The sequence below is a fragment of the Streptomonospora mangrovi genome (genome assembly GCF_027604915.1).
Lineage (GTDB): Bacteria > Actinomycetota > Actinomycetes > Streptosporangiales > Streptosporangiaceae > Streptomonospora > Streptomonospora mangrovi.
This window is the reverse complement of sequence record NZ_JAJAQC010000017.1, coordinates 54,934-110,890: the sequence shown is the minus strand read 5'-3', so window position 1 is coordinate 110,890 and position 55,957 is coordinate 54,934. Positions and strand designations below refer to the sequence as shown.

General features: G+C 75.7%; 53 protein-coding genes (1 of these 53 cut by a window edge). 35 read left to right on the top strand and 18 right to left on the bottom strand.

What is annotated here, in order from left to right:
- On the top strand, positions 1 to 277 hold the 3' end of the coding sequence (locus LG943_RS12305; protein WP_270072388.1) for an EamA family transporter. The gene continues 629 nt to the left of window position 1, outside the view; 277 of the gene's 906 nt are visible here — the last part of the coding sequence; its start codon lies off the left edge, out of view; its stop codon occupies positions 275 to 277.
- 102 nt (positions 278 to 379) lie between these two features.
- Positions 380 to 811: a TIGR03668 family PPOX class F420-dependent oxidoreductase gene (locus LG943_RS12300; RefSeq protein ID WP_270072387.1), complete on the top strand. Its 432-nt coding sequence runs from the start codon at positions 380 to 382 to the stop codon at positions 809 to 811.
- A gap of 52 nt (positions 812 to 863) precedes the next feature.
- Here LG943_RS12300 and LG943_RS12295 read toward each other — a convergent pair whose 3' ends face one another.
- Positions 864 to 2,018: an acyl-CoA dehydrogenase family protein gene (locus LG943_RS12295; protein WP_270072386.1), complete on the bottom strand. Its 1,155-nt coding sequence runs from the start codon at positions 2,016 to 2,018 to the stop codon at positions 864 to 866.
- Between the two features lie 222 nt (positions 2,019 to 2,240).
- Here LG943_RS12295 and LG943_RS12290 point away from each other — a divergent pair, with 222 nt between their 5' ends.
- Entirely contained in the window at positions 2,241 to 2,990 is a 750-nt protein-coding gene (locus tag LG943_RS12290; RefSeq protein ID WP_270072385.1) for a TetR/AcrR family transcriptional regulator, read from the top strand.
- Here LG943_RS12290 and LG943_RS12285 read toward each other — a convergent pair.
- Together LG943_RS12285 and LG943_RS12280 are read right to left on the bottom strand one after the other, a co-directional pair.
- A complete protein-coding gene (locus tag LG943_RS12285; protein WP_270072384.1) occupies positions 2,915 to 3,760 on the bottom strand; it encodes a hypothetical protein in 846 nt (281 codons plus the stop codon). The two genes, LG943_RS12290 and LG943_RS12285, sit on opposite strands and share 76 nt — an antisense overlap.
- 593 nt (positions 3,761 to 4,353) lie before the next feature.
- Entirely contained in the window at positions 4,354 to 5,025 is a 672-nt protein-coding gene (locus tag LG943_RS12280; RefSeq protein WP_270072383.1) for a TetR/AcrR family transcriptional regulator C-terminal domain-containing protein, read from the bottom strand.
- A 114-nt stretch (positions 5,026 to 5,139) separates the two neighbouring features.
- Here LG943_RS12280 and LG943_RS12275 point away from each other — a divergent pair, with 114 nt between their 5' ends.
- Positions 5,140 to 6,030 carry a CPBP family intramembrane glutamic endopeptidase gene (locus LG943_RS12275; RefSeq protein WP_270072382.1) on the top strand — a complete coding sequence of 297 codons (891 nt, stop codon included), beginning with the start codon at positions 5,140 to 5,142 and terminating at the stop codon, positions 6,028 to 6,030.
- Between the two features lie 103 nt (positions 6,031 to 6,133).
- Here LG943_RS12275 and LG943_RS12270 read toward each other — a convergent pair whose 3' ends face one another.
- On the bottom strand, positions 6,134 to 7,009 hold the full coding sequence (locus tag LG943_RS12270) for a TetR/AcrR family transcriptional regulator (RefSeq protein WP_270072381.1): 876 nt from the start codon (positions 7,007 to 7,009) through the stop codon (positions 6,134 to 6,136).
- A gap of 104 nt (positions 7,010 to 7,113) precedes the next feature.
- Between LG943_RS12270 and LG943_RS12265 the strand changes: the two genes are divergently transcribed.
- The 12 genes from LG943_RS12265 to LG943_RS12210 all read left to right on the top strand — a co-directional run bounded on the left by LG943_RS12265 (position 7,114) and on the right by LG943_RS12210 (position 21,257).
- Positions 7,114 to 7,635, top strand: a complete 522-nt coding sequence (locus tag LG943_RS12265) for a methyltransferase family protein (protein WP_270072380.1) — start codon at positions 7,114 to 7,116, stop codon at positions 7,633 to 7,635.
- A 298-nt stretch (positions 7,636 to 7,933) separates the two neighbouring features.
- Entirely contained in the window at positions 7,934 to 9,226 is a 1,293-nt protein-coding gene (locus tag LG943_RS12260; protein ID WP_270072379.1) for a citrate synthase, read from the top strand.
- A gap of 153 nt (positions 9,227 to 9,379) precedes the next feature.
- Positions 9,380 to 10,135 (top strand): DUF308 domain-containing protein, encoded by a 756-nt coding sequence (locus LG943_RS12255; protein ID WP_270072378.1) that lies wholly within the window; start codon positions 9,380 to 9,382, stop codon positions 10,133 to 10,135.
- Between the two features lie 139 nt (positions 10,136 to 10,274).
- Entirely contained in the window at positions 10,275 to 11,498 is a 1,224-nt protein-coding gene (locus tag LG943_RS12250) for a sensor histidine kinase (protein WP_270072377.1), read from the top strand.
- A gap of 145 nt (positions 11,499 to 11,643) precedes the next feature.
- Positions 11,644 to 12,309: a response regulator transcription factor gene (locus tag LG943_RS12245; protein WP_270072376.1), complete on the top strand. Its 666-nt coding sequence runs from the start codon at positions 11,644 to 11,646 to the stop codon at positions 12,307 to 12,309.
- Between the two features lie 390 nt (positions 12,310 to 12,699).
- Positions 12,700 to 15,219, top strand: coding sequence for a serine/threonine-protein kinase (locus tag LG943_RS12240; RefSeq protein WP_270072375.1), 2,520 nt, complete (start codon positions 12,700 to 12,702; stop codon positions 15,217 to 15,219).
- Positions 15,220 to 15,304: 85 nt separating this feature from the next.
- Positions 15,305 to 16,303 (top strand): PP2C family protein-serine/threonine phosphatase, encoded by a 999-nt coding sequence (locus tag LG943_RS12235; RefSeq protein ID WP_270072374.1) that lies wholly within the window; start codon positions 15,305 to 15,307, stop codon positions 16,301 to 16,303.
- Entirely contained in the window at positions 16,300 to 17,628 is a 1,329-nt protein-coding gene (locus tag LG943_RS12230) for a VWA domain-containing protein (RefSeq protein ID WP_270072373.1), read from the top strand. The genes LG943_RS12235 and LG943_RS12230 overlap by 4 nt, the downstream gene beginning before the upstream one ends.
- Positions 17,629 to 17,630: 2 nt before the next feature.
- A complete protein-coding gene (locus LG943_RS12225) occupies positions 17,631 to 18,338 on the top strand; it encodes an FHA domain-containing protein (RefSeq protein WP_270072372.1) in 708 nt (235 codons plus the stop codon).
- Between the two features lie 5 nt (positions 18,339 to 18,343).
- A complete protein-coding gene (locus tag LG943_RS12220) occupies positions 18,344 to 19,840 on the top strand; it encodes a hypothetical protein (protein WP_270072371.1) in 1,497 nt (498 codons plus the stop codon).
- A gap of 169 nt (positions 19,841 to 20,009) precedes the next feature.
- A complete protein-coding gene (locus LG943_RS12215; RefSeq protein WP_270072370.1) occupies positions 20,010 to 20,831 on the top strand; it encodes a glutamate ABC transporter substrate-binding protein in 822 nt (273 codons plus the stop codon).
- 126 nt (positions 20,832 to 20,957) lie between these two features.
- Positions 20,958 to 21,257, top strand: coding sequence for a DUF6221 family protein (locus tag LG943_RS12210; RefSeq protein ID WP_270072369.1), 300 nt, complete (start codon positions 20,958 to 20,960; stop codon positions 21,255 to 21,257).
- On the opposite strand, the gene LG943_RS12205 is transcribed toward LG943_RS12210, so the two are convergent.
- Together LG943_RS12205 and LG943_RS12200 are read right to left on the bottom strand one after the other, a co-directional pair.
- Positions 21,233 to 22,096: a hypothetical protein gene (locus LG943_RS12205; protein ID WP_270072368.1), complete on the bottom strand. Its 864-nt coding sequence runs from the start codon at positions 22,094 to 22,096 to the stop codon at positions 21,233 to 21,235. The two genes, LG943_RS12210 and LG943_RS12205, sit on opposite strands and share 25 nt — an antisense overlap.
- A gap of 423 nt (positions 22,097 to 22,519) precedes the next feature.
- On the bottom strand, positions 22,520 to 23,872 hold the full coding sequence (locus tag LG943_RS12200; RefSeq protein ID WP_270072367.1) for a dihydrolipoyl dehydrogenase family protein: 1,353 nt from the start codon (positions 23,870 to 23,872) through the stop codon (positions 22,520 to 22,522).
- 315 nt (positions 23,873 to 24,187) lie between these two features.
- Here LG943_RS12200 and pgi point away from each other — a divergent pair, with 315 nt between their 5' ends.
- Both pgi and LG943_RS12190 read left to right on the top strand, forming a co-directional pair.
- Positions 24,188 to 25,849, top strand: a complete 1,662-nt coding sequence (pgi, locus tag LG943_RS12195) for a glucose-6-phosphate isomerase (RefSeq protein WP_270072366.1) — start codon at positions 24,188 to 24,190, stop codon at positions 25,847 to 25,849.
- Positions 25,850 to 25,980: 131 nt separating this feature from the next.
- Complete coding sequence (locus LG943_RS12190; RefSeq protein ID WP_270072365.1) at positions 25,981 to 26,580, top strand: histidine phosphatase family protein; 600 nt, start codon at positions 25,981 to 25,983, stop codon at positions 26,578 to 26,580.
- A 63-nt stretch (positions 26,581 to 26,643) separates the two neighbouring features.
- Here the strand turns inward: LG943_RS12190 and LG943_RS12185 are convergent, their stop codons facing one another.
- From LG943_RS12185 to LG943_RS12175, 3 genes are read right to left on the bottom strand one after another with little or no spacing between them, the layout of a single operon-like run.
- Positions 26,644 to 26,865, bottom strand: a complete 222-nt coding sequence (locus LG943_RS12185; protein ID WP_270072364.1) for a hypothetical protein — start codon at positions 26,863 to 26,865, stop codon at positions 26,644 to 26,646.
- A 50-nt stretch (positions 26,866 to 26,915) separates the two neighbouring features.
- Positions 26,916 to 28,019, bottom strand: coding sequence for a sensor histidine kinase (locus tag LG943_RS12180; protein WP_270072363.1), 1,104 nt, complete (start codon positions 28,017 to 28,019; stop codon positions 26,916 to 26,918).
- Positions 28,012 to 28,707: a response regulator transcription factor gene (locus tag LG943_RS12175; protein ID WP_270072362.1), complete on the bottom strand. Its 696-nt coding sequence runs from the start codon at positions 28,705 to 28,707 to the stop codon at positions 28,012 to 28,014. Before LG943_RS12175 ends, LG943_RS12180 begins: the two co-directional genes overlap by 8 nt.
- Before the next feature lie 209 nt (positions 28,708 to 28,916).
- Here LG943_RS12175 and LG943_RS12170 point away from each other — a divergent pair, with 209 nt between their 5' ends.
- Both LG943_RS12170 and LG943_RS12165 read left to right on the top strand, forming a co-directional pair.
- A complete protein-coding gene (locus LG943_RS12170; protein WP_270072361.1) occupies positions 28,917 to 30,203 on the top strand; it encodes a serine hydrolase domain-containing protein in 1,287 nt (428 codons plus the stop codon).
- A gap of 39 nt (positions 30,204 to 30,242) precedes the next feature.
- Positions 30,243 to 30,869 (top strand): VanZ family protein, encoded by a 627-nt coding sequence (locus tag LG943_RS12165; RefSeq protein ID WP_270072360.1) that lies wholly within the window; start codon positions 30,243 to 30,245, stop codon positions 30,867 to 30,869.
- Position 30,870: 1 nt separating this feature from the next.
- On the opposite strand, the gene LG943_RS12160 is transcribed toward LG943_RS12165, so the two are convergent.
- Positions 30,871 to 31,158: a hypothetical protein gene (locus LG943_RS12160; RefSeq protein ID WP_270072359.1), complete on the bottom strand. Its 288-nt coding sequence runs from the start codon at positions 31,156 to 31,158 to the stop codon at positions 30,871 to 30,873.
- Positions 31,159 to 31,394: 236 nt separating this feature from the next.
- On the opposite strand from LG943_RS12160, the gene LG943_RS12155 reads away from it, so the two are divergent.
- The 3 genes from LG943_RS12155 to LG943_RS12145 are packed head-to-tail and all read left to right on the top strand — an operon-like array spanning position 31,395 to position 33,520.
- Positions 31,395 to 32,375: a ring-cleaving dioxygenase gene (locus LG943_RS12155; RefSeq protein WP_270072358.1), complete on the top strand. Its 981-nt coding sequence runs from the start codon at positions 31,395 to 31,397 to the stop codon at positions 32,373 to 32,375.
- A 12-nt stretch (positions 32,376 to 32,387) separates the two neighbouring features.
- Positions 32,388 to 33,047, top strand: a complete 660-nt coding sequence (locus tag LG943_RS12150) for an alpha/beta hydrolase (RefSeq protein WP_270072357.1) — start codon at positions 32,388 to 32,390, stop codon at positions 33,045 to 33,047.
- A gap of 5 nt (positions 33,048 to 33,052) precedes the next feature.
- A complete protein-coding gene (locus LG943_RS12145) occupies positions 33,053 to 33,520 on the top strand; it encodes a MarR family winged helix-turn-helix transcriptional regulator (RefSeq protein WP_270072408.1) in 468 nt (155 codons plus the stop codon).
- Between the two features lie 43 nt (positions 33,521 to 33,563).
- On the opposite strand, the gene LG943_RS12140 is transcribed toward LG943_RS12145, so the two are convergent.
- Positions 33,564 to 34,121: a TIGR03086 family metal-binding protein gene (locus LG943_RS12140; protein WP_270072356.1), complete on the bottom strand. Its 558-nt coding sequence runs from the start codon at positions 34,119 to 34,121 to the stop codon at positions 33,564 to 33,566.
- A complete protein-coding gene (locus LG943_RS12135; protein WP_270072355.1) occupies positions 34,072 to 34,944 on the bottom strand; it encodes a helix-turn-helix domain-containing protein in 873 nt (290 codons plus the stop codon). Before LG943_RS12135 ends, LG943_RS12140 begins: the two co-directional genes overlap by 50 nt.
- A 168-nt stretch (positions 34,945 to 35,112) precedes the next feature.
- On the opposite strand from LG943_RS12135, the gene LG943_RS12130 reads away from it, so the two are divergent.
- Complete coding sequence (locus LG943_RS12130) at positions 35,113 to 35,964, top strand: metallophosphoesterase family protein (protein ID WP_270072354.1); 852 nt, start codon at positions 35,113 to 35,115, stop codon at positions 35,962 to 35,964.
- Between the two features lie 214 nt (positions 35,965 to 36,178).
- The gene (locus LG943_RS12125) at positions 36,179 to 37,579 is read left to right on the top strand and encodes a DUF1266 domain-containing protein (protein ID WP_270072353.1); all 1,401 of its coding nucleotides are present in this window, start codon (positions 36,179 to 36,181) and stop codon (positions 37,577 to 37,579) included.
- Positions 37,580 to 37,603: 24 nt separating this feature from the next.
- Here LG943_RS12125 and LG943_RS12120 read toward each other — a convergent pair whose 3' ends face one another.
- Positions 37,604 to 39,730, bottom strand: coding sequence for a prolyl oligopeptidase family serine peptidase (locus LG943_RS12120; protein ID WP_270072352.1), 2,127 nt, complete (start codon positions 39,728 to 39,730; stop codon positions 37,604 to 37,606).
- A gap of 765 nt (positions 39,731 to 40,495) precedes the next feature.
- Here LG943_RS12120 and LG943_RS12115 point away from each other — a divergent pair.
- Positions 40,496 to 41,563 carry an Rv2578c family radical SAM protein gene (locus LG943_RS12115; RefSeq protein ID WP_270072351.1) on the top strand — a complete coding sequence of 356 codons (1,068 nt, stop codon included), beginning with the start codon at positions 40,496 to 40,498 and terminating at the stop codon, positions 41,561 to 41,563.
- A gap of 70 nt (positions 41,564 to 41,633) precedes the next feature.
- Here LG943_RS12115 and LG943_RS12110 read toward each other — a convergent pair whose 3' ends face one another.
- Together LG943_RS12110 and LG943_RS12105 are read right to left on the bottom strand one after the other, a co-directional pair.
- Entirely contained in the window at positions 41,634 to 42,458 is an 825-nt protein-coding gene (locus tag LG943_RS12110; RefSeq protein ID WP_270072350.1) for an endo alpha-1,4 polygalactosaminidase, read from the bottom strand.
- A 68-nt stretch (positions 42,459 to 42,526) separates the two neighbouring features.
- Positions 42,527 to 43,270: an NYN domain-containing protein gene (locus tag LG943_RS12105; protein ID WP_270072349.1), complete on the bottom strand. Its 744-nt coding sequence runs from the start codon at positions 43,268 to 43,270 to the stop codon at positions 42,527 to 42,529.
- A 322-nt stretch (positions 43,271 to 43,592) separates the two neighbouring features.
- Here LG943_RS12105 and tuf point away from each other — a divergent pair, with 322 nt between their 5' ends.
- Positions 43,593 to 44,765: an elongation factor Tu gene (gene tuf / locus LG943_RS12100; RefSeq protein WP_270072348.1), complete on the top strand. Its 1,173-nt coding sequence runs from the start codon at positions 43,593 to 43,595 to the stop codon at positions 44,763 to 44,765.
- A 251-nt stretch (positions 44,766 to 45,016) separates the two neighbouring features.
- On the opposite strand, the gene LG943_RS12095 is transcribed toward tuf, so the two are convergent.
- Positions 45,017 to 45,493, bottom strand: coding sequence for a DUF2000 domain-containing protein (locus LG943_RS12095; protein WP_270072347.1), 477 nt, complete (start codon positions 45,491 to 45,493; stop codon positions 45,017 to 45,019).
- A 101-nt stretch (positions 45,494 to 45,594) separates the two neighbouring features.
- Here LG943_RS12095 and LG943_RS12090 point away from each other — a divergent pair, with 101 nt between their 5' ends.
- The 6 genes from LG943_RS12090 (at position 45,595) to LG943_RS12065 (ending at position 52,317) form a co-directional block, all read left to right on the top strand.
- Complete coding sequence (locus LG943_RS12090; RefSeq protein WP_270072346.1) at positions 45,595 to 46,065, top strand: Lrp/AsnC family transcriptional regulator; 471 nt, start codon at positions 45,595 to 45,597, stop codon at positions 46,063 to 46,065.
- 117 nt (positions 46,066 to 46,182) lie between these two features.
- Positions 46,183 to 47,211 (top strand): ferric reductase-like transmembrane domain-containing protein, encoded by a 1,029-nt coding sequence (locus LG943_RS12085; RefSeq protein ID WP_270072345.1) that lies wholly within the window; start codon positions 46,183 to 46,185, stop codon positions 47,209 to 47,211.
- An 869-nt stretch (positions 47,212 to 48,080) separates the two neighbouring features.
- Positions 48,081 to 48,227: a hypothetical protein gene (locus LG943_RS12080; RefSeq protein ID WP_270072344.1), complete on the top strand. Its 147-nt coding sequence runs from the start codon at positions 48,081 to 48,083 to the stop codon at positions 48,225 to 48,227.
- A gap of 229 nt (positions 48,228 to 48,456) precedes the next feature.
- Complete coding sequence (locus LG943_RS12075) at positions 48,457 to 48,600, top strand: hypothetical protein (RefSeq protein ID WP_270072343.1); 144 nt, start codon at positions 48,457 to 48,459, stop codon at positions 48,598 to 48,600.
- Positions 48,601 to 48,808: 208 nt separating this feature from the next.
- Positions 48,809 to 51,868 carry a MobF family relaxase gene (gene mobF / locus LG943_RS12070; protein WP_270072342.1) on the top strand — a complete coding sequence of 1,020 codons (3,060 nt, stop codon included), beginning with the start codon at positions 48,809 to 48,811 and terminating at the stop codon, positions 51,866 to 51,868.
- Positions 51,838 to 52,317 carry a hypothetical protein gene (locus LG943_RS12065; RefSeq protein WP_270072341.1) on the top strand — a complete coding sequence of 160 codons (480 nt, stop codon included), beginning with the start codon at positions 51,838 to 51,840 and terminating at the stop codon, positions 52,315 to 52,317. Before mobF ends, LG943_RS12065 begins: the two co-directional genes overlap by 31 nt.
- 49 nt (positions 52,318 to 52,366) lie before the next feature.
- Here the strand turns inward: LG943_RS12065 and LG943_RS12060 are convergent, their stop codons facing one another.
- Both LG943_RS12060 and LG943_RS12055 read right to left on the bottom strand, forming a co-directional pair.
- Positions 52,367 to 53,674 (bottom strand): relaxase/mobilization nuclease domain-containing protein, encoded by a 1,308-nt coding sequence (locus LG943_RS12060; protein ID WP_270072340.1) that lies wholly within the window; start codon positions 53,672 to 53,674, stop codon positions 52,367 to 52,369.
- On the bottom strand, positions 53,671 to 54,096 hold the full coding sequence (locus LG943_RS12055) for a hypothetical protein (protein ID WP_270072339.1): 426 nt from the start codon (positions 54,094 to 54,096) through the stop codon (positions 53,671 to 53,673). The genes LG943_RS12060 and LG943_RS12055 overlap by 4 nt, the downstream gene beginning before the upstream one ends.
- A 349-nt stretch (positions 54,097 to 54,445) precedes the next feature.
- On the opposite strand from LG943_RS12055, the gene LG943_RS12050 reads away from it, so the two are divergent.
- Both LG943_RS12050 and LG943_RS12045 read left to right on the top strand, forming a co-directional pair.
- A complete protein-coding gene (locus tag LG943_RS12050) occupies positions 54,446 to 54,883 on the top strand; it encodes an SRPBCC family protein (RefSeq protein WP_270072338.1) in 438 nt (145 codons plus the stop codon).
- A 186-nt stretch (positions 54,884 to 55,069) separates the two neighbouring features.
- On the top strand, positions 55,070 to 55,903 hold the full coding sequence (locus LG943_RS12045) for a VanZ family protein (RefSeq protein ID WP_270072337.1): 834 nt from the start codon (positions 55,070 to 55,072) through the stop codon (positions 55,901 to 55,903).
- Positions 55,904 to 55,957: the final 54 nt, after the last annotated feature.

The following is a 55,957-nucleotide window of genomic DNA, read 5'->3' as shown; positions in this document are numbered from 1 at the left end:
CCCCCGGCTGCTGGCCGCCGGGGCGGGGATCGCGGTGCTGTCGGCGGTGGTGCCCTACTCGCTGGACCTCGCCGCGCTGCGCCGGCTGCCGCCGCGCGTGGTCGGCGTGTTGCAGAGCCTGGAGCCGGCGGTGGGCGCGGTGGCGGCGCTGATCGTACTGGGCGAGCGGCTGGCATCTGCCCAGTGGGGCGCGGTGGCCTGCGTGACGGCGGCGGCCATAGGAGCCGTGGCGACCCGGCGCACCCGCCGGGACCGCGGCGCCGGTCCGCCGGAGTAGGGGCGGGGGCGCGTCGGAGGCGGGCACGCCCGCCTCCGGCGTCGCGTCCGACCCGGCCCGGCGCCGCGACAGGGCGTCCGGCGCCGTGGCAGAGTCGGCCCCATGCGCTGGAGTGCACAGCGGTGCCGCGCCGCGTTCGCCCGCGCCCGGGTGGCGCGCCTGGCCACCGCCGACGCCGACGGCCGCCCCCACCTGGCGCCGGTGGTGTTCGCCCTGTGGCGGGCGCCCGACGGCGGCGACACCCTGGCCACCGCCGTCGACCACAAGCCCAAGCGCACCACGGCCCTGCGCCGCCTGGCCGACATCGCCGCCAACCCGCGCGTGTGCCTGCTCGCCGACCACTACACCGAGGACTGGGACCGCCTGTGGTGGGTCCGGGCCGAGGGCGCCGCGCGGATCACCGCCGCAGGCCCCGAGCACGCCGAGGCGGTCGCCCGCCTGCGCGAGCGCTACGCCCCCTACCGGACCACCCCGCCGGCGGGCCCGGCGGTCCTGGTGTCGGTGGACCGCTGGACGGGCTGGTCGGCGCGCTGAGCGCGCCGCGCGCCCCGCCCTGGCCGCTCCGCACTCCCCGGCCCGCCGCCGGCTACTTCAGCAACTGGCGGGCCATCACCAGGCGCTGGATCTGGTTGGTGCCCTCGTAGATCTGGGTGATCTTGGCGTCGCGCATCATGCGCTCCAGCGGGAAGTCCTTCACATAGCCCGCGCCGCCGAGGAGCTGCACCGCGTCGGTGGTGATCTCCATGGCGGCGTCGGAGGCGTAGCACTTGGCGGCCGCGCCGAAGAACGCCAGGTCGGAGTCGCCGCGCTCGGACTTGGCGGCGGCGGCGTAGACCATCTGGCGGGCGGTCTCCAGCTTCATCGCCATGTCGGCGAGCATGAACTGCACGCCCTGGAACTCGGCGATCGCCTTGCCGAACTGCTTGCGCTCCTTGACGTAGGCCACCGCGTGGTCCAGCGCGCCCTGGGCGATACCCACCGCCTGGGCGCCGATGGTCACCCGGGTGTGGTCCAGGGTGCGCAGCGCGATCTTGAGGCCCTCGCCCACCTGGCCGACCAGCCGGTCGCCGGGGACGCGGACGTTGTCGAAGAACAGCTCGCGGGTGGGGGAGCCCTTGATGCCGAGCTTGCGCTCGGGCTCGCCCAGGGTGAACCCGGGGTCGTCGGCGTGCAGCACGAACGCGCTGACGTTGCGCCCGCGCGGGCCGTCGGGGTCGGTCACCGCCATCACCGTGTAGTACTGGCTCACCCCGGCGTTGGTGATCCAGGACTTCTGGCCGCTGATCACCCAGTCGTCGCCGTCGGCCACCGCCCGGGTGCGCATGCTCGCGGTGTCGGAGCCGGCCTCGCGCTCGGACAGGCCGTAGGAGAACATCGCCTCGCCGCGCGCCACCGGCGGCAGGTAGCGCCGCTTGACCTCCTCCGACGCCCCCAGGACGAGCGGCATCGTGCCGAGCTTGTTCACGGCCGGGATGAGCGAGGAGGACGCGCACGCCCGCGCGACCTCCTCGATGACGATGCAGGTGGCCAGCGCGTCGGCGCCCACCCCCTCGTACTCCTCGCCGATGTGGGGGGCGTGGAAGTCGGTGGCGCGCAGCGCGTCGTAGGCGGCCTGCGGGAACTCCGCGCGCTCGTCCACCTCGGCCGCGTGCGGCGCGATCTTGTCCTCGGCGACCGCGCGCACCGCAGCGCGCAGCTCCTCGTGCTCCTCGGTGGTGGTGAACAGGTCGAAGTCGCTCATGGCCGGACCGCTCCCTTCCTCGCTGACGGCGGCGGCCACCCGGCGCGCCGCTGGCACCGAGTGTCGCATCCTGGCATCTAGTGTCAGCCTACGGGGTGTCGGCGGCAAGGGGAACGGTCGCCGATACTCGGAGTTCGGATACACCGGCGCGGACCGGCCATCGACGCGGGTGGGATACGGGCGACGCGGGCGGGCCGCGACCGCAGGAGGAGGGGGAGAGGCATGGGGCAGCCGACCACGGGCGGCGGCGAGGCCGGCGGCACCGGCCGGGGCGCCGCGCCCGACCGCGGCGCGGTGGTGGCCGCCGCCCTGCGCCTGTTCACCGAGGCGGGCTATGAGTCCACCACCATGGACGACATCGCGGCCGCCGCCGGCACCAGCCGGCGCAGCCTCTTCCGCCACTTCGGGTCCAAGGAGGACATCCTCTTCGCCGAACTGGACGACCTCTTCGCGACCGTCGAGCGCTACCTGGCGGCCGCGCCCGGCGACGACCCGGTGGCCACCGTGCGGACCGCCGCGCGCATGGTGTTCCAGCGCTACGCGGCCGACCCCGCCATCACCGTGCCCCGGTTCCGGCTGGTGCGGGCCGTGCCGCGCCTGCGCGACCGCGAGATCGCCATGACCGCCCGCTACCAGCGGGCGTTCAGCCGCTACCTGGGCGGCGGCGCGGGCACCGGGCCGCGCGCGCTGGCCGCCGAGGCGCTGGCCGCCTCCGTCATCGCCGCGCACAATCACGTGCTGCGGTCGTGGCTGCGCTCGCCGGCGGATCCCGTGCCCTGGCACCGCTTCGACGAGGCCATGGACTTCGTCACCGGGTCCCTGGGCGACCTGCTGCGGGCGCCCGACGACGCCCGCGCGCGCCCGGCGGCCGAGCCGCAGGCGGTGCTGGTGGCGGTCTACCCGGCCCGTACGCCGGGGGCGGACGTGTTGAGCCGGGTGCGTGCGGCGTTGGAGCCCGACGACCCGGCCTGACGCGCGCGGGCGCCGGCCTCGGTGCGCGGCCGGGCGGGCACGGGGGCCTGCCCGGCCCCGCCCAGGTGCAGCGGGGAGCGCGGCCCGTGCACGCCGCGCGCGTCAAGCGCGCACTCGCCGAGCACGGCGTGCAGGAGGCCGTGCTGGAACGGCGTGGCGGTCGGGGCGGCGCCGCCGAGGCGGCGCGGGCGCCGGGGGACACGCCCGCGCGCGTCGGCGAAGGGGTCGTCGTCCGCGGCGGCCCGCCGGTGGGCGGCGGCCCGGGTGTCGGCCGGGGAGGGGAGGGAGTCCTCGTCGGACGCGGCGTCGTCACCGGTGTGGGGGGCGCCGCCGGCGGGGCTGCCGGTGCCGCGCCGTCGGCGGCGGGCCGGCGCGCCCGTGCCGGCGCCCGCGCCGGACCGCCCGCTCCCGCTGCCGGTCGTGCCGGGAAGGGCGGTGCCGGGCAGGGGCGTGCCGGGAAGAGTCGAGCCGGGGAGGGCCGCCGCGATGCCGGCCGCCGTGCCACTCGCCGCCGCCGCACCGGAGTCGGCGCCGACCTCCTCGCGGTCCCGGTCGCCGGCGGCCCGCCGCGCCCGCGCGGCGGCGCCGATGTGCTTGGCGACCCCCTCCGGCGCCGCCTTGGGGCCGAGCGGCAGCCGCCGGCCCGCCGGCGGCCCCAGGACGGCGTCCGGGCCGGCGCCCGCCGCCTCGGCGAGGTCGTCGGGCAGGGGCGCGTCCTCGCGCGGCCGCCAGGGCAGGCGGCCGGTGCCGCCGCAGTGCGGGCAGGGCACCTCGACCCCGGCGCCCGGGCTCCCGTCCGGGGCTCCGGGTACGGTCCGGTGGCCGTCGCAGCCGGTACAGACAGCCTCTCGGGGCAGGTCGCGCGCCATTCCGGCGTCCCTTCGGTCGGCGGTCCGGCACCCACCCGCCCGAGGACGGCGCGGCACCGGCACGCCCGCGGCACTGCGGGCGAGACCAGCAGGGTAGCGGCCCCCGGCCACCGCCGACAGCCCGCGCCCGGCCGGTACCGGCCGGGTCGGGCCGTGCCGCGTTCGGTTCGCCGCCCTGAGCCCGCGCGCGGGCCGGGGAACCGGCCGGGACCGGTTGCCCTTTCGGAAAACCGTCGGCCGCCGCCCGTGCCCGGGCCGCGCCTGGCCGGGACAGTGCGGACCGCCGGTCCGAGCCCGCCCCCGGACGGGGCCCGGCCGTGCCCGTTCGCGGCGCCGACCTGAGCCCGCGCGCGGGCCGGGGACCGGCCGGGATCGGCCGCGCCGGGTCGTCGCCCTGAGCCCGCGCGGGCCAGGGGACCGGTCGCGTCCGCGCGGACGGTCGGCGCCGGTTCGCGGGCGGGCCGGGTCCGTTGCGCCTGTTCGGGTCGTCGGCCTCAGGTCGCGCGTCGGGCGCGGATCCCCGCCAGGAGCAGGTCGATGACCTGGTCGAAGTAGGCGTTCTCCACGGCGAGGGCGTCGGAGGCCGACACGGCGGCGGCGCGGGCGTCGTCGGTCCCGCCGCGTGCGGCCGCCGCGCCCGCCCGCATGGCCACGGTCGTGGTGGCCGCCCCCAGGATCTGGTTGGCCAGGGCGCGGATCGCGACGGCCCGGTCCTCGTCGCCGCCGCCGGAGTCGGCCAGCGCGGCGATGATCCGGCGCGACAGGGCGAGCGCGTTGGGGCCCAGCAGCGGGCGGACGCCGGCGAACTCCGCCGCCCAGGCGCGGTCGGTCAGCGCCGTGTAGAAGCGCCGGGCCGTCGTCTTCACGGCGGACTCCCACGGCTCGTCGGGGCCGGGCAGGCCGGCGGCGGCCTCGGCCAGGACCGCGTCGAGGGCCAGGTCCACCAGGTCCTCGCGGCGGTCCACGTACCAGTAGAGGCTCGTGGCGTGCACGCCCAGTTCGGCGGCGACCTTGCGCATGGTCAGCGCCGGCGCGCCGTCGCGGTCGAGCAGCGCGATGGTCCCGGCCACGATGCGCTCGCGGCTGAGCGCGGGCTGGGCGCGGCGGCCGCGCGGGGGACGGGTGAACACGCTGTCGGGCTGCTGGTTGTCACGGGGTTCGGCCATGGCCATCAGACTACTCGCGATCCTACGTTGTATGTCTTTATCCAACAGTGTATGTTGACGGCCAACGGCAGCACCCGCCGCCCACCCGCTTCGTCCAGGAGGCCCCCCGTGTCCATGAGCGCAACCGCCGCCCCCGAGGCCGCACCCACCGCGACCACCCCCGCCGCAGCCGCCACCGCCGAGCCCGTCGACGCGGCCCGCACCACCACGCTGGCGCCGCGCGGCCTGACCGCCTTCCTCGTGATCGCGTTCGCGTTCTCCTGGGGCGCCTGGTGGGCCGGCTCGACCTTCCTGCCCGGCGGCAACCCGATGCCCACGGTGATCGCCGGCAGCTTCGGCCCCGCCGTCGCCGCCGTGATCGTCACCCTGGCGACCGACGGCATCTCGGGGGTCGGCGCCCTCTTCCGCCGCTACTCGCCCCGGCGGCGCGGCTGGTTCCGGCCGCTGGCCGCGATCGTCCTGGTCCTCGCGGCCATCGCGGGCTCGGCGGCGGTCCCCGTCTACCTCCAGGGCGCGGTGCCCGACATCGCCGCGCTGAGCGCGGCCGCCGCCCTGGCCCCGGTGAACTTCCTGGTCATCGCCCTGGCCGGCGGCGGCAACGAGGAGTTGGGCTGGCGCGGGTTCGCGCTGCCGCGCCTCCAGGGGGCGCTGCCCCCCGTGGCCGCCAACGCGGTGCTCGGCGCGATCTGGGCCGTGTGGCACGCCCCGCTGTTCACCATCGCCGGCACGGTGCAGTCCGACGTCTCCTTCCCCGCCTACGCCCTGCTGTGCGTCGCCCTCACCGTGATCCTCGGCTACGTCTTCAACGCCTCCCGAGGCGGCGTGCTCCTCGCGGTCGCCGCCCACGCCGCCGTCAACGTCGTCACCGGCCTCAAGGGCACGGCGGTCGGCGACCCGGCGGGCATCGGCGAGGTCGCCCTGGTCGGCCTGGCCGCCCTGATCCTGGTCGTCCTCACCCGAGGCCGTCTCGGCGTCGCCACCGCCGGCCGCCGCCCCCGCCGCTAATCCCCGCAGCCCTACCGCACGTCAGCCCGAGCGCGCCCCCGCCCGTCCCCAGGACGGCCGGGGGCGCTCGCGCGTGCGCGGTCATCGGCCCTCGGGGGGATCGCTACGGGGCGGCGGCGCGCAGGAAGGACTCGGTGAAGTGGTCCAGGGACTCCTCAACCGGGGGAAGGTGCTCGCCCAGGGCCGTCTCCAGGGCCGGGCGGGTCATCATGTGCACGGCGGGCGGGCCGATGATCAGTTGGATGAGCACCGGCATCGGCAGCGGGCGCAGGCGGCCCGCCTCGATCTCGGGACGCAGCAGGGTGCTGATCCCGGCGAACACGCGCGGCATGGCCTCGCCCAGCAGGCGGGTGCCCGGTCCCTGGGGGCGGGCGAGCAGGTCGGCGAAGATGGCGGGCACCACGCGGGGCTCGCGGGCGAAGGCGTGCACCACCGCCCGCTGCACCCCGCGCACCACGTCCGCCAGCCGCTCGGGCGGCGCGGCGGCCAGCGCCTCGACGTCGATCACCGGGCCGTAGCGCTCGAACACCGCCGTCAAAAGGCCGTCGCGGCCGTGGAAGACGGTGTGCAGGCTCGGCAGCGCGCAGGGCGCGGCCGCCGCCACGGCCTCCAGGGTGACGGCGCCCAGGCCGCGCTCGCCGATCAGCCGGGCCGCCGCCGCGACGGCGCGCTCGCGCACCGGCGGGCGGCCGCCGGGGTCGATCCCGGCGGCGCGCACGGCGGCGTCGAGGGCGGCGCGGGTGCCGCCGATGCGCCGCAGCAGGGTGCTGCGCGAGACGTTGGCGGCGGCGGCGATCGCGGTGAGGGGGACGTCGGCGACGTCCTGCCCGCGCTCGCGGGCGGCCGCCACGGCGGCGTCGACCAGGTCGGCGGGGACGGTGGGCGCGGACGGAACAGGGGGCTTCCCGGCTGCGTTCCCGACGTCCCGGGCGCCGCCGGGAACGTCGTTCGGGGCAGGGGAACGGGATCCGGATGTCATGACACTCGATACTACTGTAAATCGCATGACGTTCCAGATATGAAGGCAGGGAGTCAACCGGGACGCCGGCCGGCGTCCCCTCATCCCCGTCGAGAGGTCCGATCATGCGCAGCACAACCTCGGCCGCCGTGGGCAGCGCGGTTTTCTTCCTCGCCGCTCCGGGCACGGTGGTCGGTGTCATCCCGTGGCTGATCACCGGCTGGGAGTTCACCGAGCCGCTGCCCTACTGGGCGGTGGCCCGGTGGGTCGGGGCGGTCCTCATCGCCGCCGGGCTCTACGTCTGCGCGCACGCCTTCGCGCGGTTCGCCGCCGCCCGGGGGGTGCCCATCCCCGCCGCGCCCACCGAGCACCTGGTGGTCGACGGCTTCAACCGCTACGTCCGCAACCCCATGTACGTCGCGCTGCTGCACGTGCTGATCGGCGAGGCCCTGCTGTTCGGCTCGGTGGGCGTGCTGGCCTGGGCGCTGACCGCCTGGCTGGTGGCGGCCCTGTTCGTGCGCTTCTACGAGGAGCCGGTGCTGGCGCGCATGTTCGGCGCCGAGTACGCCGAGTACCGCCGCAACGTGCGCGCCTGGGTGCCGCGCCTGCGGCCGTGGCGTCCGGCCGCGGCCCGCCCGGGCCGCTAGGCGGGGGCGCCGGCGCGCACCGCCGCCGGTGTCGGCGCGTCGCGGTCCGCCGGTGGTTCCGGCGGGCCGCCGGTGTGTCCAGGATGTGAACGGATCCACCCGTTGCCCGTGGAAAGAACTGCGAAACTTCGCCCTGAGAGAAATCCACCGCGCGATTAACGGTGTGGCCCATGTCACGACTTCGCTAATGCGCGACAATTGTATTATTTTGCTTCACCGGAGTTTAATAAGAACTGAACAGAGAGACCGGGACGGCATTCCCTGATCCCCGCATCCCCGCCTGGAAAGGTGCTCGGGCATGAGCGAAGACGGCAAAGAGCGCGCGGTTGAGCTGCGGTACGAAGGTGGGGCGCACACCCTTCCCCTGCTCACTGGAACCGAAGGCGACGAAGCCTTCGAGACCAAGACCCTCCTGTCGGCCACCGGCAAGGTCGCCCTCGACCCCGGGTTCGCCAACACGGCCGCCTGTCAATCCAAGATCACCTATATCGACGGCGAAGCGGGCATTCTGCGCTACCGCGGCTACCCCATCGAGGAGCTTGCCGCGCAAAGCTCCTTCCTCGAAGTGTCCTACCTCGTCATCCACGGGGAGCTGCCGGGTCCCGGCGAGCTCAAGGAGTTCTCCGAGCAGTTGCGCGCCAACGCCGCCCTGCCCGCCGAGATGCGCACCATGCTCGACGCCTTCCCGCGCGACGCCCACCCCATGACCCTGCTGGCCAGCGCGGTCAACACCATGGCCGCGTTCTACGCCGACACCGTCGACCCCAAGGACACCGAGCAGGTCGACCGCGCCACCACCCTGCTGCTGGCCAAGCTGCCCACCATCGCCGCCCACATCTACCGCAACTCCGTCGGCCAACCCCCGCTGGAGCCCGACGACTCCCTCGGCTACGTCGAGGACTTCCTGCGCATGACCTTCGGCGGCCTCAGCGGCGAGTCCGAGCTGGACGCCCTGTTCGTCAAGGCCATGGACCTCCTGCTCATCCTGCACGCCGACCACGAGCAGAACTGCTCCACCGCCACCGTGCGCGTCGTCGGCTCCTCCCAGGCCAGCCTCTACGGCAGCGTCTCCGCCGGGATCAACGCCCTGTTCGGCCCCCTGCACGGCGGTGCCAACCAGGCCGTCCTGGAGATGCTGGAGGAGATCCGCGACCTCGGCGGCGACGTCGACTCCTACCTGGCCAAGGTCAAGGACAAGGAGAGCAAGACCCGGCTGATGGGGTTCGGCCACCGTGTCTACAAGAACTACGACCCCCGCAGCAAGGAGATCAAGGGCCTGGCCGCGCAGATCCTCGACCGCCAGGCCGAACCCGACGAGCTGTTCGAGCTGGCCCTGCGGCTGGAGGCCAAGGCGCTGGCCGACCCCTACTTCACCGACCGCAAGCTCTACCCCAACGTCGACTTCTACAGCGGCGTCATCTACCGGGCCATGGGCTTCCCCACCAGCATGTTCACCGTCCTGTTCGCCCTGGGCCGGCTGCCCGGGTGGATCGCGCACTGGCGGGAGCAGCGGCTCGACCCCGCCGCCCGCATCGCCCGCCCGCGCCAGCTCTACACCGGCCACGCCAAGCGCTCCTACGGCCGATCCTGACCGCGCCGGCACCGGCGGGCGACCCCGCGCCGCCCGCCGGGTCGGCACCCGGCAACGACTTGGCACACCCCCGGTAATAACTCCCCCGCACCGGCCATCACCCCCCGCGCCCCCGGGCAGGCGTCCTCCCGGGCCGGAACGATCGGGGGAGACATGCTTGACTACATGGTCCGCAACTGGTGGGCTCTGGCCGTCCGGGGCGCCCTGGCGATCCTGTTCGGTTTCGTCGCCGTCCTCTGGCCCGGGCTCACCGTCCTCGCCCTGGCGATCGCCTTCGGCGTCTACGCCCTGGCCGACGGCCTGCTCGCCGGGTGGGCGGCCCTGCGCGCCGCCAAACCCGACCGCCCGCCGCTGGTCCTGGAGGCCGTGCTCGGCGTGCTGCTGGGCATCCTCGCGCTCACCTGGCCCGCCCTCACCGTCTTCCTCCTCTCGCTGATCATCGGCCTGTGGGCGGTGGTCACCGGCGCCTTCGAGATCGCCGCGGCCGTGCGGCTGAGCAAGGAGATGACCGGCGAGTGGCTCTACATCTTCGCCGGCGTGCTCTCGGTCGCCTTCGGCCTGGTGCTGTGGGTGGCGCCCCTGGGCGGCGCCCTGGGCCTGGCGTTCGTCATCGGCGTCTACGCCATCGTCTTCGGCGCCGCGCTGGTGGTGCTGAGCCTGCGGCTGCGCCTGGCCCGCGCCGAGCAGGGCGGCCGCCGCGACGCGCTGGACCGGCCCGCCGGCGCGCCCGAGGAGCACACCGCCGGCCCCGCCGAGGACCGCGACCGCGCCGACGACGCGCACCCCGAGGACCCCGCGGACCCCGAGGACCGCGAGCACACCGGCCACCGCGGCCCCCGCCGCGAACCCGGCGCCCCCGGCACCGGCCCCACCGCACCGGGCACCCCCGGGCCCGGCGACGGCGCGTAACGCGCGCGGCCGACACCGCGCCGCCCGCCCGCACCCTGGGGCGTACCCCCGCCTCCGCCTCCCGGCCGACGCGCCCGCCGCCCCCTGCGGCACACACTGGGCGCCGCCCCGCCCGGCCGGGGCGTAGTTGAATGGAGGCATGCCCGATGCGCCAACCGCCGGCTGGCCGCCCGACAGCGGCTCCGTGCTGATCGGGCGCGTCCGCCTGCCCGCCTGGGCGGTCGACCTGCTGCTCGCCGCGCCCGTGGCCGCCGTCGCGCTCGCCGCCGAGTACGTCACCGCCGCCGGCCGGGGCCTGGCCGTCCCCGGGCACAGCGTCGCCCTGCTGCTGGCCGGCGCGCTCGCCCTGGCCGTGCTCACCCGGCTGCCGCTGCCCGCCGCCGTGGTGCTCGGCACGGTCAACCCGCTGTACTACATGCTCGGCCAGGTCGACTCCTGGGCGGCCTGGCTCGCGTTCCCCGTCGGCGTCATCCGGCTGGGCGCCACCGGCCACCGCGCCGCCGCCGTCACCGCCACCCTCCTGTTCATGGGCACCATCGCCGTGGGGGAGACCCTGCGGTTCGAGCTGTGGCGCGCGCTGTCCACCCTCGGCGGCGCCCTCGTCGTGCTGCTCGCCGGCGAGATCGCCCGCAGCAACCGCGCCTACCTGCACGAGGTGCAGCGCCGCGCCGCCGAGGCCGAACGCACCCGCGAGGAGGAGGGCCGCCGCCGCGCCACCGAGGAGCGGCTGCGCATCGCCCGCGAACTCCACGACGTCGTCGCCCACCACATCTCGCTCATCAACGTGCAGGCCGGCGCCGCCGCCTACCGCCGCGACGACCCCGAGGGCGCCTACGCCGCCCTGGACGCCATCAAGGCCGCCAGCCGCCAGGCTCTGCGCGAACTGCGCACCACCCTGGGCGTCCTGCGCCAGGTCGACGACGGCCCCGCCACCGCCGCGCCCACCGCGCCCGCCCCCACCCTGGCGCGCGTGGGCGAACTCGCCGAGCACACCACCCGTGCCGGGCTGCCGGTGGACCTGCGCGTGGCGGGCGACCCCGTGCCGCTGCCCGCCGCCGTCGACCTCGCCGCCTACCGCATCGTCCAGGAGGCCCTCACCAACGCGCTGCGCCACTCCGGCGCCACCCGCGCCGACGTCGCCGTCACCTACCGGCCCGGCGGCGTCGGCGTCGAGGTGCGCGACAACGGCACCGCCACCGCGCCGCCCGCCGAGGGCAACGGCCTGCGCGGCATGCGCGAACGCGCCGCCGCGGCCGGCGGCACCTGCCAGGCCGGACCCCGCGCCGACGCCCCCGGGTTCCTGGTGCGCGCCGACCTGCCCCTGCCGGGGGGCGCGGGTGGTGCGGGCACCACCGCCGACTGACGTGCCACCCGGCGTCCCGTCCCCGCGCCCCGCGCCGGACCCGCCGCCGGGCGCCCGCCCCTGGTAGGAAGGGGGGACGGCGCCCGCCCGCGCCGCCCCGCACCGCCCCCCGCTCCGCCCCCGCCCACCCGAAGGTGAGGACCGCATGATCCGGGTGCTGCTCGCCGACGACCAGAACCTCGTGCGCGCCGGGTTCCGCTCCATCCTGCACGGCGAGGACGGGATCAGCGTGGTGGCCGAGGCCGGCGACGGCGCCGAGGCGGTGCGCCTGGCCGCGGCCGAGCGCCCCGACGTCGTCCTCATGGACGTGCGCATGCCCGTGGTCGACGGCCTGGAGGCCACCCGCCGCATCGCCGCCGACCAGCGGCTGGCCGGTGTCAAGGTCGTCATCCTCACCACCTTCGACCTCGACGACTACGTCTACGCCGCCCTCAAGGCCGGCGCCGCCGGGTTCCTCGTCAAGGACACCGAGCCCGCCGAACTCGTGCACGCCGTCCGCGTCGTCGCCCGCGGCGACGCCCTGCTCGCCCCCTCGGTCACCCGACGCCTCATCAGCGAGTTCGCCGACCGCGTCAAGGAGCCCCCGCCCGCGCCGCTGCTCAACTCCCTCACCGAGCGCGAACGCGAGGTGCTGGCGGGCGTGGCCGCCGGACTGTCCAACGACGAGCTGGCGCGCCGCCTGCTGGTCAGCCCCGCCACCGCCAAGACCCACGTCAGCCGCGTGCTCACCAAGCTGCGCGCCCGCGACCGCGCGCAGTTGGTCGTCATCGCCTACGAGAGCGGCGTGGTTCGCCCCGGCTGGCTCGGCTGACACCCCGGCCCCACCGCGCCCGGCGGGCGTGAATCCGCGCGGACGGGGCAGACGGCATAACACAGGGCGAACCGCCGCGGGGTTACCCCGCCGTCACTGGCCGGACACGGCCGTCGGCACCGCGCGCTCTTGTGGGGTTCCCGCGGCGGGGCGAGACTCTTTTCAAGACCCGTGACACCGTCGCCGGAGACGAACACCCATGCGGCCAGTGCCGAGTACGCCCGCACCGCCAAGGCCGCCGACGACCACGGACCGCTTCGGCCCGGCGCCGCGCCGGAGCGGCCGGCGGCTGCGGCCCCGGCCCCCGCGCGTCCGCGCCCCCCGCGCCGGCCGCGCCCGCGCGGGGCGCCAACGCCCCGCCACGGGAGGCAACGCACCCGGAGCGCACCGATGACCCACTGCACCGACCCCGACTGCACCGGTGCGATCGACGACGGCTACTGCGAGGTGTGCGGCATGGCGCCGACCACCACCCCGGAGCAGGAGCCGGCCGTCCCCGCACCCCGCTCGGCGGCCGACGCCCCCGCCGCCGCGGTCGCCGTCGTGCCCGACCTGGGCGTGCGCCCCGCCGCCGCCGAGCCCATCACCCCGCCGGCGGCCACCAACGGGGCGCCCTCCCGCGCCGCCGGCGGCGCCGGCCCCGGCGCGCCCGGCGCCCGCGGCCCGTCCGGTGCGGGCTCCGCCTCCGGCGCGCCCGGCGCCTCCGGCGGGTCCGCGCCGTCGTCCCCGGTGTCCGTGCCCTCCCTGCGCGACGCCGCCCGCATGTCGGCCCGCACCAACCCGCCCCGCCACCGCCCCCGCGGCACCGCCGTCCTGGTCGACCCGCCCCGCGTCGCCGGCACCGGCCCCTCCTCGCGCGGGCTGCTGGGCCTGGGCATGGTCCAGGTGCCGCCCGTGCCCCGCCGCGACCCCGCCACCGCCGTCATGAGCGACCCCGTGGTCGCCGAGAAGAACCGCTTCTGCGGCCACTGCGGCGAACGTGTCGGCCGCTCCCGCAACGGCCGCCCCGGCCGCACCGAGGGCTACTGCGGCGCCTGCCGCACCGAGTTCTCCTTCACCCCCAAGCTGCGCCGCGGCGACCTCGTCGCCGGCCAGTACGAGGTGCTCGGCCCCCTGGCCCACGGCGGGTTCGGCTGGGTCTACCTCGCCCGCGACCGCAACGTCAACGACCGCTGGGTGGTGCTCAAGGGCCTGCTCAACAGCGGCGACGCCGAAGCCCACCAGACCGCCGCCGCCGAGCGCGCCGTGCTCGCCGAGGTCGAGCACCCCAACATCGTCAAGATCTACAACTGGGTCCAGCACCCCGACCCCCGCACCGGGATCCCCGCCGGCCACATCGTCCTGGAGTACGTCGGCGGGAAATCCCTGCGCGACGTCCTGCTGGAGCGGCGCGCCCGCAACGGCGGCGACGGCCTGCCGGTCGAGCAGGTCATCGCCTACGGCCTGGAGTGCCTGCGCGCCGTCCACCACCTGCACTCCAAGGGCCTGCTCTACTGCGACTTCAAGCCCGACAACGTCATCCAGTGCGAGGAGCAGATCAAGCTCATCGACCTGGGGGCGGTGCGCCGCATCGACTCCGACAGCCGCGTCTACACCACCCCCGGCTACCGGGTGCCCGAGAGCGAGCTGCGCGCCATGGGCCCCTCCGTCAGCTCCGACCTCTACGCCATCGCCCGCTGCATGGCCGTGCTCAGCTTCCGGTTCGACTTCACCCGCCGCTACGAGCACGACCTGCCGCCCGCCCGCAGCGTCCCCGTGCTGGCCCGCCACCCCTCCTACGACCGGCTGCTGCGCCGCGCCCTCAACGCCGAGCCCGTGCTGCGGTTCCACGACGCCGCCGAGATGGCCGAGCAGCTCACCGGGGTGCTGCGCGAGGTCCTCTCCGACAAGGAGAGCCGGCCCCACCCCGCGCCCTCGGCTCTCTTCGGCCCCGAGCGGCCGCTGTTCAGCTCCGGCCACCTGGGCGGGGTCATCGACGAGGCCGACCGGCTGCTCCAGCGGCCCGCCCCCGCCGAGTGCGCCGCCGGCCTGCCCTACCCCCGCGTCGACGCCGAGGACCCTGCCGCCGACCAGCTCGCCAACATCGCCGCGCTCAGCCCCGAGGACCTCGCCGCCACCCTCTCCGGCGACAGCGACCCCACCCCCGAGACCCGGCTGCTGCACGTCCGCGCGCTCATCGGCGTGGGCCGCCTCGACGAGGCCGCCGCCCACCTCCAGGACCTCGGCACCGGCTCCGCCGACCACTGGCGGCCCTACTGGTACTGGGCGGCGATCGCGCTGGCCCACGGCGACCACGACACCGCCCGCGAGCGCTTCGAGGAGCTGTTCGACCACCTGCCCGGCGAGGCCGCGCCCAAGCTCGGCCTGGCCGCCGCCTGCGAGGGGCTGGGCGTCTGGGAGGCCGCCGCCGACCTCTACCGCACCGTGTGGCTCACCGACCACTCCTACGTCAGCGCCGCGTTCGGCCTGGCCCGCATCCGCCTGGCCCAGGGCGACCCCGCCGCCGCCGTGCGCGTCCTGGACATGGTGCCCGAGCTGTCCAGCGTGCACATCGCCGCGCAGATGGCCGCCGTCAGCCTGCTGGTCGGCGACGGCGACCCCGACGACCCGCGCACCCTCGACGCCGCCGCCTTCCACGGCGCCGAGGCGCGGCTGCGCCGCCTGGGCCTGCACGGCGACGCCGGGCTGCGCCTCAAGGCCCGCGTCCTGCACGCCGCCCTGGACTGGGTCCTGGCCGGCAGCACCGCCCGCGAGGGCGCCGACCTGCTCGGCGCGCCCTTCACCGAGGACGGGCTGCGCCGCGCCCTCGAACGCACCTACCGCGAGCGGTCCCGCCACGCCGAGAACGGCACCCGCCGCCGCGCCCTCGTCGACCTCGCCAACGAGGTCCGGCCCCGGACGTGGCTGTGAACGCCCGCACCGGCCCCGCGCGCCGCGCCCCCGCCCCCGCGCCCCGGCCCGCCCCCGGCGCCGCCCGCCCGAGGAGGTGGCCGCCGTGCCGGTGAAGTGCTCGGCCTGCGGGGCCGTCGCCGCGCTCGGCGACGCCTACTGCGAGGGCTGCGGCCACACCCTGGCCGGCGGCCCCGCCGCCGCGCCCGCCGCCCCCTGCGCCCGCTGCGGCGGACGTGTCGCCGGCGGTGCCTGCGCCGACTGCGGGCTGGCCCGCACCGGCCGCCGCGACCACGTCGAGGCCCGCGCCGGCACCGGCGCCGGCGTCAGCGACCGCGGCCTGCGCCACAGCCGCAACGAGGACGCCTTGGCGCTGCGCGCCCTGCGGTGCGGCGGCGCCGCCACCACCGCCGCCGTCGTCTGCGACGGCGTCTCCACCTCCCCGCGCCCCGCCGCCGCCTCCGCCGTGGCCGCCGAGACCGGCGCCACCGCCCTGGCCGAGGAGACCGCCGCCGGCGCCGCGCCCGCCGCCGCGCTCGCCACCGCCCTGCGCCGCGCCGGGCGCGCCGTCACCGCCCTGGGCGGCACCGGCCCGCACGCCCCCGCCTGCACCTTCGTCGCCGCCCTCGTGCCCGCGCGCGGCCCCCTCACCGTCGCCTGGGTCGGCGACAGCCGCGCCTACTGGCTGGCCGCCGCGCCCACCGCCGCGCCCTCGGCGCTGCTCACCCGCGACGACACCTGGGCCCAGACCATGGTCGCCCTCAACGCCCTCACCCCCGAGGAGGCCGAGCGCTCCCCCCACGCCCACACCCTCACCGCCTGGCTGGGCGCCGACTACGGCGAGGCCCAGGGCCGCACCGCCGCCCTGGACACCCGCGGCCCGGGCGCCCTGCTGCTGTGCACCGACGGCCTGTGGAACCTGCTGCCCGACCCCGCCGACCTCGCCGGCCTGGTGCTGGGCGCCGGACCCGACCCGCTGGACGCCGCGCGCGCCTGCGTGCGCCTGGCCCTGGAGCGCGGCGGCCCCGACAACGTCACCGCCTGCGTCATCGGGGTGCCCGCCGCACCGCCGCCCCCGCCCCGCACCCCCGGCGGTGGCCGGTGACCCCCGGGGCGGGCGCGCCCGCGTTCACCGTGCGCGTCGAGCAGAACCGCCACCTGCCGCCCGGCCACACCGGGGTGCAGGCCGTCATCCGCGTGGCCACCGGCCCCGCGCCCGCGCCCCACCCGCCGCCCGCCGCCGAGGTCGTCATCATCGACACCTCCGGCTCCATGTACGGCCCCAAGCTCGCCGCCGCCAAACTCGCCGCCCGCGCCGCCGTGGACGCCCTGCGCGACGGCGTGCACCTGGCCGTCCTCGCCGGCGCCGCCACCGCCCAGGCCGTCCACCCGCCCGGCGGCGGCCTGGCCCCCCTCACCCCCCGGACCCGCGCCGACGTCCGCGACGCCGTCGAAGGGCTCACCGCCCAGGGCGGCACCCGCACCGGCGCCTGGCTGCGCGCCGCCGCCGACCTGTTCGCGCCGCTGCCCCCCGGCACCCTCAAGCACGCCATCCTGCTCACCGACGGCCAGAACAACGAGCAGCCCGCCACGTTCGAGCCCGTCCTCGCCGCCGCGGCCGGGCGCTTCGTGTGCGACTGCCGGGGCGTGGGCACCGACTGGAACGTCGAGGAGCTGCGCCGCGTCGCCGCCGCGCTGCTGGGCACCGTCGACATCATCGCCGAACCCGCCCGCATGCCCGAGGACTTCCGCGCCATGGCCGCCGCCGCCATGGCCAAGACCGTCGCCGACGTCGCCCTGCGGGTGCGCACCCCGCGCGGCACCCGCGTCGTGTCCCTGACCCAGGTCGCGCCCACCCTCAACGACCTCACCGGCCGGCGCGCCGGCGCCGACCCGCGCACCGGCGACTACCCCACCGGCTCCTGGGGCGCCGCCGAGAGCCGCGACTACCACCTGCGGCTGGAGGTGCCCCCCGGCGACGCCGGGCGCCGCATGCGCGCCGCCCGCGTCGGCATCGCCCTGCCCGGCCCCGACGGCGCCGCGACCACCGCGCCCGCCGACGTCCTCGCCGAGTGGACCGCCGACCCCGAGCCGGCCTCCCGCATCGACCCCGCCGTCGCCCACTACACCGGCCAGACCGAACTCGCCCAGGCCGTCCAGGAGGGCCTGCGCGCCCGCCGCGACGGCGACACCGCCGCCGCCACCGTCCACCTGGGCCGCGCCGTCGCCCTGGCCCACTCCGGCCGCCACCACCACACCGCCGCCCTGCTGCGCCGCGTGGTCGAGGTGGAGGACCCTGCCACCGGCACCGTGCGGCTGCGCCCGGCGGTCGCCCGGCTCGACGAGATGACCCTGGACACCCACTCCACCCGCACCGTGCGCGTGGGCGCCCGCGGCGCCGACCACCCCGCCCGGGAAGGAGGCGCCTGACCATGCGGACCTGCCCCGGCGGACACCCCTCGCCCCCCGACCCCACCTGCGCGGTGTGCGGCGTGCTCGCGGCCGCGCCCCTGGGCGGCGCCCTCGCCGCGCTGGACGACACCTGCCCCGTCTGCGGCGGCGAGCGCGAGGGCCGCTACTGCGAGGGCTGCGGCCACGACTTCACCGGTGCCGACCAGACCGAGGCGTCGCCCTTCCCGCTGTTCTCCGGACCCATGCCGGTGCGCTCCGAACCGCCCACGCCCCGGCGCCACACCCCCGCCGGGCACGACCCCCGCGCCGCCGCCGCCGACCACTGGTGGGCCATCATCACCGCCGACCCCGCCTACTACCAGGCCATGGCCGACCGGGGCCTGCTCGACCCCGCCGCCATCGCGTTCCCCGCCCACGCCCCCCAGCGCCGCGTCCCCCTCAACCGGCCCCGCGTCCGCATCGGGCGGCGCAGCCTCACCCGCGGCATCCACCCCGAGATCGACCTGTCCGCACCCCCGGAGGACCCCGGCGTCTCCCACACCCACGCCGTCCTGCTGGCCCGCCCCGGCGGCACCTGGGTGCTGGTGGACGAGGGCTCCATGAACGGCACCACGGTCAACGGCACCGACCATCCCGTCGCCGCCAACGTGGAGGTGCCCCTGCGGGAGTCCGACCGGATCTACGTCGGCGCCTGGACCGCCATCACCCTCCACCGGCAGCGGGGGTGAGGGCGGTGGCCACGACCGACCGGGCCGGCACCGGCCCCCGCCGCGCCGGCGGCGCGTCCGAGGAGGCGCCGCCCGCGCCCCGCCGCCGGCGCCCCCGGTGGCCGCGCCGCCCCGGCACCCGCGGCCGGCTGCGGCTGCTGGCCGCCCTCGCCCTCGCCCTGGTCGCCGCCCTGTTCGCCGCCACCCACCTCGCCCTGGAGCGCGCCCGCGACGGGCTCGACGTCATCGGCCACGGCGAGGGCCGGAAGGTCGTGGCCACCGCCGACCTGTACTTCGCGCTGTCGGACATGGACGCCCAGATGGCCAACGTGCTGCTGCTGGGCGCCGAGCACGACCTGGGCGCCGGCCGCGACGCCGCCCTGGAGCGCTACGGCGACCGCCGCGCCGACGCCAACCGCGCGCTGCTGCACGCCGCCCAGCTCGCGGCGGGCGACCCCGTCGAGGAGCAGAACGTGTGGGCCGTCATGGACGGCATGAACACCTACGAGCGCCTGGTGGCCGAGGCGCGGCTGCTCAACGACGCCGACGACGACCCCGCCGGGCCGCCCTCCCAGGACGTCATCGAGCGCTACCGCGAGGCCGCCGACCTCATGCGGCGCGACCTGCTGCCCAAGGCGTACAACCTCACCCTCGACAGCGGCGCCACCGTGCGCAGCACCTACGAGGAGAACAGCGCCGCCGCCACCGCCGGGATCGGCCTGGTCGCCGCCGCGGCCGCCGCCCTGGTCGCCGTCCTCGTCGTCCTCCAGCTCTTCCTGCGCCGCCGGTTCCGCCGCCGCCACAACATCCCGCTGGCCCTGGCCACCGCCGGGGTGCTGGTGCTGGGCCTGGCCGCCGTCGCCATGCTCCAGCGCCAGTCCGAACTGCTGCGCAGCGCCAAGGAGGACGGCCTGGAGTCGGTGCTGGCGCTCTCGCGCGCCCGCGCCATCAGCACCGGCATGAACGCCGACCAGAGCCGGTGGCTGATGGACCCCGAGCACGCCGCCACCTACGAGCAGAACTTCCTGGAGGACGCCCAGACGGTGGTGTTCCTGGTGCCCGAGGACGGCGACGTCCCCGGCAACCTGCGCGGCTACACCACCGAGGTCACCGCCGCCGTGCCCCGCCACGACGACTACCCCGGCCGCATGCTCGGCCTGCTCGGCGAGGAGATCGCCACCGGCGGCGGCGAGGCCGAGACCCGCGCCCAGCAGCGCACCCTGCGCACCTTCGCCGCGTTCCTGCGCGCCGACGAGCGCATGCGCGACATCGCCCGCGAAGGCGACACCGCCGCCGCCGTCGACGCCCACATCACCGGACCCGACTCCGTGGAGGCGGTGTTCGCCGACTACGAGGAGGCGCTGATCGACCTGACCGACCTGCACCTGACCACCTTCGACAGCTCCGTCGACCAGGCCGAGGACCACCTCGCCGGCTGGAACGCCGGCGTCATCGCCGCCTGCGGCGCCTTCGCCCTGCTCATCGCGGCGGGGGTGCGGCCCCGGCTGGCGGAGTACCGCTAGCGCGGGGACGGGACAGGAGCGGGGGGAGGGGGCACGGAGACGGGGGAGGGGGACCGCCGCGGCCGGCGGCGCACGCGGGGGCGTCCGGCCGACACCACCCACCGCCGGGGCGGCGGCCGGCACCGGCCGGACCACCGCCGCGGCCCGCCACCAGGAGGTGAGCGCGCACATGAGGCTGCGCCATCTGGCCTGCGCGGCCGTCCTCGCGGTCGCGCTGCCCGCGTGCGCCGTCACCGCGGGCGAGCACGCCTCGATCCTCGACGCCCAGACCCTGCGCATCGGCGTCAAGGGCGACCAGCCGGGCCTGGGCCTGCGCACCGGGGTCGACACCTACGCCGGGTTCGACGTCGACGTCGCCTACTACATCGCCGGCGAACTGGGCGTGGCCCGCGAGGACGTGGAGTTCGTGCAGGTCACCTCCGAGGAGCGCGAGGACGTGCTCATCGACGACGAGGTCGACCTGGTCCTGGCCACCTACTCCATCACCCAGTTGCGCAAGACCGTCGTCAACTTCGGCGGCCCCTACTACGTCGCCCGCCAGGACATCCTGGTGCGCGCCGACAACACCGACATCCAGGGCGTGGAGGACCTCGCCGGACGCAAGCTGTGCCAGGGCGCCGGATCCAACTCCGCCAACCGGATCATCGAGGAGCGCGGCATCGACGCCCAGCGCGTGGAGCGGGCAACCTACAGCGAGTGCATCGACCTGCTGGCAGTGGGCGTGGTCGACGCGGTCTCCACCGACGACCTCATCCTGGCCGGCTACCTCGCCGAGGCGCCCTCGGCGTTCCGCCTGGTCGGGGAGCCCTTCACCAGCGAGAAGTACGGCATCGGGGTCGCCAAGGAGGACGTCGCCGGGTGCGAGGCCGTCAACCGCGCCGTCACCCAGATGTACCAGGACGGCACCGCCTCCCGGCTGCTGGACAAGTGGTTCGGCGACACCGGCCTGGACCTGGTCCGCACCGTCCCCCAGTTCGAGGGCTGCGGCTGACCCGGCGCACCGCCCCCGCCCGCCGCCCCGTCCCCGGGGGCGACAACCGCCGCCGAATCAGGCACAATCGGCGCGCCGGAGAAGCGGTGCGGTCCGGGCGCGGGCCGGCGAAGGGAGACCGAGCGGGTGAAGATCGACGAGTTCCTGGCGGCGCGCCTGGCCGAGGACGAGCGCGCCGCGCACGCCGCCGCGCCCGCCACGGGCGGCCCCGAGCGCGCCCGCGCCGACGTCGCCGCCAAGCGCCGCATCCTCCACGGCTACACCAGCACCCACCGCGCCTGCATGGCGGCCGTGGCCGGCGGCAGCGCCGCGCCCGGCGACGACGCCGGCGCGTGGTCGGCCCTGCACGCCTGGCGCCGCGCGCTGGAGCACCTCGCCGCTGTCTACGCGGCCCACCCCGACTACGACCCCGCCTGGCGGCCCTGACCCAAGCCGCCGCACGGCCCCGCCGCGCCGCCGGCCGGCGGCCAGTGCCACCCCCACGCCCACACGGCCACCCACAGGCCCGGCGCCAGCAGCACCGCGCCCACCAGCAGCGGCCCGCCCGGCCCCAGCGCGGGCGCCACCGCCGCCTGCGCCCACCCGCCGGCGGCCACCGCCGCGCTGAACACGGCGGGCCACCACGACGCGGGCGCGCCCAGCGCGATCGCGGCGGCCAGTGCCACCTGCGTGGCGCCCAGGACGGCGCCGGCCCAGCCGGGCCAGGGCGCCCACTCTGCGGCCGGCCCCGGGCCGGGCGCGCCGGCGGTGGCGGCGGCCACCAGCAGCGCGGCGGCCTGCGCGGGCGCGGCGGCGCGCAGCGCCCACAGCGCGGCCGGGCGCCACCAGGTCGCCGGCGCGGCCGAGGCGGCCAGGGACCGCGCGGAGAACCGGGACGGCGGCGCGGGGGCGCCGCGCGGCGCGGGGGAGGAACGCGGGGCGGAGGGGGACTGCCGGGTGGGCAGCGAGCGCAGGACCGGCAGGAGGCGCGGGAAGCGCGGAGAGCGCGGAACGCGCGGGGAACGCTTCGGGTCCGGGACCGGCGGCGGTTCCGGGGCGGGCGGTGCATCCGGGGCGCGCGGCGGCGCCGCCCGCCCCGGCGCGGTGCCGGCGGGGGCCGCCGGCTCCGCCGACATCCGGTTGTCGGGCGGCGGGCGCGGCGCGGGCGGCGGCAGGGGCGCGGGAGTGCGCGGCGGCGGGACGCGCACCCGGGCCGGCAGCGCCCGCGCCGCACCCAGGGCGCCGAGCGCGCCCAGCGCCGTGAGCGCCGACAGCGCCGCCGCCACCGGGGCGGCCGAGGCGCCCCGGGCGGGCGGCGTACCTGATGCAGGCGAAGCGCCCGGGGAGGGCGGGGGACCCGGGTTGGCCGAAGCGCCTCCGGAGGGCGGTGCGCCCGGGGCGGGCGAAGCCCCTGGTGCGGGCGAAGCACCCGGGGAGGGCGGCGGAGCGGCGCCCTTGTGCGAGGCGGGTCCCGCCGGCGGCGCGCCCCCGCCCGGGGCCGGGCCGGACGCGCGCAGGCGGACCAGCAGGCGCCGCACCGCTTCGGCTGCCATGGGGACCGCCCCTCGTGCCGTCGACATCGTGCCGCCGAGTCTGCCGCCCGCCGCCCCCGCCTGTCGTCATCCCGGGGGCGACGGCGCCCGTACTCCCGCGGGCGCACCAGCCTACGCGGCCCGCCGCCGCGCCGGCCCGCCCCGCGCCGGGGTCCGCTACATGTCCAGCGCCTCCACCGCCAGCAGGTAGCCCTCGCTGTAGGTGGGGAACTGGGCCACGCTGTCACGCAGCCGGTCCACGCCGATGCCCTCGCGGATCGCCAGCGCCGCCGTGTGGATCCACTCCCCGGCCAGCGGCGCCACCGCCCACGCCCCCACCAGCACCCGGCCGCCCCGGTCGGCCAGCACGCCGAGTCGGCCCGTGGGCGCGGTCTCATAGGTCCAGGGCCGCGCCAGCCCCGCCGGCAGGTCCACCTCGGCCGCCACCACGTCCAGGCCCCGGGCGCGCGCCTGCTCGGCGGTCAGCCCCACCGCCGCGATCTCGGGGTCGCTGAACACCACCCGCGGCACCCCGGTGTAGTCGGCGGTGCGGTCGCGCCCCAGGATGTTGGCGGCCGCCACCCGCGCCTGGTACTTGGCGACGTGGGTGAACATCGCCGTGCCCGTCACGTCGCCCACCGCCCACAGCCCGGGCGCCACCCGGCAGCGCTCGTCCACCGCCAGGCCGGCGCCGCCGGTGTCCACGCCCACGCCCTCCAGGCCCAGCTCGCCCACCCGGGGCACCCGCCCGGCCGCCAGCAGCACCACGTCGCCCACCACCGAGGAGCCGTCGGCCAGCTCCAGCACGCTGTCGCGGCCCCGGCGCAGCGCCCGCCGCGGCTCGGCGCCCGTGCGCACCACCACGCCGTCGCTGCGCAGCAGCTCGGCGGCCAGCTCGCCCACCCTCGGCTCCTCGCGGTTCATCAGCGCGCCGGAGCGCTGCACCAGCGTCACCTCGCAGCCCATGCGCGCCAGGAACTGGCCCATCTCCACGCCCACCGCGCTGCCGCCCACCACCACGGCCCGCTCGGGGATCTCCTCCAGGGTGGTGGCCTGGCGGTTGGTCCACAGCTCCACCTCCTCCAGGCCCTCGATGGGCGGGCGGGCCGCCGCCGAACCGGTGGCCACGACCACGTTGTCGGCCCGCAGCCGCCGACCCTCCACCTCCACCACCCACGGGTCGCGCCCCACCACGCGCGCGGCCCCCTTGTACACCGCCGCGCCCCGGTCGGTGTAGCCCGCGACCTGCTTGGAGTCGTTGAGGTGGCGGATCATGGTGTCCCGGTAATCGCGCATCGCCGGCCAGTCCGGCGCCGGGCGGTCCAGCCCCGCCACCCCCGCCGCCTCGGCCGCCGCCTCCAGCGGGCGCAGCAGCGTCTTGGAGGGGATGCACGCCCAGTACCCGCACTCGCCGCCGATCAGCTCCCGCTCGACCACGGCCACCCGCAGGCCCGCGTCGAGCAGCAGCGAGGCGGCCACCTCGCCGCCCGGACCCATGCCGACCACGACGGCGTCGAACCGCTCTTCCATGTGCTGCTCCCTCTGCTCGCTCGGTGGGGCCGACTCACTTCCTACGCCACCCCGGGCCGGGCGCGGCGCCGACACGCCCGGCTTGGGGTGCCGGTTGTGCGGCGGTCTCCACCGTTTCGCCCCGATCGCCGTGCCGGTTCCCGCACCCCGCGCCCCCCGGCCGCGCCGACGCGCCCGGCACGCGCCCCGCGCGCGGGCGCGAACGTGCATGATGCCGGGTAGGAGTGCGCGCAAGGCCCGCCCGGCGCGCGGGCCGGCCGCGGGGTCCGCGGCCGGCCGCCGGACGTCCACGAACGACGCGAGGAGCGACCACCGATGCCCCAGACCAACCCCGCCGACCGCACCCGCCTGGACCGGCTGCCCGAGTGGGCCGCGCTGGCCGAGCACCGTGCGAAGCTCGGGGAGGTGCACCTGCGCGACCTGTTCGCCGCCGACCCCGGCCGCGGCGCCCGCTACACCCTCCAGGTCGGCGACCTGCACATCGACTACGCCAAGCACCTGGTCACCGACGAGACCCTGGCGCTGCTGCGCGACCTGGCCGCCGCCACCGGCGTGGCCGAGCTGCGCGACGCCATGTTCCGCGGCGAGCGCATCAACGTCACCGAGAACCGCGCCGTGCTGCACACCGCCCTGCGCGCGCCCCGCGACGCCGTGGTCGAGGTCGACGGCCGCGACGTGGTGCCCGGCGTGCACGCGGTGCTGGACCGCATGTCCGCGTTCGCCGAGCGGGTGCGCTCGGGGGAGTGGCGCGGGCACACCGGCGAACCCATCGAGGCCGTCGTCAACATCGGCATCGGCGGCTCCGACCTCGGCCCCGCCATGGCCTATGAGGCGCTGAAGCCGTTCACCCGGCGCGCCCTGGACGTCCGGTTCGTCTCCAACGTCGACGGCGCCGACATGCACGAGGCGCTGCGCGGCCTCGACCCCGCCCGCACCCTGTTCATCGTCGCCTCCAAGACCTTCACCACCGTGGAGACCATCACCAACGCCACCTCGGCGCGGGCCTGGCTGCTGTCGGGGCTGGGCGGCGACACCGCCGCCGTGGCCCGGCACTTCGCCGCCGTCTCCACCAACGCCGCCAAGGTCGCGGAGTTCGGCATCGACACCGCCAACATGTTCGAGTTCTGGGACTGGGTGGGCGGCCGCTACTCCTACGACTCCGCCATCGGGCTGTCGCTGATGACCGCCATCGGCCCCGAGCACTTCCGCGAGATGCTCGCCGGGTTCCGCACCGTGGACGACCACTTCCGCACCGCGCCGCCCGAGGCCAACGCCCCGCTGCTGATGGGCCTGCTCGGCATCTGGTACGGGTCCTTCCACGACGCCCAGTCCCACGCCGTGCTGCCCTACAGCGACTACCTCGCCCGCTTCCCCGACTACCTCCAGCAGCTCGACATGGAGTCCAACGGCAAGTCGGTGGACCGCGCCGGCCGCCCCGTCTCCTGGCAGACCGGCCCGGTGGTGTGGGGCACCCCCGGCACCAACGGGCAGCACGCCTACTACCAGCTCCTGCACCAGGGCACCAAGCTCGTGCCGGCCGACCTGATCGGGTTCGCCCGCCCCGCCGCCGAGCTGAGCCCGGAGCTGAGCGCCCAGCACGACCTGCTCATGGCCAACATGTTCGCCCAGGGCCAGGCGCTGGCGTTCGGCAAGACCGCCGAAGAGGTCGCCGCCGAGGGCGTGCCCGCCGAGCAGGTGCCGCACCGCACCTTCGCCGGCGACCGGCCCACCACCACCATCCTCGCCCCCGAGCTGACGCCCTCGGTGCTGGGCCAGCTCGTGGCGCTCTACGAGCACAAGGTGTTCGTGCAGGGCGCGGTCTGGGACATCGACTCCTTCGACCAGTGGGGCGTGGAGCTGGGCAAGGTGCTGGCCAAGCGGATCGAGCCGGCCCTGACCGAGGGCGCGGAGGTCCCCGGCCTTGACTCCTCCACCGCCGAACTGGTGCGCCGCTACCGCGCGCTGCGCGCGGGCTGAGGCCCCGGGCCGCACCCCGCCCGCCCCGCGCGCAACGCGGGCGGGCCGGGGTGCCGGCGGGCCGGGGGTTGCGGCGCCCCTTCGGCGGGGCAGTAGGAGGGGGCGGGAACCGAGCCGACACGGGAGGCCCCATGGGCGAGCTGCTGCTGATCCGCCACGGCCGCACGGAGTGGAGCGCCGCGCACCGGCACACCGGGCGCACCGACGTGCCGCTGACCCCCGAGGGCGAGGAGCAGGCGCGCTCGCTGCGCCCCCTCCTGGCCGGGCGCCCCTTCGCCCGGGTGCTCACCAGCCCCCTGGTCCGGGCGTCGCACACCGCCGACCTGGCCGGGCTCACCGGCGCCGAGGCCGAACCCGACCTCATGGAGTGGGACTACGGCGGGTACGAGGGCATCACCACCGCCGACATCCGCACCCGGCGGCCCGGCTGGTACCTGTGGCGCGACGGCGTGGTGCCCGGCGACGCCGAGCACCCCGGCGAGACCGTCGAGGAGGTCGGCGCCCGCGCCGACCGGGTGCTGGCGCGCGTGGCGCCGCTGCTGGCCGACCCTGAGGCGGGCGACGTCGCGCTGGTCGGCCACGGCCACCAGTTGCGGGTGCTCACCGCCCGGCGGCTGGGCCTGCCGCCCGACCACGGCCGGCTGTTCCGCCTGGACACCGCGGCGGTGGGCCGCCTGGGCCTCGAACACGACCGCCCGGTGCTCACCGCCTGGAACCTGGCACCGGAGTGAGACGGGCGGGGCGGTGCGCGGTGCGGGGGAGCGCGGGCCGGAACGTCTCGTCCCTACCCGTCCCTACTGGTCGGCGCCGCGCTCGGCGCGCGCCTGCTCCACCAGTTCGGGGTAGGCGTCCTCTTCACCCTCCAGCAGCGCCACCGACCACGGCACCGGGCACGGCCCCGCGTGGTCGGGGTCGGGGCACAGCAGCCGGGTTATCCGCCGCTTGATCTCCGCGGCCTCCTCCTCGGTGGCATAAACCCCCAACCGGATTTCGTGCACCCCGCGCCCGTCTCCCACACACTCCTCCTCGCCGTCGTGACCGCACCCACCGTAGCCCCCGCGCCAGGTCACCGCACCTCCGGGCGCACGGCCGGGGAGGCGGCGGGGAGCCGGACCGTGGCGATGAGCCCGCCGGCGGGGCGGGGCGCCAGGTCGAGAGTCCCGTCGTGGGCGCGGACGACGCTGCTCACGATGGCCAGCCCCAGCCCGACGCCGGCGTGCTCGCCGGTGCGCACGCGCTGCGTGCCGCGCTGGAAGGGTTCGGTCAGAGTCGGCACCAGTTCCGGCGGGAGCCGGTGACCGGTGTTCTCGACCCGCAGCACGCCCGCGTCGGCGCGCTGCTCGGTGCGGACGGTCACGGTGCCGCCGGCGGGCAGGTTGTGGACGACCGCGTTCTGGACGAGGTTCGTCACCATCCGCAGCAGGAGCGGCGCCGAGCCCACGGCCCGGGTCCTCCCGCCGGTGACGTCGAGCGCGACGCCGCGCCGCTCGGCCAGGGGCAGCAGGGTTTCGGCGGCCTCCTCGGCGACGAGGGACAGGTCGACGGGCTCGCGGGCGAAGTCCCCGCGCTCGGCGCGGGTGAGCAGCAGAAGGGCCTCGGTGAGGCCGATCGCCCGCGCGTTGACGGTGTGCAGGCGTTCGATGATCTCGCCCCGGTCCTGTCCGGGGTCGCTGCGGGCGACGTCGAGGAGCGCCTGGGAGACCGCCAGCGGGGTGCGGAGTTCGTGGGAGGCGTTCGCGGCGAACCGCCGCTGCTCACCGAGGTGGGATTCGAGCCGGTCGAGCATGGTGTCGAACACGTCGGCGAGTTCGCGGAACTCGTCGGCGGGCCCCTCCATGCGGATCCGGTGGGACAGCGATCCGTTCGCGGCCGTCCGGGCCGCGTCCGCGATCCGGGTCAGCGGTGCGAGCATCCGGCCGGCCAGGACCCACCCGCCCAGGAGGCCGAACAGCAGGAGGAAGGCCAGCGCCGCGGCCGCGGCGGGGGCGAAGACCTGCACGAGGACGTGGCGGTTGGGTGCGACCCCGAGCAGGCCCCGGGTGGTGTCGGGGACGTAGCGCAGCAGGAACACCCACACCACGGCCAGCATGAGGCCGCCGGCCAGCAGGAGGAACCCGGCGTAGCTGAGGGTGAGCTTGAGGCGGGCGCTGAGCCCCGGGCGCCTACTCACGCGGACCGCCGGGGCGGGCGGGGTCGGCTCCGGTGCCGATCCGGTAGCCGACACCGGGCACCGTGGCGATGACCTGCGGCTCGCCGAGCCGTTTGCGCAGTGCCGAGACGGTGATGCGCACGGCGTTGGTCAACGGGTCGGCGTTTTGGTCCCAGGCCCGCTCCAGGAGTTCCTCGGCGCTGACGACACCGCCCTCGGCGGCCAGCAGGACCTCCAGCACGGCGAACTGCTTGCGGGTGAGCGCCACGTAGCGCCCGTCGCGGAAGACCTCCCGGCGGAAGGGGTCCAGCCGCAGTCCCGCGCCCTCCAGGACCGGCGGCCGGGCGTGCGCGCGCCTGCGGTGCAGCGCCCGCAGCCGCATGACCAGCTCGCGCAGCTCGAACGGCTTGGTGAGGTAGTCGTCGGCGCCGAGCCCGAACCCCGACGCCTTGTCGTCGATCCGGTCGGCGGCGGTGAGCATGAGGATCGGGACGCCGCTGCCGGAGGCCACGATGTGCCGGGCGACCTCGTCGCCGGAGGGGCCGGGGATGTCGCGGTCCAGGACGGCGATGTCGTAGTCGTTGACGCCCAGCAGCTCCAGAGCGGTGTCGCCGTCACCCGCGATGTCGGCGGCGATCGCCTCCAGCCGGAGGCCGTCACGGACGGCTTCGGCCAGGTAGCGCTCGTCCTCCACGATCAGCACGCGCATGCTCGAAGCCTAGGCAGAGGCGCGTATCGCCGGCGTATGCGGCGGTCCGCGTTCGCCGGCGCCGAGGCGGACCGGGGGTGCGCCGCGGGCCTATCGCGGGCGTATCCGAATCCGCATACGCCGCCGCAACGGTGTTCCGGCTTCAGTGGGGCGTGGACCGCGGCAGGCCCTGCGGCGGTCGGTCTGTCGATTTGGAAAGGACCGTGGTCATGGGCTCGGATTCCGCACGCGGTATCGACCGGCGGCGGCTGCTCGGGTGGGGCGGGTTTGCGGCGGTCGGCGCGGTCGCGGCCGCCGCGTCGCCGGCGGGCGCCCGCCCCGGCCACGCCGCCGCCACGGGACAGCCGGGACAACCGGGGCGGTACCGCCCGGCCTCCACCGACTCCGACATCCCACCCGAGACCCGGCCCGGCGGAGCCTACGACCGGTACGTGGCGGAGCTGGCCGCCGAGGGCAGATTCTCCGGCGTGGTGCTGCTGTCGCACCGGGGCCGCACGGTCCTGTCGCGCAGCCACGGCATGGCCGACAGGAAGAAGGAGATCCCCAACCACGAGGACGTCGCGTTCAGCCTCAGCTCGGCGGGCAAGCCGTTCGCGGCGGTGGCCGTCCTGCAACTGGCACAGCAGGGCAGACTGGGGCTGTCGGACACGGTGGGCACCCACCTGACCGGCTTCGCCGCGGACATCGCCGACAAGGTGAACATCCACCACCTGCTGACGGGCACCTCCGGGCTGGGCAGCCCGGACGAGGACGTGGAGCGCGTCTTCGAGAGCCGGGACGAGGTGCACGAGTACTACGAGCGGCGCGCCCGGCAGGCGGAGCTGGTGGGCACCCCGGGCACCCCGCGCGCCGCCCACGCCGAGGCGGAGGTCACCATCACCGCGCTGATCGTGGAGGCCGTGGCCGGCACGACGTACTGGGACTACGTCGAGGAGCACGTCTTCGGGCGCTGCGGCATGACCGGCTCGGCGTTTTTCACCCGGCCGGAGTGGCTCACCGACGAGCGCATCGCGCATCCGTACATGACGCTGGCCGACGGCAGCCAGGTCGACGCCGTCCGCAACCTCGACAAGGGCAGCCCCCGCTCGGAGGTCCTCGGCAAGAACCCGGGCCGCGCCTTCATCGACGCCCCCGGGGACGGCGGCTTCGCCACCGCGCCGGACCTGGTCCGGTTCGCGCGCGGCCTAAGCGACGGCACGCTCCTGGACCGGCCCTGGGCCGACGTGCTCACCGGGGCCAAGATCCCCCGCAGAGGCGCGTCGTTCGGCGCCTACGGGATTCCGGTCTCCATCGTCGGCGGCCAGTGGCAGTACCAGCGCGCCGGAGGCAACCCCGGCGTCGCCGCGAACTGGACCGTCTACCCCGACACCGGCTGGGTCGGCGTCATCCTCGGCAACATCGACGGCGTGCCGCTCCAGGACCTGATCGGGCAGGAGACGCAGGCCATCACCGGGATCGCGCCCGAGGGCGGGCCGGGCGGCGGGGCAGGTGGCTGAGGGGATCCGGCGGCAGACCCGGCGAGAAGCGGAGGCAGCGTGATCATCCAGGGGTGGCACCACCTGTTCGGTACGTTCACCGGTGTCGTCCTCGTCACGGCGGCCGCCCTGCCGGTGGCCGCGTCGGCGGTGGTGGTCCTGGTGCTCCGCCGGAGGGCCGCCGGCGCCACGGCGGCGTGGCGGACGGCGCTGGCCGAGGTCGGCATGGTCTACGGGACGGTGCCGTGGGTCTGGATGATCCTGCTGCCGGGCGGCCGGGCCGAGACCGCCCCCGCCCGGGTGAGCCTGGTGCCGCTGCGGGACCTCCTCGACATCCTCGCGGACACCCCCGTGACGGTGGCGGTCCAGATCGGCGGCAACCTGCTGGTGTTCGCGGCGCTGGGGTTCTTCGCCCCGATGCGGTTCGCGGCGGTGGCGTCGGTGCCGCGCGTCCTGGCGCTCGGGGCGGGCTGCTCGGTCCTGGTCGAGACCGCGCAGTACGTCCTGCGGCTGGACCGGGTGTCCTCGGTGGACGACGTCCTGGTCAACGCCGCCGGAGCCGCACTGGCCGCACTGGCGTCGCGCCGCTGGTGGCGCACCACGGCCGGAGCGGCGCCAGGCGGAGTGCCGTCGGGCCGTCACCGGCGGGAGGTCCGGCCCCTCGCCGGTGGACCGCCCCGTCGGTGACCTAACGGGACGCGCGCGGTGCGCGGGCGGCGCCGGTCATGAAGGCGCGCCGCGAGGCGGCGGACGCGGCCAGCGGGGCGGGGCGCGAGCGGCCGCTGCGGGCCTCGGGGCTCTCGCTCTCCTCTTCGCCTCCGCCCGGGTTCGACGGCACCTTGCCGCCCTTCTTGCAGCCCGAACCCGAGCGGCCCGCCCGGGCCGCCAGGGTGTTGAACGGGTCGAGCGATCCGGCGACGGCCGCCGCCGCGACGGCTCCCTTCAGCAGGGCGCGGCGTCCGTTGCTGTCGGCCATGGGTGTCTCCTTTGACACGAGGGGTGCGCGCCTTTCCGCGCGGTGCGAGGGGATGGTAGCGAGACCTTCCGCCGGTCCGCTTCCCCGACCCCCACCCCGGCCCCCCCCGGCCGTTCCGCGGATCCCCCGCCCTCTTCTTCGGTTCCCGCCCCCCTGGCGCCGTCTCGGAATATAGTTTAAATTTCAACTGTTGGTGGCCGATGACGGCGACACCACCACACACGAGAGGCCCCACCATGGATGTGCGCCCCGCGGGGATCCACCACGTCACCGCGATCGCGAGCGACCCCCAGGCCAACGCCGACTTCTACCTCAACGCGCTGGGCATGCGCCTGGTCAAGAAGACGGTGAACTTCGACGCCCCCGACACCTACCACCTCTACTACGGCGACCGCGCGGGCAACCCCGGCACCGTCATGACCTTCTTCCCCTGGCCCGACGCCCCCCGCGGCCGCATCGGCGCCGGGCAGGCCACCACCACCTCCTTCTCCGTGCCCGAGGGCTCCCTGGGCTGGTGGCAGCGCCACCTCGCCTCCCTCGGCGTGGAGGCCACCCGGCCCGCCGAGCGGCTGGAGGAGGACGTGCTGGCCCTGCGCGACCCCGACGGCCTGCTCATCGAACTCGTCGCCAGCGCCGACCACCACGACACCGACCCCTGGGACGGCGGCGCGGTGCCCGTCGAGCACGCCATCCGCGGCATCCGCGCGGTCACCCTCACCGAGCACGACCTGGAGGGCACCGCCGACATGCTCAGCGGTACCCTCGGCTTCCACCTCGCCGCCGAGACCGGCAACCGCTACCGCTTCCACACCACCAAGTCCGCCGAAGGCGTCGGCACCGTCGTGGACGTCCTCGCCGACCCCCGCGCCCGGCGCGGGCTCGTGGCGGCCGGCACCGTCCACCACGTCGCCTACCGCGCCCCCGACCAGCCCACCCAGGTCGGCTGGCAGCGCAGCCTCGCCGAGGAGGGCGTCGGCGTCACCGAGATCCGCGACCGCTCCTACTTCACCTCCATCTACTTCCGCGAGCCCGGCGGCGTGCTGCTGGAGATCGCCACCGACGGCCCCGGGTTCGACTACGACGAGCCGCTGCTCCAGTTGGGCCGCGCCCTCAAGCTCCCGCCGTGGCTGGAGCCCAACCGCGCCCAGATCGAGCGCCACCTGCCCGAACTGCGCGTCGGCCCCGCCGACGGCCCCGCAGCCGCCGCCCAGGAGTAACAGGAGCCAACCGTGAGCACCCCGTTCCACCACGTGTTCCTGCCCGCCACCGAGCCGGGGCGCCCCGCGCTGCTCCTGCTGCACGGCACCGGCGCCGACGAGCACGACCTGCTCGACCTGGGCCGCACGCTGGCCCCGGGCGCGGCGCTGCTGTCGCCCCGGGGCCGGGTCAGCGAGAACGGCGCCAACCGGTGGTTCCGCCGGCTGCGCGAAGGCGTCTTCGACGTCGACGACGTCATCGCCCGCACCCACGAGCTGGCCGACTTCGTCACCGACGCCGCCGCCGAGCGCGGCATCGCCCACCAGGACCTGGTGGCGGTCGGGTTCTCCAACGGCGCCAACATCGCCGCCGCCACGCTGCTGCTGCGCCCCGGCCTGCTGGCCGGCGCGGTGCTGCTGGCCGCCGCCGCGCCCCTCCAGGGCCGCGAACCCGACCAGGTCGACCTCACCGGCACCCGGGTGTTCCTCGGCGCCGGCCGCGCCGACCCCGTCACCCCCATCGACCAGGCGCGGCTGCTCGCCGACCAGCTCGGCGCGCGCGGCGCCGACGTGCGCCTGGCCGAGCACCCCGGCGGCCACGCCCTGCCCGCCCCCGTGCTGGCCGCCGCCCGCGACTGGCTGGACACCTCCGGCCTGGGCGGGCAAGACCCCCGGCCGGGGCGGGCCGGGTGAGTACGATGGCGGCCATGGACGCCATCAGGTGGCTCAACGCGCAGGAGCAGGCCACGTGGCGCAGCCTCCTGCGCGCCTACTCCCGCATCGAGCGCCTGCTCGACCACGACCTCCAGGCCAGCAACGGGCTCAGCCTGGTCGAGTACGGAATCCTCGTCACCCTGTCGGAGTCGCCGGAGTCGCGCATGCGCATGCGGCTGCTGGCCGACAGCGTCATCGTGTCCAAGAGCCGGCTCTCCCACCAGATCGCCCGGCTGGAGCGCGCCGGCTTCGTGCGGCGCGAAACCTGCGAGGAGGACCGCCGCGGCGCCTGGGCGGTCCTCACCGACGACGGCCGCGCCCTGCTGGAGGCCGCCGCGCCCGGCCACGCCACGCTCGTGCGCGACCGGGTCTTCGACCGGCTGACCCCCGAGCAGATCCAGCAGTTGGGCGCCATCATGCGCGCCCTGGAGCCCGACGACGACGCGCCCTGAACCGGGGGCGGGACCGCGCGGCGGCCCCGCCCCCGCCCCCGCCTCAGGGCCGGCGGCCCAGGTAGGCCAGCATCCGCTCCTGCGGCGAGGCCGACTCCGGCACCTCCACCGCCGGGCCGCACACGCCCTCACCGCGCAGGTTGTCGCCCAGCGCCAGCGCGGTCTCGTGCACCCACGCCACGTCCTGCGCCGGCATGGTCTCGTCCTGCCCGGTGGCGCGCGCCAGGTCCCAGGCGTGCACCACCAGGTCGATCCCCAGGAACCGGTCCAGGGTGGCGCCCACGCTCGTGCGGCCCAGGTAGCCGTCGTACTCCACGGCGGCCTTCGCCGGGTCGTCCAGCAGCGCCTGCACGGCGTCGCGGGCCTCGCGCCAGGCGCCGACCGGGTCGTCCTCGACCGAGGCGGTCAGCTCCACCTCCAGCCCGCCCCAGCCGGGCAGCATCCGGTGGTTGTCGATCATGTGCCGCAGCACGTCGCGCGCGCTCCACCCGGCGCACGGCGACGGGGAGTCCCACCGGTCCGGGGGCACATTCTCGACCCGGCGGGTGAACTCAGCGGCGCGAGCGCGGTAGCGCTCGCCGATGTCGGTGGTGGTCGTCATGGATGCCAGCCTCCCGCCCCGCCCGCGGCGGTGTCGTGTACGGATCGGACACGGGCAGCACCCCGCCGCCCAGCGCCGCGCCCGCCGGCCCCGCGCGGCGCCCCGCCAGCTCGGCGGGATGGGCGCCGCCGATCGCGCGGGCCTCGCGGTACAGGTGCGACTGGTCGGTGAACCCGGCCAGGTGCGCCAGCCCCGCCAGGTCGGCCGGCGCCCCCGGGTGGCGGGCCAGGCGCAGGAACCGCTGAAGGCGCAGGATCCGCCGCAGCACCGAGGGGCCGTAGCCGAACGCCGCCACGCACGCCCGGTGCACCTGGCGCCCGCTGACCCCCGCGGCGGCGGCGATCGCGTCGACCGTGGCGGCGGGGTCGGCCGCCAGCAGCTCCGCCGCCGCACCGGCCACCGGGTCGGCCGCCGGCGCGCGCTCCGCCCGCCGCCGCACGAACCCCTCCAGCGCCGCCACCTGCTCCCGCGGCGCGGCCCCGACCGCCTCCAGGCGGTCGCGCAGCAGCCGCTCGGCGCGCGCCCCCAGCAGGTCGGCCAGCTCCACCCGCCGGTTCAGCGCGGCGGGGACGTCCATGCCCAGCACGGCGCCCGCCCGGCCCGGCCGGAACCGCACCCCCACCGCCGGGGTGTCCGGCGGCAGCTCGAAGGTCCAGCCGGTGGTCTCGGGCGCGCACACCACCAGCCGCCGGCCCGCGATCCACAGCACGTCCACGCAGCCGTCGGGCACCAGCCGCTGCGGGCCGCTGATGCGCGCCGTCCAGGACAGCCGCAGCACCCCGGCGAGGTCGCCGGGCGGCGGGGCGATCGCGTACCGGGTCACCGTGCTCCCTTCGCTCCCGTCGCAGGTCGGCGGGCATGCGCCGCCGCCTCCACTCTAGGCACCCGCCGCCCGGGCGGCCGACCCCGGTCCCGGCGGTGGCGGCACCGGGGGCCGTACCGCACACTGGGTCGGATGACCCGCGCACGGCACAGGGGGAGCACAGCGCACATGCCCGGACCCAGCGAGGCGCAGCCGCGCCTGCTCGCCATCAGCGACCTGCACGTCTCCCACGGGGAGAACCGCGACGTCCTCGACGGCCTGCGGCCCCGGTCGCCGGGCGACTGGCTGATCGTGGCCGGCGACGTCGCCGAGATCCCCGCCGACGTGGCGTCCGCCCTGGGCCTGCTGCGCGAGCGGTTCGCCGAGGTCGTGTGGGTGCCCGGCAACCACGAGCTGTGGACCACCCCGCGCGACCCCGGCCAGACCCGCGGCGTGGAGCGCTACGAGCACCTGGTCGAGCTGTGCCGCGGCCTGGGCGTGCACACCCCCGAGGACCCGTTCCCGGTGTGGCGCGGCGCCGGCGGGCCGGTGACCGTGGCCCCGCTGTTCACGCTCTACGACTACACCTTCCACCCGCCGGGCACCGCCACCAAGGAGGAGGGGCTGGCCTACGCGCGCGGCACCGGGGTGGTGTGCACCGACGAGTACCTGCTGCACCCCGACCCCTACCCCGAGCGGGAGGACTGGTGCCGCGCCCGCCTGGAGTACTCCGAGCGGCGGCTGGCCGAGATCTCCGGCCCCACCGTCCTGGTCAACCACTGGCCGCTGGTGCGCGAACCCACCGACGTGCTGTGGTACCCGGAGTTCGCGCAGTGGTGCGGCACCGTGCACACCGCCAACTGGCACACCAAGTACAACGCCGCCGCCGTGGTCTACGGCCACCTGCACATCCCTCGCACCACCCACTACGACGGCGTGCGCTTCCAGGAGGTGTCGCTGGGCTACCCCCGCGAGTGGCGGCGCCGGCCCGTCCCCGCCGACCGGCTCCAGGTGGTCCTGCCCGCGCCCGGCGGCGACTGACCCGCCGCCGACGCGCCGTGGGCGGTCCGGGCAGGGGGGTTTCGGTCGGCGTATTGCGGACGGTGTGCAACCATCGGGCGGTCACCCGCGTCAGAGGTGCCACCACGCCCCGCAGCCGCGGCACGACCGCGCGCGGCGGGCAGCGCCACGTCCGCGTCCCTTCCCTGCTCCCCCCTTTTGGGACCTCCCTCCACAAGGTGGAAAGCGCACCGCAATGGCCAACCAGATCGAACAGCTTGAGGCGACCGTCAAGGGCACCCTCGCCGAGAACGACTTCTACTTCGACCAGGACAAGAGCATCGTCAAGGTGCCCGGCCTGTTCACCAGTTGGGCGGCGTCCACCATGCTGCTCATGCTCGCCGGGATCGCCGGGCTGCTCACCGCCCTGGTCGTCGCGTTCGTCGGCCCCGGCGAGATCGCCATGAGCGCCCTGGCCGTGGGCATGGTGTTCCTCGCCCTGTTCGGCTGGGCCAACCGGCGCCCCGGGTTCGAGGTGCGGCTGCTGCGCCAGACCGTGGCCTACAAGAAGGCGCTGCTGCCCTTCCACGCCGTCCGCCCCGAGTACATGTTCCTCCAGCCCGGCGACGGCGAGATCAAGCTGATCTTCCGCGGCGGCGGGATCAACAAGGAACTGGCCACCTTCCGCCAGCGCGAGGAGGCCGCCGCCCTGCGGCTGCGCCAGCTCTTCTGGGAGCTGTTCTCGGCCACCGACGTGCGCGGCATCGGCACCTACGGCAGCACGCTGACCCCCACCCAGTGGTGGATCATGGGCACCTACGCGGTGTTCGCCGAGGTCAACGGCCAGCAGTTGGACCGCTTCAGCGCCGAGACCTCCGCCGGGCGGGCACTGGACGCCGTCACCGCCAAGCGGATCCTGGCCTCCGCGTGGTCCACCGAGACCGCCGACCAGCTCCTGGCCAACGTCGAGTCGCTCATCGCCCACGGCCACCGCGAGGACTTCTCCCAGAGCGCGGCCGTGGCCGCCCTGCCCCAGCCCGTCCGCGACGAGCACGCCAACCTGCTCGCCTGGATCGCCGACCGGCTCGCCGCCGGCGACCGGTTCGGCGCCGAGCCGCTCGACGGCGCCGTGCGCCGGCTGCTGTTCCTGCGCCACGGCGCCGAAGGCCAGCACCACGCCCGCCTCTACGACGCCTTCGTCGCCGGGCTGCGGCCCCAGCCCGGCAACCCCGACTCCCCCGCCCTCGCCGAGATCGGGCACCTGCTCACCCAGCTCGCCACCGACCCCGCGTTCGCGCGGGAGGAGGCCGACCGGGTCGCCCTGCTGGCGGGCCACCCCGCCGCCCACGTCGCCAACAAGCACATGATCTGGGACTACGCCCGCGCCATGATGCTGTACCGGTGGGGCCACCAGGCGGGGTGGTTCACCGAGGAGTACTGCTGGGAGCGCATGCTGCCGCTGGCGCGCGACATCCAGCGCCACTACGACTCCTGGACCGAGATGGCCGGCTACTACCTCAGCGGGCGCCGCCTGTGGGCCGGCGGCACCCCCGACAACCAGGACCGGTTCGAGAAGGCGTACGAGAAGCTGCGCACCGACGTGCGCAGCCCCTGGAACATCGTCGACTGGCACCACCCGCTCCAGCGCGACTGGTAGCCGCCGGGGGCGCGGCCCGGGCCCTCACCGCCCGGTGTCGCCGCCGCCCAGCCCCGTGTGCGCCGCGCAGAACGCCAGCACGTCGGCCTGGAGGGCGATCCACCGCGACGCCGAGCGCATGCCGTGGCCCACGTCGGACTCGCACCGCAGCAGCACCGGGCGGGCGCCCGGGGTGGCCGCCGCGGCGTCCTGGAGCGCCGCCGTCAGCTTGCGGGTGTGCATGGAGTCCACCCGGGCGTCGGTGCGCGGGCAGGTCAGCAGCACCGCCGGGTAGCCGGCGCCCGGCCGCACCCGGTGGTAGGGGGAGTAGGACAGCAGGGTGTCGAGCTGGTCGGGGTCATCGGCCGTGCCGAACTCCTCGCGCCACATCCGGCCCAGCCCGAAACCGGGGTAGCGCACCATGTCGGTGAGGGCGTCGGACACCACGGCCGCCGCGAACAGGTCGGGGCGCGCGGTGATCGCGGCGGCGGCCATGAGCCCGCTGTGGGAGGCGCCCTTGACGGCCAGGCGGTCGGGCGCGGTCCAGCCCTGGTCCACCAGCCACTCGGCGGCGGCCAGGAAGTCGGCGATGGCCGTGGGCTTGTTGGTGCCGCTGCCCGCCGCGTGCCAGGCGGTGCCGCCCTCGCCGCCGCCGCGCACCCCCGCCACGGCGTAGACTCCGCCCGCGCGCACCCACGCCAGGATGGTGGGGGAGTAGCCGGGCACGCTGGAGGCGCCGAACCCGCCGTAGGTGGTGAGCACGGCGGGCCGGGGGCCGTCGGCCGGGTCGCCGGAGAACACCAGGTGCATGCCCACCCGGGTGCCGTCGGCGGCGGTGTAGACCACCTGGCGCACTTGCGGCGCGGCCGCCGCCGCGCCACCGCCGTCGCCGCCCTCGGCGGCGGGTGCGGGCGGGGCGCCCTCGACCGGCTCGGGCACGCACCGCCGCTCCCGCAGGTCGAACCGGTACACGGTCGGCGGGGTCACGAAGTCGGTGTAGGCGAACCACGCCCGGTCGGAGTCGGGCGGCGCGGCCATGCGGCGGACCGACCCGGACCCCGGCACGGGGACATCACACACGCGGGCGCCGTCGTGGCCGTGCAGCGCCAGCTCGCTCAGCCCCTGCCGGGTGCGGTTCACCAGCAGGCACGGCGCACCGGTGTCGGGGTCCAGCAGCGGCACGGCGTCGTCGAGCACCGCGCCGGGCTCCTCGGGGATCAGCGTCCGCCAGGACCGGGCCGCCGGGTCGTCGGGGTCGACCGCGCAGACCCGCCCGAACGGGGCGTCGAGGTCGGTGACGGCCAGGACCAGCGGGCCGGGCCCGAACTTCAGCACCGCCCGCGCGCCGTCGCGGTCGCCGTCGTGCAGCACGCGCGGCCGGGCGCCGGGCTCGGGCACCACCAGCAGCGTGTTGCCGGAGGTCACCCCGCTGGAGGTGGTGATCATCAGCCACGGCCGGGCGGGGGCGGACTTGATCGCCAGGTGCGGGCGGTCGGTGGCGAAGACGGTCTCGTCGTCGGCGGGGTCGGTGCCCAGCCGGTGCAGCAGCACCCGGCGCCCGCCCTCGGAGTCGGGCAGCGTGTAGTGGAACCCCAGGCCGGTGGGCAGCCACGCCACGGGCGTGGGCCGCGCCAGCGGGATGGGGGAGTCCACCGGAGTGCCGTCGGCGACGCGCAGCAGGCGCAGCTCGGGGCGCTCGCTGCCGCCGCTGGAGACCTGGTAGGCCAGCACGGCGCCGTTCCACGACGGCCGCCAGGAGTCCAGGGTGGTGCGGGCGCCGGGGTCCAGCGCCAGCGGGTCGACCAGTACGCGAGGCGCGGCGCCGGGGTCGGCCACCATGAGCACGGGCAGCTCCTGGCCGGGGGCGCGGCGCAGGTAGAACCGGCGGCCGCGCCGCAGCACCGGAGGTGAGGAGACGGGCACGGTCAGGGCGCCGACCCCGGTCAGCCCGGTGAGGTCGCGGTGGAGGGCCTCGCGCAGCGGCCAGGTGGCGCGGTGGCGTTCCAGCAGCGCGGCCTGGCCGGCCAGCCACTCGGCGCACTCGGGGGTGGAGTCGTCCTCCAGCCAGCGGAAGGGGTCGGCGACCACGCGCCCGTGGATGCGGTCGGTGTCGTCGCCGCGCCGGGGGGCGGGCGGCCGCATCGCCACGCGGTCGGAATCGGAAACGGCCACGGATGCCTCCTGTGGTGGGTGCGGGAAAACGCGCTCGGCGAAGGGCGGCGGTCCCGGAAAAGGACGGAACACGCGGATGGGCGGCGGTCCGCGCCGCGCCGAAAGGCTCAGCCGAGCCCGGCCTTTTCGCGGCAAGATTCCCGGGCGCGCGGGTGAGGGTCGCAGGAGCGGCGGGCGAGCGGGTTTCCGCTGGACGGACCGGGCAAACGCGGACTCCCTCCACCGGGGCGGGCGCCGGGCGGACACTGTGCGGACCAGTGAATGGGACCGCGAATCGAATGTCAACCGCGGGGTGGGCAAATGCCGCGCAACCCCATTTAAACCGGAAAAGAGCAGAGAACGTAGAACCAACCGGAAATCGGAATTCCCGGGCGGAAAACAAAAAGAGGCCCGGCGGGTGGCTCCCGCGGACCCCGGACGGATGGATGACCGTAGAGACGTGGCGTGGGCGCTAGCCCAGGTCCCCTTCGAGGAGTTCGCCGCGCCAGCCTTCGACGTGCAGGACCTCGTCGGCGATGAACGCCCATCCGACGAAGATCAGACCGGGAAGTTCGTACATGATTGTCTCCTTCCTCACACGGTGTCCGTTCCGCTGCCCAGTGAAGTCGTCCCCGCCCCCGGTGTCAAAGGCCGCCGCCGACGCCCGGAAACCCCCGCGCCGCCGGGCGTCCGGCCCTCGCGACCCCCCTCGGCGCGGCCCCGGCTTCCCTGTTCTTTGTCGGGTTTTCGCTGGACAACGACTCGAACCTGTGTTCGAATGAAGGCATGCGATGGGAAGGACTCCGCGACGACTCCGCCGCCCCCGCGCTCTTCGACCGCGCGGCCGTGGCACCCGCCGATCCCGACCGGGGCACCGGCCGCGCCGGGCTGTCCGCGCCCGGACCCGGCCCCATTCAGGCGGGTTCGGGCGCCTCACCGGTCGCGATCGAGATCCGCGCCCGCTCCATCATCAACCGCGTGCCGGGGGAGTCCCAGGTCCCCTTCCAATGGACCGTCAACCCCTACCGGGGCTGCGGCCACGCCTGCGTCTACTGCTTCGCGCGCCGCACCCACACCTACCTCGACCTTGACCCCGGCCACGACTTCGACACCAAGATCATGGTCAAGGTCAACGCCGGGGAACTCCTGCGCCGCGAACTCGCCCACCCCCGCTGGGGCGGCCACCCCATCGCCATGGGCACCAACACCGACCCCTACCAGCGGGCCGAGGGCCGCTACCGCCTGATGCCCCAGATCATCACCGCGCTGCGCGACTTCGCCAACCCCTTCTCCATCCTCACCAAGGGCCGGCTCATCCTGCGCGACCTCCCCCTCCTCGAACAGGCCGCGCGGGTCACCGACGTCGGCCTGGCGGTGTCGGTCGGCTCCCTCGACGAATCCGTATGGCGCTCGGCCGAACCCGGCACCCCCCGGCCCGCCGGCCGCCTCGACGTCGTCCGCCGGTGCGCCGACCGCGGCCTGCGCTGCTCGGTGCTGATGGCCCCGATCCTGCCCGGCCTCACCGACTCCCCCGACCAGATCGACGCCACGGTCGCCGCGATCGCCGCCGCCGGGGCCGCGAGCGTCACCCCCATCACCCTGCACCTGCGCCCCGGCGCCCGCGAGTGGTACCTCGCCTGGCTGGCCCGCGAGCACCCCCGGCTGGTGCCGCGCTACCGCGAGCTGTACCGCCGCGGCGCCTACGCCCCCAAGCCCTACCGCGCCCTGGTCGCCGCCCGCGTCCGCGACTCCGCCCGCCGCCACGGCCTGACCCGCCCCGCCGGATCCGCCGACCACCGCCCCGCCCCGCCCGCCCCGGCCGAACCCCGCACCGAGCAGCTCGCCCTCATCTGACCCCCGCGACACCGACGGCCTCCCCGCACCAGGCGGAGAGGCCGCGACGCGACGGGGACGGACCGTCGCTCTAGGAGAAGTCGGCGCAGGTGCCGCGCACGTGGGCGGGGTCCCCGGGGGTCGTCACGTCGAGGTCGCGCAGCACCACCGACACCCCCTCCGCCACGTACTCGCAGGCCGCGGGCATGTCCTGCTCTCGGTACTCCACATCCAGCACCCGGTCGGGATACGCGCCCAGGTAGACCCCGCACTCGTCGTAGCGGCCGCACTCCTCGGCCACCGCGAAGTCGAACCCGGCCGCGGGGCCGCCGCCGGCCCGCTCGATCAGCTCGGCCGCGTTCTTCTGGCCCGCCACCAGGCCCGCCTCATGCGCGGCCTCGGTCAGCAGCCGCGCGTAGGACTCCGCGTGCCCGGGGGTCAGCAGCCCCTCCGACCGGGTCCAGGAGTCCAGGTTGTCCAGCTCGACCCCCTGGTAGCCGTCGGCGGCGCACCCGGCCATCCACTCCGCCATGATCGCGGCGAGGTCCTCGCGGTTGTCCGGCGAGGAGACGTCCAGCAGCACCTCGTCCCACTCGCCGTCCACCACGTACTCCCCGTCGCCGCCGCGCAGCAGCAGGCCGGGGTGCTCGGCCTCCCACCACGCCAGCTCCTGGGGCTGGGTCTGGAAGCCGTTGACGTAGCAGACGCTGTACACGCCCTCCGCCGGCGGGTCCTCGCGGTCGCGGATCACGACCTCCACGTCCTCGGCGGGGGTGGAGGCACCGCCGATCTGGTAGTCGAGGACCGGGCTCTCCGGCAGCGGGGGCGGCGCCGGGGCGTCCACGGGGGCCGCGCCACCCGGACCCGAGCAGGCCGCCAGCGGCACCAGAGCGGCCACGGCAAGGATGCGCTTCATGGGACAAACCTACCGACCACCCGGCCGCACCGCGCAGCCAACCCCACACAAAACCAACCAAACAGAAACTACGACGCCACCGGCACCCGCGCGAGCGTGATATCGGCACCCGAGTGCCCCACCGGCCGGACATGCTGCGGAAACGCCGCCAGAAAGTCCCGGAAACTGCGGAACCCGTGGTTGCGCTCATCGAACGTGGGGTCCAGCAGCCGCATCCGGCTCTTCAGACTGGCCGCCGTGGGCGTGTCCGTGGTCGCCTCCTCGAACGCCCGCAGCAGCAGCGCCTCGGCCGCCTCCAACCGGAACGCCGCGTCGCGCACCGGCCGCGCCGCCGGATCCACTTCGGCCACCAGCGTCCCCCAGTACCGGTACTCCGAGCACACCGACACCAACCGCCGACTCGCGTTGCTCTCGGTGCCCACCCCCACCACGTACTTGCCGTGCTCACGCAGCCGACCCACCAGCGCCGAGTAGTCGCTGTCGCCCGTGACCAGCACGAACACCTCCAGCGACGGGTGGATGAACACCGTCTCCACCGCGTCCACCGCCATCCGGATGTCCGCCCCGTTCTTCCCGGCCGCACCCGCCGGGGCGATGTGGATCATGTCGATCCCGTTCATCGCCAGCTTGTGCTGGTGGCCGCCGAACCTGCTCCAGTCGGCGTAGGCCACCCGGATCGCGGCGTTGCCGTAGTAGCGGCACAACCGGCCCAACGCGTCGGCGGGAACGGGGTCGGCGCCGCCCTGCGGAGCACCGCAGACCAGGTTCTCGAAGTCGATGAAGACGGCCACCTGCCGTTCGACGTCGCCCATGCGCATCCACCCTTGTGCTGTTGTGCCCGGCGCCCGCGGCCGTGGTGGATGTGTACCCGCCGCCGCCCGCCCCCGCGCGGCCGAAGGTGGCCACCCGCCCGGAAAAACCGGTTGCCGCCCACCCGCCCGTGGGCCACCATCAAAGCCATGACCCGGCACGCGCACCCCACCGCACCCGCCCCCGCGGGTGCCGCCGCGCGTGCCCGCCTGCACCGCGACGGCGCCGAGCGCTGACCCCCTCCCGCACGCCTCGGAGCGGCCCGACGGGAGGGGGTGGACCTCACGCGCGGGCCGCCGCCCCCACCAGCAGGCAGGAAACACCATGGCCAAGCGGGCCTACGTGCGCACCAAGCCGCACATCAACATCGGCACCATGGGACACGTCGACCACGGCAAGACCACCCTCACCGCCGCGATCACCAAGGTGCTCAGCGCCGCCGACCAGGCCGCCTACGTCCCCTTCGAGCGGATCGACCGCTCCCGCGAGGAGGCCGCCCGCGGCATCACCATCAGCATCTCCCACGTCGAGTACGAGACCGCCACCCGGCACTACGCCCACGTCGACATGCCCGGCCACGCCGACTACGTCAAGAACATGCTCACCGGCGCGGCCCAGCTCGACGGCGCCGTCCTCGTCATCTCGGCGCAGGACGGCGTGATGCCGCAGACCCGCGAGCACGTCCTGCTCGCCCGCCGCGTCGGCGTCGCCCACGTCGTCGTCGCCCTCAACAAGGCCGACGGCGCCGACCCCGAACTCACCGACCTCGTGGAGCTGGAGGTGCGCGAACTGCTCGCCGAGCACGGCTACCCCGACTCCCCCATCGTGCGGGTCTCGGGCCTGCGCGCCCTGGAGGGCGACCCGGAGTGGACCGCGTCGATCGAGGCGCTGCTGCGGGCCGTCGACGACCACGTCCCGGTACCCGAGCGCTACACCGACGCGCCGTTCCTGATGCCCGTCGAGGGCGCGATCACCGTCACCGGGCGCGGCACGGTCGTCACCGGCGCCATCGAGCAGGGCACCGTGGCCGTCGGCGACACCGTGGAGGCGGTCGGCCAGAACGGCGGGTTCACCGCCGTGGTCACCGGGGTCGAGACCTTCGGCAAGACCATGGAGCGCGGCGAGGCGGGCGACAACGCGGCGCTGCTGCTGCGCGGCGTCCGCCGCGAGCAGGTCCGGCGCGGCCAGGTGCTGGCCGCCCCGGGCAGCCAGACCGCGCACCGCCGGTTCACCGCCCGGCTGACCCTCCTCACCGCCGAGGAGGGCGGCCGCCGCACCCCCGTCGTCAACGGCTACCGGCCGCAGTTCTACCTGCGCACCGCCGACGCCCCGGGCCGCATCACCCTGCGCGGCGCCGACACGGCCCTGCCGGGCGAGACCGCCGAGGTCGAGGTGGAGCTGGGCACGCCGCTGGCCATGCGCCCGGGCCTCGGCTTCGCCGTCCGCGAGGGCGGCCTGACCGTCGGCGCGGGCGAGGTCACCGGCGTCCTCGACTAGAGGGACGCCGGGGCGCGAGGTCACCGGCGTCCTCGACTAGAGGGACGCCGGGGCGCGGGGTCACCGGGATCGTCGTCGCCTGGGGGCGCCGGTGGGCGCGGGGTCACCGGGATCGTCGTCGCCTGGGGGCGCCGGTGGGCGCCGGGTCACCGGGATCGTCGTCGCCGGGGGACGCCGGTCGGCGCGGGGTCACCGGAATCGTCGTCGCCTACGGAGACCCGTGGGGGAGGGGCACCCCTCCCCCACGGGTCTCACCGCAGCAGCGGCAGCCGCCCCACCACCTTGTCCACCCGGTTGCGCGGCCCCACCAGCGCCACCCCGTGGTACTCCACGTCCTCGGCCGCCGTCTGCGCCAGCGACTCCAGGTAGCCCGCGTAGACCCGGCACACCTGCGCCAGCGCGGGCATGTCCACCACCAGCAGCCCCGCCTTGCCCAGGGCGCGCTCGCGTATCCGCCCCACCTCGGCCGCGTCCTCGGCGCCCAGCACCGTGCACCCGGTCCACGGCAGCCCGGGGTGCTCGGCCCCCGAGGCGTCCGGACCGCCCGGCCCCACCAGCAGCGGCGCCCGCCGCGCCACCGCCGCCGCCAGGCAGCCCGCCGTGTTGGCCACCAACCCCGGCTCCAGCAGCCGGTTGACGACCATCACCCACTTCACCGGCGCGCTGCGGGTGGGCACATCGATACGCACATCCTGGGGATCAAGGACGAACTCCCGCTGGTCAAGCACCACACCACTCCTCACAAATCCAACAACCGCCCCAGAACCTATCCACCAATGCAAGACAACCCAACCCCCGCCGAACAAAATTCGGCGCTACCCTGAAAACCATGGACCTCGACGAACTCGACCGGGCGATTCTGCGGGAACTCCAGAAGGACGCACGGCGCACCAACCGCGACCTCGCCGCCGCCGTCGGCGTCGCCCCCTCCACCTCGCTGGAACGCGTGCGCTCCCTGCGCGAGCGCGGAGTGCTGCGCGGCTACCGCGCCGACATCGACCTGGAGTCCATCGGGCGCGGCGTGCAGGCCATGATCGCCGTCCGCATCCGCCCGCCCTCCCGGCGCAACATCGAGGCGTTCCGCGAATGGGTGGCGCGGCTGCCCGAGACCGTCAGCGTGTTCGTCACCTCGGGTACCCGCGACTTTTTGGTGCACGTGGCGGTGCCCGACACCGACGGCCTGTACGCGTTCGTCATCGACCGCCTCACCGAGCGCCCCGAGGTCGCCGACGTCGAGACCAGCGTCGTCTATGAGCACATGCGCACCCCGGCCGTCGAACCCGTCCGCCCGCAGCGGTAGCGCCGTCGGCCAGGGGTCTAGACCATTCCCCGCGCGCGGGTTACAAAGAAGTCGCTCTCCGCGACCCCGGGGCCCACCCGGTTCGCACCGTTCCGACCCCCCTCAAGGACGGTTGCCGTGACCACAGACACCACCCGCCCCGCCTCGGCGGGCAACCGCCGCGGCTTCGACTGGGCGGCCCTGCGCGCGGACGCGCAGGCCGCGATCCCCGACGCCACCGCCGCCCTGATCGCAACGGCGGCGATCTTCGCCTGGCTCTACGCGCGCGTCGCCGACGGCAGTTCCCCCACCATCGAGGTCATGCCGATGCTGGCCGACCCCGGCCGCTACTGGATGTACTGGCTGTGCCAGGCGTTCGGCTGGTCCGCCCTGCTGTGGGCGTGGATCACGGTGATGCTCGGGCTCATCCGCTCCGCGGCCCGCCCGGCATGGAACCCGCTGCCGCCCGCGCGACTGGAGCGCTGGCACCGCACCACCAGCCTGACGACCATCGGGCTGATGTTCGCCCACGCGTTCATGTTCTTCGCCGAACTGGTGCGCGGCAACGAGCACGATCTCGGCTGGGCCGGCCGCATCGGCACGGCGTTCGTGGAGACCTTCGTACCGGGCGGGTACGCGACCGGCACGGGACAGGTGGCGATCCTGCTCGGGCTCATCGCCCTCTACCTGGCGATCCCGCTCGGCCTCGCGTTCTACCTGCGCCACCGCACCGGTTCGCGGATCTGGCTGGCGCTGCACCGGTTCATCCTCGTGGTCTACGCGCTCAGCGTCTGGCACACCCTGCTCTACGGAACGAACGTCTGGTACGACGGCTGGTTCCGCACCACCGTCTGGCTGCTCCAGCTCCCGGTGGCCGCCCTGCTCCTGACCCGCCTCCTCGCCCCGGCCCGCCGCAACGAACGCCTGCACACCCGCGGCCGGACGGTCCGCGCCCTGGGCTGGACGGCCCGCATCGGCACGGCCGCGGCGATCCTCACCGTCCTCGCGGTCGCGATCACCGGCCGCGACGGCGGCCGCACCCGCGGCGTGGAGGGCGCCGAAATGAACGTCACCCAGGGCATGGTCTGGCTCGCCCTGTTCCTCTTCTTCGCCGCGATCACCACCACGATCGCCCTCGTCGCCCGCAAGAAACCGCAAACCCCCTGACCCTCCTCCCACAACCGCCCCCCCCCCCAAGCGGCCGGGGGGCCGGCCCCCCCCCCCCCCGCGCGCCTCGCCCCCCCCCCCCCCCCCCCCCCCGCCCCCGCCCCCCCCCCCCCCCCCCCGCTTCTCGTTCCCCCGCACCCGCACCCCCTCCCTCGCCCACCGCCACCCGAACAGTTCCACCGCCCGGCTCCACCTGTCCCGCCCCACCCTCCGGCTCCACCTGTCCCGCCCCACCCCGAAGGCGAAAGAAGAAAAAAGAGAGAAAGGAGAGCAAGTTATATTGAAGGGTGTGTGTTTGAGGCTGATGTCCGCATTTCCCCCCGTCAACACCCCTTTTCGGGGGCGCGGGGCGCGGGTCCGGCGGGGGCCACCCAGCGCGCAGGGATCTTCGATCCCCAGGTTTCAAACCGCACAGAAAGGGTAATATCTACAGTGGATTGCCCCAACTGTGGAACCCCCTACCCGCCGGGAGGAGCGGACTGCGCAAACTGCGGTCTGCCCCAGCCGAAGTAGCCGGAGCCCGCAGTGATCCTTGACAACTCCACAGAGCGACGAAGGGAGGTGACGACATGCGCAGCGACGAGGAGGACACCCCCACCAAGAACCTCGGCAAGCCGAAGGGCGGCAAGTGAGCCCCCCGCCCGCCGGGGGTTGCGGCCCCCGGTGGGTGGCCCCCGCCGGACCCGCGCCCCGCGCCCCCGAAAGGGAAGAGCGCAGGTATCGCCGCCTTGCGATCTCGGGCGTGTCGCCGTTGTCGCCTTGCTCGCCCTTCACTTCTTCGGGCGGGGGCGCGGGTCCGGCGGGGGTCACCCAGCGCGCAGGGATCTTCGATCCATCCCACGACACAAGGAACAGAGAGGAAGCGCATCATGGGCGACTCGAAGGCGTACCAGGAGGGCAAGGACTACACCGCCTGGGCGGCGAAGGCCAACCAGGAGATCAGGGAGGAGATGCCCCCGGCCGAGGAGCCGAGCGGCGACGAGGGCGGCGACCAGTCCACCGGCAGCCACCCGTAACCGGAGGTTTGGCCGCCACTGGAAAGGGTAATATCTACAGTGAACGGCCAGTTCCTTGACAACTCCACAGAGCGCCAAGGGAGGTGAACGATGCCCAAGGAGAAGCCCGCACCCCTGCCCCGGCCGGGCGGCCCGAACTCGGAGCCGCAGCGGCCCCCCGGCCCCACGCCCGACTAGGGCGAGCCGAAGGGAACCCGCCCCGACCGAGCCCCGAGAGGAGGTGACAGAGATGGGCAAGGACGAGGACTTCGTGAAGAAGATCCAGGAGGACACCGCCCGCCAGGTCCAGCAGGCCCGCGAGTCCAGCGAGAAGGACGTGGCCGACGCCAAGGCGTCCACCGCCGAGGCCGAGAGGGAGGCGCGCGGCAGGTGAGCCCCCACCCACCGGGGGCCGCGGCCCCCGGTGGGTGACCCCCGCCGGACCCGCGCCCCCGCCCGAAGAAGCGGGAAGCGCGCAGGTATCCGGCATCTCAGCATCCGGGCGTGTCGTACTGGACATGTCCACGCGGATGCGTCAAAATCCATCACCACTCACCCTCTCCTGTCCGCCTCCCACCCCCGGTCCGCCAGCGGAGAAACCATTGGCATGGGTCACCACCCTCGGCCCGGACCCCACCCAGGTCGAGTACCGCCTCACCGGCCAGTGCGGCTGCGACGCCCACGCGCACGCCCACAGCCACGGCGACGCCGACGACCTCCAGGTCGAGTACCGGATCAAGGACGCCGACCGCCCCCTCCAGCGGGTGGGCAGCGGATGGCGCGAGTTCGGGCAGGCGCCGGGCAGCGAGTTCGCGGGCGAGGCCGACCTGGAGGCCATGCGCCTCGTCATGGCCGGGTGCCACCCCGTCACCGGCGAGGTGCTCGTCGCGCCCAAGGAGGCCGTCGACCCCCGGGCGAAGCTGGCGGCGCGCCCGCTCGTGGACGCCGTCTACGCGATCGCCGACGCCGCGCACATGCCCGCGGCCGACCTGTTCACCTCCGCCAGCGCGGCCGAGCGGTTCGCCCGCCTGGAGCGGGGCCTGCTGCGCGACGGCGAGGCGCACCACGCGGCCGTCCGCGACCTGGAGGTGATCGCCGAGCAGGCCGGGGTGGACCCCGCGATGCTGTGGGGCGCCGAGGAGTTGGCGACGGCCCGCGAGCACGCCGAATCCCGGGTCCGGGTGGGCAACCGCGGCTTCGACATGGTGCTGAACATGCCCAAGTCGATGTCGGTGCTCTACGGTCTGGTCGAGGACCGCACGGCGGCCGAGATCGAGGAGATCTACCTCGACTGCGTGCGCGAGACGGTCGACTCCCTCGAAGAGTGGGCGGGCTACGCCGTCGCGGGGCACCACGGCGACGGCCAGAGCGCGGCCCGGCTGGCGACCTCCGGGCTCATCGCATCGATCACGCTGCACCGCTCGGCGCGGCCGGTCGACGGCCGGATGGGCGACCCCCATCTGCACGCCCACATCATGATCGCGAACATGGTCCTGGGCGAGGACGGCAAGTGGCGGGCGCTGGGCGCGGGCGGCCGGGACCTGCACCGCCACGTCGCGGTGGCGGGCGAGCTGGCCAAGGCGCGGATGCGGGAGCGGCTGAGCCGCCGCTTCGGCGTGGTGTGGGTCCGCGACGAGCGCACGGGCGAGTGGGAGATCGCGGGATTCGACCGCGACGTCCGCGACACGTTCAGCTCCCGGTCGCGGCAGATCGCCGACCACGTGGGCCGGGACGCCTCGGCGGCGCAGGCGCGGGCGGCCGCGCGCGAGTTGGCGCAGTCGAAGTCGTCGGTGCGCCAGGGGCACGCCCGCCGGTGGTGGCGGCGGGTGGCCGAGACGGCGGGGTTCAACGTCGAGACGCTGCTGGACGGCGCGCTGAGCCGGGGGACAGCGGCCCGGCAGCCGCCGCCCGACGTCGACGCGCTGGCGGCGATCGTGTGGGATCCGGAGACGGGTGTCACGGCGCAGCGCAAAGCGGTGAGCCGCCCGCAGATCATGGCGGCGGTGGCGGCGGCGTGTCCGGGCGGGGTGGTGAGCGCGTCCCACCTGGAGGTGCTGACCGAGGCGGTGCTGTCGACGGGGCACGCGGTCCGGTTGCCGTCCGGGGGACCGCGGCATTTGTCCAACGCCGACCGGTGGACCTCGGCCGACATCGTGGAGGCCGAGCAGGCGATCGTCTCGGCCGCGGAGCGCCGACTGGGCGAGGGCGCGGCGGTGGTCCCGGCGGCGGCCGCAGCGCAGGCGCTGCGCCGGTTCGAGGCGGAGCGCGGTTTCCGCCTGTCGGCGGAGCAGCGGCGCACGGCCGAGCGGCTGATGTGCGCGGGGCACGGCCTGGACATGGTCCGGGGCGTGGCGGGGTCGGGCAAGACGACGCTGATGAGTGCCGCGCTGGCGGGGTGGTCGGCGGCGGGGCTGCGCGTGGAGGGCGCGGCGACGGCGGCGGTGGCGGCGGCGAACCTGGCGGCGGAGTCGGGGATCGCGTCGCGCACGGTGGCGTCGTGGCTGCGGCGGGTCGAGTCGGGTGAGGGCCTGGCGGGGGTCGACGTGCTGGTGGTCGACGAGGCCGCCATGGTGGACGACCGCTCGATGGCCGCGCTGGTGAAGGCGGCGGACGCCAGCGGCACGAAGATCGTGGGGATCGGCGACCCGGCGCAGTTGCGCGCGGTCGGTGTGGGCGGCGGGTTCAAGGCGGTCCACGGGATCGTCGAGGGCGAGACGCTGTCGGAGAACCGCAGGCAGCGCGACGCGGTGGACCGGGAGGCGCTGGCGGCGTGGCTGGAGGGCGGCCGGGCGAGCGCGCTGCACGTGTGGGGCAACGCGGGCCGGGTGCACGCGGCGGAGCGGGCGCACGACGCGCTGGACCTGGTGGCGCAGGGCTGGTGGAAGGACCGGCAGGAGCTGTCGGACCCGCACCAGGCGGTGGGCGACCTGCTGGTGCTGGCGGCGCGCAACAGCGACGTGGACGAGTTGAACCTGCGGATGCGGGCGCTGGCGTGGGCGGGCGGCCATCTGGCGGACGACGAGGTGGCGTTCGCGCTGCGCGGCGGCGGTCGGCTGGCGCTGGCCTCGGGCGACACCGTCCGGGTGCGGCGCAACGACTACCGGTCGCGGCGGGGCGAGGGGCCGGACGTGCTGAACGGCTTCCGGGGCGTGGTGGCCGAGGTCGACGGTCGGCGCGGGGTGCGGGTGGAGTGGCGCCGCGAGGGGGAGACGCACAGCGCGTGGGTGTCGCCGGAGGCGATCGCGCGGGGGGACCTGAGCCACGGGTACGCGATGACGATCGCGGCCGCGCAGGGGCTGACCTGCGAGCGGGCGCACGTGTACGGGATCGGCGCCGAGGCGCACTCGCTGTATCCGGCGATGAGCCGGGCGCGGGGGCGGGCCGACCTGTACCTGGCGGCGCAGGGGCTGGAGTCGGTGGACGTGCGGGGGGTGCGCAACGACGGGGAGCTGGTGCGGCGGCTGATCGACGGCTACGCCCGTACGCTGACGGACCAGGACGACACGATGGTGAGTGACGAGCTGGTGCCGCCGCGGCGGGCGTCGCTGAAGACGGCGGTGGAGCGCGCGGCGCGGGGCCGGGCGGGCGGCGCCTGGCGCGGTGCGCCGCGGGGGGCTGCGAAGGAGGGGGCATGGCCGCGGAGGACGAGCGGGGGCTGGTGACGCTGCGCGAGTGGGCGGAGCGCAACGGCTACAGCCACGCCTATGCGGTGCACGTGATGCCGCGCTACTACCCCGACTTCCCCGAGCCGGAGGTCCGCCGGAAGGGGGCCACGGAGAAGGGGGGCGGGGGCGGCAGCAACCTGTACGACCCGGCGAAGCTGGAGCGGTTCCGGCCGCGGCGTCCGGATCCGGTGGAGGTGGCGCCCGAGGACCTGGACCGCGAGGTGACGCTGGGCGGTTTCGCGGCGCTGATCGGGGTGGACGGCAAGAGCGTGACCCAGATCAAGGACGACCGCCCGGACTCGCTGCCGGACACGGTGGACGGCCGCCGGTGGTACCCGCGGGCGCGCTACTACGTGCGGGACCTGCTGCTGATGTGGAACTCGCGGCCGGGCCAGGGCCGTGGTTCGGACAAGCGCCGGGTGCCCCTGCCGTGGCAGCGGGAGTAGCCGTCCCCCGGCAACCGCACCCATCACCACCCCCGCGGCGCTTCGCGGCCTAAGGACCCGTGCCTTCAGCCCAGGGCTCCTCGACGTCGACTCCGGCGAGATGGGTGCGGGTGAGGTCGGCGCGGTGGCGCTGAGGGACCCACCGCTGGGCGGTGTACCACTCGGCGAGGTCGGCGGCGAGGGTGTCGAGGAGGGCGAGGACCGCCCGCACGTCCTCGGTGCCGGGGGTGCCGGCGGCGCGGACGAGGGTGCGGGCGGCGTCGCGCAGGCGGGCGGCCTGGGGGTGCTGCTGGGTGGGGCAGGGCAGGCGGCCGGCCTGCTGCCAGGTGTCGGCGGCGGCGCGCAGGGCGGGGCGCATGGGCGGGGGTGCGGCGGCGGCGATGGCGGTGAAGGCGTCGCTGAGGGCGGAGGCGGTTTCGGCGCGGCGGCCCATGGTGTCGCCGGGGGTGCGCTGGTGGGCTTCGTCCAGGCAGCGGCGCAGCCGCGCCCAGGCGCGGGCGGCGCCGACGCCGGGTTCGGGGGGTGCGGCGGCGGCGAAGCGGCGGCGCAGCCGGGGCAGGGAGAGTTCGGGGGCGAGGGTGGAGCCGCTGAGCCAGACGGGTTCGCCGGTGGGGTTGCGGTCGTCGGGCAGGGCCACGGCGTAGCCGAGGAGTTCGGCGCCGTCGGTGCGCCGGTGCAGGAGCACGCCCTCGCCTTCGAGGAGGGAAAAGAACTCGTCCTCGTCGCGTGCGGTGACGGCGGCGGTGCGGACCTCGCGCGCGAGGAGGACGCGGGCGGGTTCGGTGCGGCCGCGCCGCAGGGCCTTCTCGACCTCGCCGCGTTTGGGGAGGCGGTCGGAGGTGCCGTTGGAGGGGCCGGTGGCGCGCAGGCCGAGGTGGTGTTCGATGGCGCGGCACTCGTCGCGGAGCCGCAGGGCGTCGTTGTGGATGTCGGGGCGGGTGTCGTCCTGGCGTTTGAGGGTGGCGACGAGGTGGATGTGGTGGCTTTCGGCGCCGTCGTGGCGGACGGCGACCCAGCGGCAGCCGCGGGGGTCGCCGTGGGGGGCGACGCCGCCCGCGGCGGCGATGCGCCGGGCGACGGTGTGCCATTCGGGGTCGGTGAGGGGGCGGTCGCCGTGGGCGACGCGGATGGCGCAGTGCCAGACGTGGCGGGCGCGGCTGCCGGGGGAGACGAACTGGTCGAGGCGGCGGGCGAGGGTGGCGAGGGCGGCGTCGGGGGAGCGGCCGGGGTCGGGGACGCCGAGGGGGCGCCAGGCGCCGACGAGGTGGGGGTCGATGTGCTCGTTGGCGCGGCCGGGGCCGTAGAGGTAGCGGAGCAGGCCGTGGGTGTCGCTGCCGCGCATGACTTTGGCGATCACTGCCGCACGCTCCGCTTCAGCTCGTAGGCGGTGTCCTCGAGTTCGTCCACGAGCCGGGCGATGCGGCGCAGCAGGAGCCCGGGAGCGGGCGCGCCGTCCGCGCCTTCCACCGCACCGCCGCCGGAACCGGCGGCGGCGTCGGTCACATCGGCGGTGGCGAGCCCTCCGAGCCGGACACCGGCGTCGCACAGCCGGGTGATCTGGTCGTTGAGGGCGACCATGGTCTCGCGGACGTCGGGGGTGGGGTCGACCTCGTCGCGGGCGACGGCCAGGGCGGCGTAGGCGCAGTAGGAGCTGAGGGTCATGTCCTTGGCGAGGGCGGCCTTGGCCAGCAGGGCGTGTTCGTCCTCGCTCAGGCTGAGCTTGACGTTCTTGTCGCGCCGGACACCGATCTGCCGGTTGCCGCGCCTGCGTTGTGCCATGGTTCCCCGCCCCCTCAAATCACGGTAAGGGAACCTTAAACGGATCTTGAGGCGCGCGTCCGCTTCGCCCGCGCGCCTGTGGAAAACCCAGCGGTCATCGCCTCACGGCGGCTACCTGCCCTCGCGGGCCTCGATGCGTTGCGCCTCGGCCCGTCCGGCGAGCCGGTCCAGGACGCCCAGCGGGTCCAGCCGGCCCCGGCCACGCGGTGGCGGGATCCGGCCACGGTGTGACTCTGGCCCGCCCCGCCCGGCCGTGGGAGATAAGGTCCGGCGCGCGCGATGAGTTTCGGAGCGCCCGCGCGTCTACCCCTGTGAAAGCAGCACGAGCACGGCAGCGAGGGAGCACACCATGACCGAGAGCACTCAGGGCCGGGAGCACAGCTACACCCTCACCCGCGTCTACGACGCCCCCGTCGAGAAGCTGTGGGAGGTCTGGTCCACGCCGGAGCCCTTCTGCGCGGTGTTCGGCGCCCGGCGCGAGACGCTGGAGCTGGACGTGCGGCCCGGCGGCTCGTTCAGCGCGGAGATCGTCACGCCGACCGGTGAGGTGCACCCCATCAGCGGCACGTTCCCGGAGGTCGAGGAGCACCGCCGGATCGTGACGGCGACCAAGGTGCCCATGGTCGAGGAGCCGGAGCTGATGTACGAGGACTTCCGCGACCTGGGTGACGGCCGGACCGAGCTGACGATCCACCAGGTCTGCGCCACGGCCGAGGCGTGCGAGATGTCGCGGATGGGCAGCGAGTTCCTGATGCAGTCCTGCGCCGACTACCTCGCGAAGGCGTAGTCCGGCCGGCCCGCCCCGGGGCCGTGCCGGGGCCGCCCTCACCAGGCATGAGGGCGGCGCCGGGGCGGTCGCGGGAGGTCCGGCGCCCGCGCCCGGGAGTTAGAGGGAGTTCCCACGCGGTAGGTACTGGCTACGCGTCGGCCACCCCCGTCGACGCGCCGACCGAGACCCGTGGGGTGTGATGTCGTGAAGGGCTTCCAGGGACAGAGCGAGGACACCGCCGGCTCCGCCGAGGACGCCGGGAGCACCGAGACCGCCAGGGGTGCACCGGACCCGGTGCCGAAGCGGGCGGGAAGTCCGACGGCCACCGAGTCGGGGCAGCGGGTGGAGACGGCCATGGCCCAGGGGCCGGTCGGCCGGAAGTCCGGGGACAAGGCGCGGCCGGGCACGGCGACCCGCACCCGGTCGCGCGGCGCCGGTTCGACGACCAGGGCGGGCTCCCGCACGGGCGCGGCGGGCAAGGCGCGCGGCGCATCGGCGCGGCCGGCGGCCGGGGGGAGCGCGAAGGCCCAGGCGGGTCCGGTGGAGCCGGCGGGCGGTGGCCGCTCGGCGGGGGAGGTCCTGCGGCGGTTCGGCTACTTCCTGCTGCGCGCGGTGGCGGTGATGGCGGCGTTCGCGGCGATGGTCGCGTTCGCGGTGGTGCTGGGGCAGCTCACGCTGACCCCGATGCCCGGAGCGGTCGAGCAGACCCACACCAACCTCCAACCCGGCTGGTCCCTGCGCCACTACCTGGACGCGCCCGCGCGGGAGGCGCTCCAGCAGGTCGGCGGGAACATCGCGCTGGGGGTGCCGTTCGGGGTGCTGCTGCCGACGCTGTTCCCGGGTTCGCGCAGCGTGCTGCGGACCGTGCTGATGGCGGCGGTGGCGATGCTGCTGGTCGAGGTGGTGCAGGGGTCGCTCATCACCGGCCGCGCGTTCGACATCGACGACGTCATCCTCAACACCACCGGCGCGCTGCTGGGCTACCTCTTCCTCGGTCGCCGCATGTCGCGCGCCATCCACGACCTGGGCAAGGACTAGCGCGGCGGCACCGCGCCGCCGAGCGGAGGCGGGGCCGGGGGCGGGGCCGCCCCC

What these genes read in the sequence shown, in the direction of transcription:
- LG943_RS12275 (WP_270072382.1), top strand. Translation starts at nt 5,140, where the DNA reads ATGAGCGCAACCGCCGCCCCCGAGGCCGCACCCACCGCGACCACCCCC.
- LG943_RS12110 (WP_270072350.1), bottom strand. Translation starts at nt 42,458, where the DNA reads ATGAAGCGCATCCTTGCCGTGGCCGCTCTGGTGCCGCTGGCGGCCTGC.
- LG943_RS12255 (WP_270072378.1), top strand. Translation starts at nt 9,380, where the DNA reads ATGCTTGACTACATGGTCCGCAACTGGTGGGCTCTGGCCGTCCGGGGC.
- LG943_RS12155 (WP_270072358.1), top strand. Translation starts at nt 31,395, where the DNA reads ATGGATGTGCGCCCCGCGGGGATCCACCACGTCACCGCGATCGCGAGC.
- LG943_RS12290 (WP_270072385.1), top strand. Translation starts at nt 2,241, where the DNA reads ATGGGGCAGCCGACCACGGGCGGCGGCGAGGCCGGCGGCACCGGCCGG.
- LG943_RS12175 (WP_270072362.1), bottom strand. Translation starts at nt 28,707, where the DNA reads ATGCGCGTGCTGATCGTGGAGGACGAGCGCTACCTGGCCGAAGCCGTC.
- LG943_RS12225 (WP_270072372.1), top strand. Translation starts at nt 17,631, where the DNA reads ATGCGGACCTGCCCCGGCGGACACCCCTCGCCCCCCGACCCCACCTGC.
- LG943_RS12130 (WP_270072354.1), top strand. Translation starts at nt 35,113, where the DNA reads ATGCCCGGACCCAGCGAGGCGCAGCCGCGCCTGCTCGCCATCAGCGAC.
- LG943_RS12240 (WP_270072375.1), top strand. Translation starts at nt 12,700, where the DNA reads ATGACCCACTGCACCGACCCCGACTGCACCGGTGCGATCGACGACGGC.
- pgi (WP_270072366.1), top strand. Translation starts at nt 24,188, where the DNA reads ATGCCCCAGACCAACCCCGCCGACCGCACCCGCCTGGACCGGCTGCCC.
- LG943_RS12270 (WP_270072381.1), bottom strand. Translation starts at nt 7,009, where the DNA reads ATGACATCCGGATCCCGTTCCCCTGCCCCGAACGACGTTCCCGGCGGC.
- LG943_RS12250 (WP_270072377.1), top strand. Translation starts at nt 10,275, where the DNA reads ATGCCCGATGCGCCAACCGCCGGCTGGCCGCCCGACAGCGGCTCCGTG.
- LG943_RS12125 (WP_270072353.1), top strand. Translation starts at nt 36,179, where the DNA reads ATGGCCAACCAGATCGAACAGCTTGAGGCGACCGTCAAGGGCACCCTC.
- LG943_RS12115 (WP_270072351.1), top strand. Translation starts at nt 40,496, where the DNA reads ATGCGATGGGAAGGACTCCGCGACGACTCCGCCGCCCCCGCGCTCTTC.
- LG943_RS12260 (WP_270072379.1), top strand. Translation starts at nt 7,934, where the DNA reads ATGAGCGAAGACGGCAAAGAGCGCGCGGTTGAGCTGCGGTACGAAGGT.
- LG943_RS12065 (WP_270072341.1), top strand. Translation starts at nt 51,838, where the DNA reads ATGGCCGCGGAGGACGAGCGGGGGCTGGTGACGCTGCGCGAGTGGGCG.
- LG943_RS12075 (WP_270072343.1), top strand. Translation starts at nt 48,457, where the DNA reads ATGGGCAAGGACGAGGACTTCGTGAAGAAGATCCAGGAGGACACCGCC.
- LG943_RS12160 (WP_270072359.1), bottom strand. Translation starts at nt 31,158, where the DNA reads ATGGCCGACAGCAACGGACGCCGCGCCCTGCTGAAGGGAGCCGTCGCG.
- LG943_RS12080 (WP_270072344.1), top strand. Translation starts at nt 48,081, where the DNA reads ATGGGCGACTCGAAGGCGTACCAGGAGGGCAAGGACTACACCGCCTGG.
- LG943_RS12105 (WP_270072349.1), bottom strand. Translation starts at nt 43,270, where the DNA reads ATGGGCGACGTCGAACGGCAGGTGGCCGTCTTCATCGACTTCGAGAAC.
- LG943_RS12190 (WP_270072365.1), top strand. Translation starts at nt 25,981, where the DNA reads ATGGGCGAGCTGCTGCTGATCCGCCACGGCCGCACGGAGTGGAGCGCC.
- LG943_RS12245 (WP_270072376.1), top strand. Translation starts at nt 11,644, where the DNA reads ATGATCCGGGTGCTGCTCGCCGACGACCAGAACCTCGTGCGCGCCGGG.
- LG943_RS12200 (WP_270072367.1), bottom strand. Translation starts at nt 23,872, where the DNA reads ATGGAAGAGCGGTTCGACGCCGTCGTGGTCGGCATGGGTCCGGGCGGC.
- LG943_RS12050 (WP_270072338.1), top strand. Translation starts at nt 54,446, where the DNA reads ATGACCGAGAGCACTCAGGGCCGGGAGCACAGCTACACCCTCACCCGC.
- LG943_RS12145 (WP_270072408.1), top strand. Translation starts at nt 33,053, where the DNA reads ATGGCGGCCATGGACGCCATCAGGTGGCTCAACGCGCAGGAGCAGGCC.
- LG943_RS12265 (WP_270072380.1), top strand. Translation starts at nt 7,114, where the DNA reads ATGCGCAGCACAACCTCGGCCGCCGTGGGCAGCGCGGTTTTCTTCCTC.
- LG943_RS12055 (WP_270072339.1), bottom strand. Translation starts at nt 54,096, where the DNA reads ATGGCACAACGCAGGCGCGGCAACCGGCAGATCGGTGTCCGGCGCGAC.
- LG943_RS12280 (WP_270072383.1), bottom strand. Translation starts at nt 5,025, where the DNA reads ATGGCCGAACCCCGTGACAACCAGCAGCCCGACAGCGTGTTCACCCGT.
- LG943_RS12090 (WP_270072346.1), top strand. Translation starts at nt 45,595, where the DNA reads ATGGACCTCGACGAACTCGACCGGGCGATTCTGCGGGAACTCCAGAAG.
- LG943_RS12295 (WP_270072386.1), bottom strand. Translation starts at nt 2,018, where the DNA reads ATGAGCGACTTCGACCTGTTCACCACCACCGAGGAGCACGAGGAGCTG.
- LG943_RS12140 (WP_270072356.1), bottom strand. Translation starts at nt 34,121, where the DNA reads ATGACGACCACCACCGACATCGGCGAGCGCTACCGCGCTCGCGCCGCT.
- LG943_RS12170 (WP_270072361.1), top strand. Translation starts at nt 28,917, where the DNA reads ATGGGCTCGGATTCCGCACGCGGTATCGACCGGCGGCGGCTGCTCGGG.
- tuf (WP_270072348.1), top strand. Translation starts at nt 43,593, where the DNA reads ATGGCCAAGCGGGCCTACGTGCGCACCAAGCCGCACATCAACATCGGC.
- LG943_RS12215 (WP_270072370.1), top strand. Translation starts at nt 20,010, where the DNA reads ATGAGGCTGCGCCATCTGGCCTGCGCGGCCGTCCTCGCGGTCGCGCTG.
- LG943_RS12300 (WP_270072387.1), top strand. Translation starts at nt 380, where the DNA reads ATGCGCTGGAGTGCACAGCGGTGCCGCGCCGCGTTCGCCCGCGCCCGG.